Annotated in this window: 61 protein-coding genes, 2 pseudogenes and 1 riboswitch (1 of these 64 cut by a window edge); of the genes and pseudogenes, 24 read left to right on the top strand and 39 right to left on the bottom strand. The window is 41.7% G+C overall.

What is annotated here, in order from left to right; genetic code table 11:
* The 3 genes in view from B1K52_RS07395 to B1K52_RS07385 are tightly spaced (at most 2 nt apart) and all read left to right on the top strand, a layout consistent with a single transcriptional unit that may run on beyond the window.
* Window positions 1–770, top strand: the 3' end of a protein-coding gene (locus B1K52_RS07395) for a BglG family transcription antiterminator (protein WP_077306844.1). Its footprint begins 1318 nt before the window's first position; the window shows 770 of its 2088 coding nt (coding positions 1319–2088); its start codon lies beyond the left edge, outside the window; the stop codon is at window positions 768–770.
* Between the two features lie 2 nt (window positions 771–772).
* Window positions 773–1204: a PTS mannitol transporter subunit IIA gene (locus B1K52_RS07390; protein ID WP_077306842.1), complete on the top strand. Its 432-nt coding sequence runs from the start codon at window positions 773–775 to the stop codon at window positions 1202–1204.
* Window positions 1204–2355: a mannitol-1-phosphate 5-dehydrogenase gene (locus tag B1K52_RS07385; RefSeq protein WP_077306840.1), complete on the top strand. Its 1152-nt coding sequence runs from the start codon at window positions 1204–1206 to the stop codon at window positions 2353–2355. The genes B1K52_RS07390 and B1K52_RS07385 overlap by 1 nt, the downstream gene beginning before the upstream one ends.
* A 14-nt stretch (window positions 2356–2369) precedes the next feature.
* On the opposite strand, the gene B1K52_RS07380 is transcribed toward B1K52_RS07385, so the two are convergent.
* The 12 genes and pseudogenes from B1K52_RS07380 to B1K52_RS07325 all read right to left on the bottom strand — a co-directional run bounded on the left by B1K52_RS07380 (window position 2370) and on the right by B1K52_RS07325 (window position 13946).
* On the bottom strand, window positions 2370–3272 hold the full coding sequence (locus tag B1K52_RS07380) for an NAD(P)/FAD-dependent oxidoreductase (protein ID WP_077306838.1): 903 nt from the start codon (window positions 3270–3272) through the stop codon (window positions 2370–2372).
* Between the two features lie 40 nt (window positions 3273–3312).
* Complete coding sequence (locus B1K52_RS07375) at window positions 3313–4098, bottom strand: SDR family oxidoreductase (RefSeq protein WP_077306836.1); 786 nt, start codon at window positions 4096–4098, stop codon at window positions 3313–3315.
* 487 nt (window positions 4099–4585) lie between these two features.
* On the bottom strand, window positions 4586–5098 hold the full coding sequence (locus B1K52_RS07370) for a YfiT family bacillithiol transferase (protein ID WP_077306834.1): 513 nt from the start codon (window positions 5096–5098) through the stop codon (window positions 4586–4588).
* A 71-nt stretch (window positions 5099–5169) separates the two neighbouring features.
* Window positions 5170–6201: pseudogene (locus tag B1K52_RS07365) on the bottom strand (ABC transporter ATP-binding protein); the annotation flags it as partial.
* Between the two features lie 410 nt (window positions 6202–6611).
* Window positions 6612–7571 (bottom strand): aminopeptidase, encoded by a 960-nt coding sequence (locus tag B1K52_RS07360; protein WP_077306830.1) that lies wholly within the window; start codon window positions 7569–7571, stop codon window positions 6612–6614.
* 72 nt (window positions 7572–7643) lie between these two features.
* Window positions 7644–8444 carry a zinc transporter ZupT gene (gene zupT / locus B1K52_RS07355; protein ID WP_077306828.1) on the bottom strand — a complete coding sequence of 267 codons (801 nt, stop codon included), beginning with the start codon at window positions 8442–8444 and terminating at the stop codon, window positions 7644–7646.
* A 176-nt stretch (window positions 8445–8620) separates the two neighbouring features.
* Window positions 8621–9628, bottom strand: coding sequence for an ABC transporter substrate-binding protein (locus tag B1K52_RS07350; RefSeq protein ID WP_077306826.1), 1008 nt, complete (start codon window positions 9626–9628; stop codon window positions 8621–8623).
* Window positions 9629–9639: 11 nt separating this feature from the next.
* Entirely contained in the window at window positions 9640–10455 is an 816-nt protein-coding gene (locus B1K52_RS07345) for an ABC transporter permease (RefSeq protein ID WP_077306824.1), read from the bottom strand.
* On the bottom strand, window positions 10442–11218 hold the full coding sequence (locus B1K52_RS07340) for an ABC transporter ATP-binding protein (RefSeq protein ID WP_077306822.1): 777 nt from the start codon (window positions 11216–11218) through the stop codon (window positions 10442–10444). The genes B1K52_RS07345 and B1K52_RS07340 overlap by 14 nt, the downstream gene beginning before the upstream one ends.
* 466 nt (window positions 11219–11684) lie before the next feature.
* Entirely contained in the window at window positions 11685–12407 is a 723-nt protein-coding gene (locus tag B1K52_RS07335; RefSeq protein WP_077306820.1) for an amino acid ABC transporter ATP-binding protein, read from the bottom strand.
* Entirely contained in the window at window positions 12346–13059 is a 714-nt protein-coding gene (locus B1K52_RS07330; protein ID WP_077306818.1) for an amino acid ABC transporter permease, read from the bottom strand. The genes B1K52_RS07335 and B1K52_RS07330 overlap by 62 nt, the downstream gene beginning before the upstream one ends.
* 80 nt (window positions 13060–13139) lie before the next feature.
* Entirely contained in the window at window positions 13140–13946 is an 807-nt protein-coding gene (locus B1K52_RS07325) for a basic amino acid ABC transporter substrate-binding protein (protein ID WP_077306816.1), read from the bottom strand.
* 212 nt (window positions 13947–14158) lie between these two features.
* On the opposite strand from B1K52_RS07325, the gene B1K52_RS07320 reads away from it, so the two are divergent.
* Window positions 14159–15409, top strand: a complete 1251-nt coding sequence (locus B1K52_RS07320; protein ID WP_077306814.1) for a M20/M25/M40 family metallo-hydrolase — start codon at window positions 14159–14161, stop codon at window positions 15407–15409.
* A 31-nt stretch (window positions 15410–15440) separates the two neighbouring features.
* Here the strand turns inward: B1K52_RS07320 and B1K52_RS07315 are convergent, their stop codons facing one another.
* Window positions 15441–15737, bottom strand: coding sequence for a HesB/YadR/YfhF family protein (locus tag B1K52_RS07315; protein WP_077306812.1), 297 nt, complete (start codon window positions 15735–15737; stop codon window positions 15441–15443).
* Between the two features lie 185 nt (window positions 15738–15922).
* Between B1K52_RS07315 and B1K52_RS07310 the strand changes: the two genes are divergently transcribed.
* On the top strand, window positions 15923–16540 hold the full coding sequence (locus B1K52_RS07310) for a DUF47 domain-containing protein (RefSeq protein WP_077306810.1): 618 nt from the start codon (window positions 15923–15925) through the stop codon (window positions 16538–16540).
* Between the two features lie 10 nt (window positions 16541–16550).
* Complete coding sequence (locus tag B1K52_RS07305) at window positions 16551–17549, top strand: inorganic phosphate transporter (RefSeq protein WP_077306808.1); 999 nt, start codon at window positions 16551–16553, stop codon at window positions 17547–17549.
* Between the two features lie 50 nt (window positions 17550–17599).
* Here B1K52_RS07305 and B1K52_RS07300 read toward each other — a convergent pair whose 3' ends face one another.
* Genes B1K52_RS07300 through B1K52_RS07290 form a run of 3 tightly spaced genes read right to left on the bottom strand, consistent with a single transcriptional unit; the run spans window position 17600 to window position 20097 of the window.
* Window positions 17600–18262 carry a methionine ABC transporter permease gene (locus B1K52_RS07300; protein WP_077310533.1) on the bottom strand — a complete coding sequence of 221 codons (663 nt, stop codon included), beginning with the start codon at window positions 18260–18262 and terminating at the stop codon, window positions 17600–17602.
* Window positions 18262–19275 (bottom strand): methionine ABC transporter ATP-binding protein, encoded by a 1014-nt coding sequence (locus B1K52_RS07295; protein ID WP_077306806.1) that lies wholly within the window; start codon window positions 19273–19275, stop codon window positions 18262–18264. Before B1K52_RS07295 ends, B1K52_RS07300 begins: the two co-directional genes overlap by 1 nt.
* 12 nt (window positions 19276–19287) lie before the next feature.
* Window positions 19288–20097, bottom strand: coding sequence for a MetQ/NlpA family ABC transporter substrate-binding protein (locus B1K52_RS07290; RefSeq protein WP_077306804.1), 810 nt, complete (start codon window positions 20095–20097; stop codon window positions 19288–19290).
* A gap of 91 nt (window positions 20098–20188) precedes the next feature.
* A riboswitch (SAM riboswitch) is annotated at window positions 20189–20300 on the bottom strand.
* 425 nt (window positions 20301–20725) lie between these two features.
* On the opposite strand from B1K52_RS07290, the pseudogene B1K52_RS07285 reads away from it, so the two are divergent.
* Window positions 20726–20893 (top strand): annotated as a pseudogene (locus tag B1K52_RS07285) (FAD-binding domain-containing protein); the annotation flags it as partial.
* A gap of 129 nt (window positions 20894–21022) precedes the next feature.
* Here the strand turns inward: B1K52_RS07285 and B1K52_RS07280 are convergent.
* A complete protein-coding gene (locus tag B1K52_RS07280) occupies window positions 21023–21349 on the bottom strand; it encodes a MerR family transcriptional regulator (protein WP_077306802.1) in 327 nt (108 codons plus the stop codon).
* Between the two features lie 197 nt (window positions 21350–21546).
* Between B1K52_RS07280 and B1K52_RS07275 the strand changes: the two genes are divergently transcribed.
* Entirely contained in the window at window positions 21547–21687 is a 141-nt protein-coding gene (locus tag B1K52_RS07275; RefSeq protein ID WP_256855867.1) for a hypothetical protein, read from the top strand.
* 35 nt (window positions 21688–21722) lie between these two features.
* Here the strand turns inward: B1K52_RS07275 and B1K52_RS07270 are convergent, their stop codons facing one another.
* The gene (locus tag B1K52_RS07270; protein ID WP_077306798.1) at window positions 21723–22535 is read right to left on the bottom strand and encodes a glycerophosphodiester phosphodiesterase; all 813 of its coding nucleotides are present in this window, start codon (window positions 22533–22535) and stop codon (window positions 21723–21725) included.
* 261 nt (window positions 22536–22796) lie between these two features.
* On the opposite strand from B1K52_RS07270, the gene B1K52_RS07265 reads away from it, so the two are divergent.
* The 5 genes from B1K52_RS07265 to B1K52_RS07245 all read left to right on the top strand — a co-directional run bounded on the left by B1K52_RS07265 (window position 22797) and on the right by B1K52_RS07245 (window position 27443).
* Window positions 22797–23048 (top strand): GlsB/YeaQ/YmgE family stress response membrane protein, encoded by a 252-nt coding sequence (locus B1K52_RS07265; protein WP_077306796.1) that lies wholly within the window; start codon window positions 22797–22799, stop codon window positions 23046–23048.
* A 192-nt stretch (window positions 23049–23240) separates the two neighbouring features.
* Window positions 23241–24365 (top strand): ABC transporter ATP-binding protein, encoded by a 1125-nt coding sequence (locus B1K52_RS07260; protein WP_077306794.1) that lies wholly within the window; start codon window positions 23241–23243, stop codon window positions 24363–24365.
* A complete protein-coding gene (locus tag B1K52_RS07255; protein WP_077306792.1) occupies window positions 24362–25285 on the top strand; it encodes a carbohydrate ABC transporter permease in 924 nt (307 codons plus the stop codon). The genes B1K52_RS07260 and B1K52_RS07255 overlap by 4 nt, the downstream gene beginning before the upstream one ends.
* Window positions 25282–26094: a carbohydrate ABC transporter permease gene (locus B1K52_RS07250; protein WP_077306790.1), complete on the top strand. Its 813-nt coding sequence runs from the start codon at window positions 25282–25284 to the stop codon at window positions 26092–26094. Before B1K52_RS07255 ends, B1K52_RS07250 begins: the two co-directional genes overlap by 4 nt.
* A 20-nt stretch (window positions 26095–26114) precedes the next feature.
* A complete protein-coding gene (locus tag B1K52_RS07245) occupies window positions 26115–27443 on the top strand; it encodes an ABC transporter substrate-binding protein (RefSeq protein ID WP_077306787.1) in 1329 nt (442 codons plus the stop codon).
* 194 nt (window positions 27444–27637) lie between these two features.
* Here B1K52_RS07245 and B1K52_RS07240 read toward each other — a convergent pair whose 3' ends face one another.
* The 3 genes from B1K52_RS07240 to B1K52_RS07230 form a co-directional block, all read right to left on the bottom strand.
* Window positions 27638–28387 (bottom strand): ZIP family metal transporter, encoded by a 750-nt coding sequence (locus B1K52_RS07240; RefSeq protein ID WP_077306785.1) that lies wholly within the window; start codon window positions 28385–28387, stop codon window positions 27638–27640.
* 112 nt (window positions 28388–28499) lie between these two features.
* On the bottom strand, window positions 28500–29447 hold the full coding sequence (locus B1K52_RS07235; RefSeq protein ID WP_256855866.1) for a bile acid:sodium symporter family protein: 948 nt from the start codon (window positions 29445–29447) through the stop codon (window positions 28500–28502).
* 104 nt (window positions 29448–29551) lie between these two features.
* Window positions 29552–30571 carry a PTS sugar transporter subunit IIC gene (locus B1K52_RS07230; RefSeq protein ID WP_077306783.1) on the bottom strand — a complete coding sequence of 340 codons (1020 nt, stop codon included), beginning with the start codon at window positions 30569–30571 and terminating at the stop codon, window positions 29552–29554.
* 412 nt (window positions 30572–30983) lie between these two features.
* Between B1K52_RS07230 and B1K52_RS07225 the strand changes: the two genes are divergently transcribed.
* The 4 genes from B1K52_RS07225 to B1K52_RS07210 are packed head-to-tail and all read left to right on the top strand — an operon-like array spanning window position 30984 to window position 34334.
* Window positions 30984–31667, top strand: coding sequence for an ABC transporter permease (locus B1K52_RS07225; RefSeq protein ID WP_306278118.1), 684 nt, complete (start codon window positions 30984–30986; stop codon window positions 31665–31667).
* Between the two features lie 13 nt (window positions 31668–31680).
* Window positions 31681–32652: an ABC transporter ATP-binding protein gene (locus tag B1K52_RS07220; protein WP_077306781.1), complete on the top strand. Its 972-nt coding sequence runs from the start codon at window positions 31681–31683 to the stop codon at window positions 32650–32652.
* Window positions 32653–32666: 14 nt separating this feature from the next.
* Entirely contained in the window at window positions 32667–33416 is a 750-nt protein-coding gene (locus tag B1K52_RS07215) for an ABC transporter permease (protein ID WP_077306779.1), read from the top strand.
* An 18-nt stretch (window positions 33417–33434) separates the two neighbouring features.
* The gene (locus B1K52_RS07210; RefSeq protein ID WP_077306777.1) at window positions 33435–34334 is read left to right on the top strand and encodes an ABC transporter substrate-binding protein; all 900 of its coding nucleotides are present in this window, start codon (window positions 33435–33437) and stop codon (window positions 34332–34334) included.
* 226 nt (window positions 34335–34560) lie between these two features.
* Here B1K52_RS07210 and aguB read toward each other — a convergent pair whose 3' ends face one another.
* From aguB to B1K52_RS07180, 6 genes are all read right to left on the bottom strand, one after another.
* A complete protein-coding gene (aguB, locus tag B1K52_RS07205) occupies window positions 34561–35436 on the bottom strand; it encodes an N-carbamoylputrescine amidase (protein WP_077306775.1) in 876 nt (291 codons plus the stop codon).
* The gene (locus B1K52_RS07200) at window positions 35433–36473 is read right to left on the bottom strand and encodes an agmatine deiminase family protein (RefSeq protein ID WP_077306773.1); all 1041 of its coding nucleotides are present in this window, start codon (window positions 36471–36473) and stop codon (window positions 35433–35435) included. The genes aguB and B1K52_RS07200 overlap by 4 nt, the downstream gene beginning before the upstream one ends.
* A 76-nt stretch (window positions 36474–36549) precedes the next feature.
* Window positions 36550–37014 carry a DUF2785 domain-containing protein gene (locus tag B1K52_RS07195; protein ID WP_077306771.1) on the bottom strand — a complete coding sequence of 155 codons (465 nt, stop codon included), beginning with the start codon at window positions 37012–37014 and terminating at the stop codon, window positions 36550–36552.
* Window positions 37015–37625: 611 nt separating this feature from the next.
* Window positions 37626–37859 (bottom strand): hypothetical protein, encoded by a 234-nt coding sequence (locus B1K52_RS07190; RefSeq protein WP_077306769.1) that lies wholly within the window; start codon window positions 37857–37859, stop codon window positions 37626–37628.
* Between the two features lie 548 nt (window positions 37860–38407).
* Window positions 38408–39910, bottom strand: coding sequence for a PH domain-containing protein (locus B1K52_RS07185; protein WP_077306767.1), 1503 nt, complete (start codon window positions 39908–39910; stop codon window positions 38408–38410).
* The gene (locus tag B1K52_RS07180) at window positions 39903–40430 is read right to left on the bottom strand and encodes a PH domain-containing protein (RefSeq protein ID WP_077306765.1); all 528 of its coding nucleotides are present in this window, start codon (window positions 40428–40430) and stop codon (window positions 39903–39905) included. The genes B1K52_RS07185 and B1K52_RS07180 overlap by 8 nt, the downstream gene beginning before the upstream one ends.
* A gap of 265 nt (window positions 40431–40695) precedes the next feature.
* On the opposite strand from B1K52_RS07180, the gene B1K52_RS07175 reads away from it, so the two are divergent.
* Window positions 40696–40842, top strand: coding sequence for an aureocin A53 family class IId bacteriocin (locus tag B1K52_RS07175; RefSeq protein WP_077306763.1), 147 nt, complete (start codon window positions 40696–40698; stop codon window positions 40840–40842).
* A 247-nt stretch (window positions 40843–41089) separates the two neighbouring features.
* On the opposite strand, the gene B1K52_RS07170 is transcribed toward B1K52_RS07175, so the two are convergent.
* Both B1K52_RS07170 and B1K52_RS07165 read right to left on the bottom strand, forming a co-directional pair.
* Window positions 41090–41371 carry a hypothetical protein gene (locus B1K52_RS07170; protein WP_077306761.1) on the bottom strand — a complete coding sequence of 94 codons (282 nt, stop codon included), beginning with the start codon at window positions 41369–41371 and terminating at the stop codon, window positions 41090–41092.
* Complete coding sequence (locus B1K52_RS07165) at window positions 41372–41671, bottom strand: DUF2089 family protein (RefSeq protein ID WP_077306760.1); 300 nt, start codon at window positions 41669–41671, stop codon at window positions 41372–41374.
* A 199-nt stretch (window positions 41672–41870) separates the two neighbouring features.
* On the opposite strand from B1K52_RS07165, the gene B1K52_RS07160 reads away from it, so the two are divergent.
* On the top strand, window positions 41871–42560 hold the full coding sequence (locus B1K52_RS07160) for an ABC transporter permease (protein ID WP_077306758.1): 690 nt from the start codon (window positions 41871–41873) through the stop codon (window positions 42558–42560).
* Entirely contained in the window at window positions 42560–43510 is a 951-nt protein-coding gene (locus B1K52_RS07155; RefSeq protein ID WP_077306756.1) for an ABC transporter ATP-binding protein, read from the top strand. Before B1K52_RS07160 ends, B1K52_RS07155 begins: the two co-directional genes overlap by 1 nt.
* Before the next feature lie 388 nt (window positions 43511–43898).
* On the opposite strand, the gene B1K52_RS07150 is transcribed toward B1K52_RS07155, so the two are convergent.
* Window positions 43899–44516 carry a YitT family protein gene (locus B1K52_RS07150; protein WP_256855865.1) on the bottom strand — a complete coding sequence of 206 codons (618 nt, stop codon included), beginning with the start codon at window positions 44514–44516 and terminating at the stop codon, window positions 43899–43901.
* A gap of 204 nt (window positions 44517–44720) precedes the next feature.
* Here B1K52_RS07150 and B1K52_RS07145 point away from each other — a divergent pair, with 204 nt between their 5' ends.
* On the top strand, window positions 44721–45161 hold the full coding sequence (locus B1K52_RS07145; protein WP_077306754.1) for an Lrp/AsnC family transcriptional regulator: 441 nt from the start codon (window positions 44721–44723) through the stop codon (window positions 45159–45161).
* On the opposite strand, the gene B1K52_RS07140 is transcribed toward B1K52_RS07145, so the two are convergent.
* The 5 genes from B1K52_RS07140 to B1K52_RS07120 form a co-directional block, all read right to left on the bottom strand.
* Complete coding sequence (locus tag B1K52_RS07140) at window positions 45158–46708, bottom strand: polyamine aminopropyltransferase (protein WP_077306752.1); 1551 nt, start codon at window positions 46706–46708, stop codon at window positions 45158–45160. The genes B1K52_RS07145 and B1K52_RS07140 overlap by 4 nt on opposite strands.
* 28 nt (window positions 46709–46736) lie before the next feature.
* On the bottom strand, window positions 46737–47132 hold the full coding sequence (locus tag B1K52_RS07135; protein ID WP_077306750.1) for a DUF350 domain-containing protein: 396 nt from the start codon (window positions 47130–47132) through the stop codon (window positions 46737–46739).
* Window positions 47133–47158: 26 nt separating this feature from the next.
* On the bottom strand, window positions 47159–47803 hold the full coding sequence (locus tag B1K52_RS07130) for a DUF4247 domain-containing protein (RefSeq protein WP_077306748.1): 645 nt from the start codon (window positions 47801–47803) through the stop codon (window positions 47159–47161).
* Window positions 47804–47897: 94 nt separating this feature from the next.
* A complete protein-coding gene (locus B1K52_RS07125; protein WP_077306746.1) occupies window positions 47898–48566 on the bottom strand; it encodes a PspA/IM30 family protein in 669 nt (222 codons plus the stop codon).
* Window positions 48567–48589: 23 nt separating this feature from the next.
* Window positions 48590–49102 (bottom strand): DUF4178 domain-containing protein, encoded by a 513-nt coding sequence (locus B1K52_RS07120; RefSeq protein WP_077306744.1) that lies wholly within the window; start codon window positions 49100–49102, stop codon window positions 48590–48592.
* 192 nt (window positions 49103–49294) lie between these two features.
* On the opposite strand from B1K52_RS07120, the gene uvsE reads away from it, so the two are divergent.
* Window positions 49295–50251, top strand: a complete 957-nt coding sequence (gene uvsE / locus B1K52_RS07115; RefSeq protein WP_077306742.1) for a UV DNA damage repair endonuclease UvsE — start codon at window positions 49295–49297, stop codon at window positions 50249–50251.
* 292 nt (window positions 50252–50543) lie between these two features.
* Here the strand turns inward: uvsE and B1K52_RS07110 are convergent, their stop codons facing one another.
* Both B1K52_RS07110 and B1K52_RS07105 read right to left on the bottom strand, forming a co-directional pair.
* Window positions 50544–52451 (bottom strand): S8 family serine peptidase, encoded by a 1908-nt coding sequence (locus B1K52_RS07110; RefSeq protein WP_077306740.1) that lies wholly within the window; start codon window positions 52449–52451, stop codon window positions 50544–50546.
* 189 nt (window positions 52452–52640) lie between these two features.
* A complete protein-coding gene (locus tag B1K52_RS07105; protein ID WP_077306738.1) occupies window positions 52641–54230 on the bottom strand; it encodes a SulP family inorganic anion transporter in 1590 nt (529 codons plus the stop codon).
* A 474-nt stretch (window positions 54231–54704) separates the two neighbouring features.
* On the opposite strand from B1K52_RS07105, the gene B1K52_RS07100 reads away from it, so the two are divergent.
* Together B1K52_RS07100 and B1K52_RS07095 are read left to right on the top strand one after the other, a co-directional pair.
* A complete protein-coding gene (locus tag B1K52_RS07100; protein ID WP_077306736.1) occupies window positions 54705–55013 on the top strand; it encodes an ArsR/SmtB family transcription factor in 309 nt (102 codons plus the stop codon).
* 18 nt (window positions 55014–55031) lie between these two features.
* A complete protein-coding gene (locus tag B1K52_RS07095; protein ID WP_077306734.1) occupies window positions 55032–55991 on the top strand; it encodes a cation diffusion facilitator family transporter in 960 nt (319 codons plus the stop codon).
* A gap of 56 nt (window positions 55992–56047) precedes the next feature.
* On the opposite strand, the gene B1K52_RS07090 is transcribed toward B1K52_RS07095, so the two are convergent.
* Window positions 56048–56458, bottom strand: coding sequence for a hypothetical protein (locus B1K52_RS07090; RefSeq protein ID WP_077306732.1), 411 nt, complete (start codon window positions 56456–56458; stop codon window positions 56048–56050).
* Between the two features lie 89 nt (window positions 56459–56547).
* The coding region (locus tag B1K52_RS07085) for an MFS transporter (protein ID WP_077306730.1) at window positions 56548–57671 on the bottom strand (1124 nt) is incomplete at its 5' end.

Below are 57671 nucleotides of genomic sequence, written 5' to 3'. Positions count from 1 at the left end.
TTACATTATCGTCTTATTTAGAATTAAAAGACATAGAGCCAGACAAATTTGACTTGCTCGTTTCAACGATTAGCCTTGACCAATTCAACAGACCATACTTGCTTGTCAATCCGCTGCTGCCTGCACCTGATGTTAAACGGATGGATGCATTCATTCAGCAGGAGCTTCCTACCATTTATACGAAACGAAAGCAGATAGCACCCGCTAAAACAGTACCACCTAAGAAAACCGAAATAACTGCTTTCGAACCAAAACTGGCAGAACTTCAAACGCTGACAGCAGTGATTCGCATACTTTGGAAGCATTTCATCGTAGATAACGCCTATCAAAGTCAAAATGATTTATTTGCATATATAGACCAGCAGGCTGCTGAACAGTCAATTATCAAAAAAGAAGGAACACTCGCTGAGCTTCTGCATCGTCGTGAGGAGCTTGGCGGTATGGGTATTCCTGACACCAGGATGGCACTGTATCACAGCCGAAGCAACGATATAGCGCAGCCTGCATTTTGGATGATGGCGCTATCCTCCCCTATTCCAATTAAAGGGATGGATAATCGAGTGATGAAGGCAGACCGCCTGTTCGTCCTTGCTGCACCGGACAATTTGCCTTTGAGCTGTTATGAGCTGTTCAGTAAAATCTCAAGCCTTATTTTAGAAGAGCATATCCAGCCTCTGATTCGTTCAGCGGATCAAGGAGCACTCAGCAAGGAATTGGCGCAGCTGCTCACTGCCCACATCCAGCAATTCACAGATCACTTAGGAGGGTAATCATGCAAGTATTACAAGAAGCAAATATTCTAATGGACACAAAATTAACAAATCAGGAAGATGCCATTCGCAAAGCCGGCCAAATTCTTGTGGATAATGGTTATGTTAACGAAAATTATGTGGATAAGATGATCGAACGTGAAGCATTGACTTCCACATATATGGGTAACTTTGTTGCAATTCCGCATGGAACAGAAGATGCTAAAGATGAAGTTATCGCTTCCGGAATCTCTGTCATTCAAGCACCAGAGGGTGTGACATTTGAAGGAAATGAAGTAAAACTTGTCTTCGGCATTGCCGGAAAAAACAATGAACATTTAGATATTCTTTCGCAGATTGCCATTGTTTGCTCAGAGGAGGAAAACATCGATAAGCTTGTTAGCGCGACAAGCAAACAAGAGATCATAGATATGTTCTCTGAGGTGGATGCATAATGAAAAGTGTACACATTGGAGCAGGCAATATCGGGCGCGGCTTTATTGGTGCCCTTCTCTCCCATGCAGATATCCATGTAACTTTTGCTGATGTCAATGCGGACATCATCTCTGCCTTGCAAGAGAACCAGCAGTATGAGGTTGTTTATGCTCAGGAAGAAGCGCATTCCGAGACAATTACCGGGGTTACAGCATTGAACAGTGCTACCGAAGAAGAAGCTGTGGCCAAAGCCATTGCCGATGCTGATCTTATTACGACTGCTGTTGGTCCATCCATCTTACCCCACGTGGCACCAGTTATAGCAAAAGGACTTGTTCAACGCGCGAAACAGCCAAAGCCAGTTCATGTGATTGCATGCGAAAATATGATTCGCGGCTCTAGCCAATTACGCGAACTCGTTATGTCGCATATTGATGAACAGGACAAGGAACAAGTTGAAGGCTATACAGCCTTTTGTGACGCAGCAGTAGACCGGATTGTTCCGATTCAAGAACATCAGGATTTGCTGACAGTGCAAGTAGAGCCTTACTTTGAATGGGTAGTGGAAAAGAAAAACTGGCAAGGTGAGCTTCCTGCTATTAAAGCCATTACTTTTGTCGATAATTTAGATCCTTATATTGAAAGAAAGCTGCTTACCGTTAATACGGGACACGCCGCTATTGCCTACGCAGGGTATGCTAAAGGCTACAGCACGATTATCGAGGCTATCCAAGATGAAGAAATCCTAACTTTAGCCAAGCATGCTTTAGAAGAAACGAGTGCACTATTGAAGGATAAATGGGGCTTCCAGGAAGATGAATTGAACCACTATATTACAAAAATCCTGCAGCGTTATCAAAACCCATACATTTCGGATCTCGTCACTCGCGTAGGACGCGGACCAATCCGTAAGCTTGGTCCGAAAGACAGACTCGTGTATCCAGCTCAAGCTTTACTAGAGCAAGGGAAATCAGCTGATGCATTGCTGACAACGATTGCTTACGCCTTACATTTCAATCCAACTGGTGATGACGAAGCAAGTGAATTACAGGAGCGCATCAAGTCAGAAGGCGCTGCATCTACGCTAGCCAACATTAGTGGGCAGCCTCAAGAAAGCGCACTTGTACAGCAAGCAATAAAACAATATGAACAACAAAAAGACAGAGCCTAACCGCTCTGTCTTTTTCACTTCATTTTCAGCAGCCGTTTTTGCATCCAAATTGCTGCCTGCATTCCATCTCCCATCGCAATGCTGACTTGCTCAGAGTGCACGGTCACATCTCCGGCCGCCCACACACCTTCCACGCTCGTTTCTTTCGTGCGAGGATTGTTTTCGATATGATTGTTTTTATGAAGCTCCACACCTAAGGATGCTGCCAGGTTACTGTTTACCCGGTTCTTCCCGAATGCGACAAAGGCTTTCTCCGCCCATAGCTTCTCTCCATCTGTCAGGCGAAATCCTTCTAAGCCGCCACTTTCATCGAGCACTACCTCTTCAATAGGCTGTTCATAATATTCAATTGAGTGCAGCTTCAGCTTTTCAAATGTTTCCTCACTCACTGGTTCTTTTTCGTGATTGATGAAGATAACATCATCTGACCAATATGTCAGCATCACTGCTAAACCTGCTCCCGCTTCACCAGTACCTGCGACTACTGTTCGCTTGCCACTTATCTCATACCCATCACAATCAGGACAAACATATACATCTGTTCCAAGAAGTGGGTACAGATCTTTAACTGGAATCCGATCTGTTATCCCGGTAGCAATTAAAAGCAATGCTGCATCATGAGACTTTCCATCAGCAGTTTTGACTGTGAATCCATGTTTCCACTTTTCTACTTCCACTGCCTCCTGGTGCTCGACGCGTATACCTCCATAAGCATCTATTTGTTTTCGCCCGAGTTCCAGCAGATGATTTCCTGATACACCATCTGGCCAGCCAAGTAAGTTATGGTAGCTTTGACACCAATGCGATCTGCCATCATTCCGTTTATCCAGCAGCAGGACATCCCGCTTATATCGGCCAAATTGTATGGCAGCTTGGACTCCTGCGATTCCGCCGCCTATTATAATTACATCATGCATATACTTGCACCTCTCCTATTAATCATTATAATTGCACGCTCTACAGCAGTGTTTCTGCTCCATCAGCATATAGCACACTTCCTGACATATGCCCAGATGCGTCAGATGCTAGAAAACAAACAATGGAAGCTACATCTTCCGGCTTCCCAGGTTTTCCTTTCAGCGGATGCTGCCCCTTAGGGAAGACTTTCGGAATTTCTATCTCCGCCAAATGCGCTGTATCCTTTTCTGTTCTCTCTTCGATGTTCGTCTCAATGCCTCCCGGACATACGACATTCACCCGAATACCATATGCCGACAGCTCCAGAGCAGCCATCTTTCCGAAAGCTGTCTGTGCCGCTTTGGAGGCACTATAAGCACTCATCCCAAAGCCAGAAAACGTACGATTACCATTTATCGAACTGGTAATGATGACACTTCCACCTTTTTCTTTCATGTAAGGAATGGCATTCTGAAGTGTCAGAAAAGTACCCTTCGCGTTTGTGCCAAGCGTCTGATCCCAATCTTCTTCTGGCAAATGCTCAATCGGAGAAAGCGTCCCATTAATGCCTGCATTAGCAAACACAATATCCAGCTGTCCAAATTGATCAATCGTTTGTTTAAGTGCCTGTTTCAGCTGTGCGCTGTCTGTAACATCGACTGTCGCTGCAATTGCTTCCCCTCCTGCAGCCTCGATTCCAGCAGCCACTTCCTTGACTGTGGCTGCGTTACTATCAAAAAGACTCACACGAACACCCTTTGCAGCTAGCATGGTTGCCGCAGCTCTTCCAATACCAGAGCCTGCTCCGGTCACAATTGCCACTTTTCCATCCAGTGATGCTTCCATCCCGTCACTCACTCCTTTATGTATCTACTAGTTATTTCCTTACTCTCTATGAAGTAAAACCCTTTCTGTATAAAAAAAGAAACCTGGACAGAACAAGATTAATTCATCCTAAAAGCGAACGATAACTAGATCCATACTTTTTAATGCAGCTCTCTGACGGCTGCTACCTCTCCAACATTAGCTGTTATCGTCGGACAAGAATGGCTTTTAAGTAGACACCGTCAAGAAAATCGCTATCTTTTTCGAGGAGTCTACTTACTCTGCCTACACGAGTGAAGATTTCCCATCACACAAATCAGCGTAGGAAATACACGGCGATTCCCGCGGGAAAAAGGACCAGCCGCCCGCAGGAAAGCGGAGTGTATTTCCGAAGCGATGCTCTCATCTCCGTTTCCCATGCAAAAAATCCAAACAATTCTGCAGTTAATTGCAGTATTGTTTGGATTTTATATAGCTTAAACAAGTTATGTCCCAGCCTCTTTATCGGTTAATCTTCTAAGGCTAAATAAATATGCGCCAAATGATGTTTGCCATGCCACGCATAGATACCTATGTTTTCTTTAAGGCTGACTTCTTCTCTAGTCTCCGGATGGATAAATGTTAGTTGAAGCTGTGCCGGGGTGAGTGCGTGAAGCAGAACAACCCATTTGTTATGAATGGAAGCTAGCAAGTCTAAAGCAGACTGCACAGGCATTTCATAATCGGCCAGCTGTGCCCATCTCGCCTCATCATATGGTTTTATAACAGGGTTCTCTTCTGTTAACGCCAACTTAAAACACACAAAGGAATTTAGATGACTATCAGCCAAATGATGCACAAGCTGCCTAACGTTCCATCCTCCTTCTCGGTATGTACGTTGAAGTTCTAATTCGGAAAGCTTGTTTACTAGTTCGGTCACCTGTTCTGGAAGCTGATTTATTTCGTTTATCCACTGTTCCGTCTGCAATGCTGAAATAGCACCTTCTACCCGAAACTTTCCAATCGGATACCTTCTGTCCACCTGTTCTCCTCCTCACTCATTCAACTAATTTTAACAAAAAAGACCGTACCTAGTAGGTACAGTCTTTAAAGTTAAGATACTTGAGAAGCAGCATTAGATGCTGTAATCCGGCCTTCTGTTTCTTTATCGAAGAAATGCACTTGTTCCATATCAAATAGTAATGTGCGTTTATCTTTGCCTTTAATATCTGAGCGGGCATCGACACGAGCAACAAATTCTTCTCCTCCTACATTTGCATACAGGAAGCTTTCTGCGCCCATTAATTCGACAACGTCAATCGTCGCTTCTACTTCATGTGCATATGAAAGACTTTCCTCGTAGTCAGCATCATGAATATGCTCTGGTCTGATTCCCATGACAACCTCTCCGTTACCGTAGCCTGCATCCTGCAGCATTTTCCGTTTTGCTGGCGGAAGCTGGAACGTTACGTTACCAAGCTTTGCCTTGCCGTCCTGGATGGTAACGTTGAGGAAGTTCATGGATGGAGAACCAATAAAGCCGCCGACGAACATGTTATTAGGGTTGTCGTAAACATCCTTTGGAGCACCTACTTGCTGGATGATACCATCTTTCATAACAACCAGTCTGCTTGCCATCGTCATCGCTTCTGTTTGGTCATGTGTAACATAGATTGTTGTCGTCTGAAGGCGCTGATGCAGCTTTTGGATTTCTGCTCGCATCTGTACACGGAGCTTGGCATCTAAGTTGGAAAGCGGCTCATCCATAAGGAAAACTTTTGCATCTCGAACAATCGCACGACCAAGTGCAACACGCTGGCGCTGACCGCCGGATAGAGCTTTTGGTTTTCGGTTTAAGTAATCTGTCAGTCCTAGAATACGGCTTGCATCCTGTACACGTCTGTCAATCTCATCTTTTTTGTATTTACGCAATTTCAAGCCGAATGCCATGTTATTGTATACGTTCATATGCGGGTACAACGCATAGTTCTGGAATACCATCGCAATATCGCGGTCTTTTGGCGGCACATCATTCATTCGTTCCCCATCTATATAGAAGTCACCGCCAGAGATTTCCTCCAGACCGGCAATCATACGTAATGTGGTTGATTTTCCGCAACCGGAGGGACCGACGAACACAATGAATTNAAGAGTTTCCCCCCAGACGGGCAATAATACGTATTGTGTTTTTTTTCCCGCACCGGGGGGGACCAACAAACAAAATAATTTTTTTGTCATTTATCTAAAAATAAAATTCTTAAACCGCCGTAACGTTCTTGTCGTAGACCTTTTGGATACCGTTCAACTGTAGCTTTGCCAATGTAAGCGCCTCCTTTATTGTATACTCTTACTTTACCTTGTTTCTCCCGTAATTGCTATTTGGCAGTTGCACAAAATGTAAGCGCTTTTATTGTGCGGTATGTAAATAGAAAGAAGCTTAGTTACCAAAAGGCAGGCTGCCGCTTCGGAAATACAATTCGCTTTCCCGCGGGCGGCAGTCGAACACTACACTCTTTTTAATAATTTTTCGGTATTCGTCTTGAAGTTTAAACGTCCTAATTATGTCCCAGCTTTACCATATTGCCTTCTTCAAGCAGTATCGCCTCATCCAGATGGACAGTTGGAGCTTTCACGACACAGTCAATGTGGACACCTGCTGCGATTGTTCCGCCAAATGTGTTGTTGCTGCCAAATGCGATATGAATTGTTCCATATACTTTTTCGTCTTCCAGGACGTTGCCGGTGATACGTGCTTTATCATTGGTGCCAACGCCAAACTCGGCAACATTGCGTCCTTCGCCCTCTCCGAGCATGTGAAGCAGCCTTTCTCCTTGCCGTCCGCTGGCTTCTGTCAAACGTCCTTCCTCGATTGTAAGAAGTACTGGCTCTTCTGCTTTTCCTAGCCCAGAAATGGAGCCGTCAATCCAAATACGTCCAGAAGCTGTACCCTCAAACGGCGCAATATAAGCTTCTCCAGAAGGCAGATTACCCGATTGGCCATTTTCACGGTAGACGCCTGTACTAGCTACACCATTTCGCCCTTGAATAGAAAAGGTTAACGTTTCACCATCTTTTGATATAGTAACCTTTTGGGCTTGATCCAGTTTTTCTGAGACATTATATGTCAATTTTTCTACAGTATCGTAATCAGCGCTGATAGCTCCTTCCAGAAACATATCATATGTAATGCCAGGCATCGTTGCGACGCGAACGCCTGCCGCTGCTGCATCTTTCTTGGCCATCGTATGTGTTAAAGAATGCTCCGTAATACAGACAGCTACATCGCAATGTTTCATTGCTTCTGCCACGCCGCTTGGAGGCTCTTCCCCTGACTTCTCTCTGTCCTGCATCACAAGCATGAGCGTTTCTGCTCCAATCAGTCTGCCAGCTGCGTACAATGCTTCTGCCAGTTCTTTTTTGCTGTCATCCGTTACGATAAGCAATGTTTCCTCTTTTTTCAGTGCCAAACTGCTGCGCAGGACATTCTTGCTATTTTCCACTAGCTTACTCCCCATGAAGGCACCTCCTCTTGTTTCTTCCTATTATACACAAAGAAAACCGCCTGCTTAAGCAGACGATTCCCAAAATCAGATAAATAAAAGTAAACTCACAGCCATTACCATCATACCGCTGATTAATCCGTAAATAGATGTGTGTCCTTCATCGTATTTTTTGGCCGCTGGCAGCAAGCCATCTAGTGAAATAAAGACCATAATACCTGCTACCGCTGCGAAGATCACACCGAACATGACGTCATTTAAGAATGGCATTAGAATAAGGAAAGCAAGAACGGCACCTAAAGGCTCTGAAAGGCCGGACAAAAAAGAAAGACCAAATGCTTTCTTTTTGTTGTTGGTGGCGAAGTATACCGGAACTGCAACAGCAATCCCCTCTGGTATGTTATGGATAGCAATCGCTATAGCAATAGCTACTCCCAATGAAGGGTCTTGTAAGGCAGACGTAAACGTAGCGATACCTTCCGGGAAGTTATGAATAGCAATTGCGAGTGCCGTAAAAGTTCCCATTTTGAGCAAGGCCTGATTGTGCGTTTGATCATCCATATCTTCCACTTTTTTGCCTTCATGCGGATTGGATTGATTGGGAATTAATTTATCAATTAGAGCAATAAGGAGCATTCCGCCGAAAAATCCACCAACTGTAGCCCAGTTGCCCGCTTGTGCGCCAATTGCACCTGTTAGGGAATCTTTTGCTTTGACGAATATTTCAACCATCGAGACATAAATCATCACGCCAGCCGAAAAACCAAGACTGAGTGATAGGAATTTCGTATTTGTAGTAGAAGTAAAAAATACCATCAAGCTGCCTATGCCAGTGGCGAGGCCAGCCATAAGTGTTAAACCTAGAGCCAGTAAAACATTTCCGTCCATCATTGCCCTCCTCATTCTGCTGTCCATCTCTGTTTCTTTTATTATGCACTATATCAATAAAGTTTCACAGTAGAAACTTTTGAGCAGCATTACAAACCTTCTTCCCTTCCTACTATATGGTGAAGCATTTGGGAAGTTGCCAAAAAAATAGCTGGCAATCTCGTTGCCAGCCTTTGTCATTCCAGTGCTTCGACAAACTCCATATTGACTAGCTCATCGTACTTATAGTCTCCCTTATAAACCCCTGTCTTTGTTACAACATCCATCGTTTTATCGGTAGCTTCTTCGGTAATATAACCGTCCTCACTCCAAAGCTTATCCGCGTATGCCCGATCCAAGGATGCTTGAAGACTTGCTTCATCTGTTGTGGGAAATTCTTTCTTTAATACCCGCATTCCGATTTCTTCATCCTCGTTAACAGCTTTTAAAGCTTTCGTTATCGCTTTAACAAATTTCTGTACTGTTTCTGGATCTTCATCAATAGTAGACTGCTTCACACTAATAACCGAATAAGGGTAATCACCCAAACTAGGGAATCCATAGAAAGGTTCCCCCCAAACACCTTTTTCAATACCATCATAGATTTGCGGCTCAGCACCATTTGCAATATCTGCTTGCCCGTTTTCCACTAAGGAAACAACAGCACTTGCATCCGCTGGTTCCTCAAGCAGAACATCCTTCCCAGGCTCCAAGCCAAGTTCCATAATCAAATAACGTGTTAGCAGGTTCGGGCTGCCTCCAAAGCGGCCTGCAGCAATCGTTTTTCCTTCCAGAAAAGCAGCCAGCTCCCCATCCGATGCGCCTGCAGGAGGTGCTTCACCGCCAGCCATCAAATAGACATTTGCCCGATTGACAACATTGACAACAGAAACGATTGGATCCTTGCTATCTATATTCGCTAAAGCATTCGAATCCGGACCAGCTATATTGCCCCAGGCATCCCCGCTCACAACAGTTGTTACATGTGCTCCCCCAGTTGCCGTAACAACTTCCACATCCAGTCCTTCTTCCTCAAAATATCCTTCATGTATTGCCGCGTACAGAGGCAGGTAACCAGTCAAATGCACCGGTTCTGCAATCGTCAGCTTTTTCAGCTTCTCTTCTTTCTCTCCCCCCGTACACCCAGCAAGGATACCTAGCAAAACAGCCAAACACAAAATACCTAATAACCGGATCTTTTTCATGCAAACACCCCCTATTGTTTTGGTTCCTGACCGCGAAGCAGCAGCTTCTCAAGACTAACTGTCCCGGCGTACATAAGCAGCGACAAAATAGATAAAACACAAACACCGACCCAAACAAGGTCAATATCCAATATCTGTCCAGCATACAAAATCATTCTTCCAATTCCTTGGCGGGAACTAATAAACTCTCCGACAATCGTACCAGCAAGTGCCAATGCGATATTGATTCGCAGACTGCTTACAATCCACGGCATCGCAGTCGGCACAACTACTTTGGTAAATACATGTCTGCGCTTTGCTCCCAAGGAATAAAGCAGCTTCTCCAAATCCTCATCTACCGCTTTAATACCACTGTGTGCTGCAAGTGCGGTAACGATTACTGTCATCAGAAAGGCTAGCATCACTTTTGAAAAGAAGCCGATGCCGAATAAAATGACGATAACAGGTCCAAGTGCTATTTTGGGTATGGCATTGAACGCAATTAAGTAAGGTTCTGAGATTCTAGAATAGTAGGCAGACCACCAAAAGGACAATCCAATCAGCGAACCGAAAAAAGTACCCGAAGCAAAGCCCGCCAGTGTTGCAAGTGATGTATAAACTAAATCACTCCAAAGGGTTCCTTCCAGGAGAGCAACTTTAGCAGTTTCATAGATTGTGCTCGGACTGCTCCAATAATAGGAATCCATGACTCCTAAACGAGTAAGAACTTCCCATAAAACAATCACTAGAATACCCAGACCGAGCTGCCCCGCTATTACAATGCGTTTCATCCGCTGCCGGCGTTTTTTCTCATCCTCGATATACCGATTCTTCTCAGGCTGTGTCATTCTCATCTGGTTCCTCTCTAAGCAAATCCAGCAATGTTTGCTTTAGTGTTATAAATTCATTCGACAGCAGTGTTCCCTCTCCTCGCGGCCTCTCTAGCTCCACGTGAACCTTTGCCTTCAGCTTACCAGGGCGCTGGGAAAGCACATAAATATCATCTGATAAAAAGATCGCTTCATCGATGTCATGTGTCACAAACAAGATCGTTTTCTGAAAATCTTCCCAAATCTTCAGCAGCCAGCTTTGCATCTGCAGCCTTGTCTGCGCATCGAGTGCTCCGAATGGTTCATCCAGCAGAATAATATCTTGGTCGTACAACAGCGTCCTAAGCAAAGCCGCCCGCTGACGCATTCCTCCGGACAACTCCGGGGGATAATTATCCTCAAACCCTTGCAAACCATATCTTTTTAGAAGCGGCAACGCTCTTTGCCTCGCCTCTCGCTTTGCTACTCCTTTAATTTCAAGACCAAGGATGATATTATCCAATATTGTCCGCCACGGCAGCAACAAGTCTTTTTGCAGCATATAACCGACATACCCGCTCTTACCGACAATATTTTTTTCATCTAAGAGAATCTCACCAGTAGTTGGTTTGATAAGCCCAGCAATCATATTGAAGAGTGTCGATTTGCCGCAGCCACTCGGGCCAATAATACTGACAAAACGCCCCGCTGGGATTTGCATTGTTGTCTCCTGCAAAGCCACTACTTCCTGGCCGTCACGTCTGAATATCTTGCTAGCTTCTACGACTTTTAATTTATACATAGCGCCACTCCTGTCATTTCTATAAACCCATCATACGCAGAAGCCCGATAAATGATGACAAATTCACAGCATGTCCAGCACAAATTTCTTATTTTCTGCAAAATGCATAAAAAAAAGCCTGCACAGTCCGATATGCCACGCAACATATCACCTGTACAAGCTATAGAACAAGCCGAACAATGCATCCTGCTTGCAAATGAGAGGGATTAACCGAGAACATGACGAATGCTGCCTATTGGTTACAATCGTTGTTACCCGAAAATCTTAATGTAACTTTAGCATAGAGAACTTTGCATAACAGCAAACTTGTAAGATTATGTGACGACCTTTTTTATAAAAGAGAAAATTCAACTAGAATGACTGTCCCGGCAGTTTCCTTTGCCATAGAAAAATCCGGACTTACACATTACTCTTCGTTAATGTGTAAGTCCGGATAACTCTTGTTCTTTCACAGTTGATTCTACAATCACAACACTTTACTTAAGAATGCCTGTGTCCGTTCTTCTTTAGGATTGCTAAAAATTTCTTCCGGTTTGGCTTCTTCTACAATATAGCCGCCGTCCATGAACAGGACGCGGTCTCCCACTTCACGCGCGAAGCCCATTTCATGTGTGACGACAATCATCGTCATTCCCTCTTGTGCTAGCTGCTTCATCACTTCCAAGACTTCCCCGACCATCTCCGGATCGAGTGCAGAGGTAGGTTCATCAAACAACATGACTTTTGGTTCCATGCACAATGCACGGGCAATTGCGACACGCTGCTTCTGTCCGCCGGAAAGAGAGTCCGGATATACATCTGCTTTGTCTTCCAATCCAACCTTACGCAACAGTGCCAGCGCTTTGTTCTCTGCATCTTTCTTCTTCCATTTACGAACAACCATTGGTGACAGCATAATATTCTGCAATACCGTTTTATGCGGGAACAAATTAAACTGTTGGAATACCATGCCGACATCTGTCCGCACTTTGTTGATGTTCACTTTTTTGTTTGATATATCTGTTCCTTCTATATAAACATGACCATCCGTTATATCTTCGATGCGATTGAGACAGCGAATGAAAGTAGATTTGCCGGAACCGGATGGCCCAATTACGACGACAACTTCTTTTTCTTGTATTTCGACGTTAATGTCCTTCAGCACCTCGAGCTCGCCGAACGACTTTTTTAAATTTTTTACGCTGATCATCTGTTGCATACTTCCTTTCTAAAAAGCTCTGTACATATGATAATACTAAACAAACAACGAAATATAAAACAGCAACTGACAAGTATGGCTCCCAGACTCTGGAATAGGATCCGACTGCTACTTTCCCCCAATAGAACAATTCAGGAGCTGCAATAACGGCTCCTAGTGAAGAATCTTTCACAAGTACAATAAATTCGTTCCCAAGCGGCGGAATCATTCGTTTAAACGCCTGCGGCAGTACCACATGACGCAGTACTTGTGCATGACTCATACCTAAACTGTAGGCAGCCTCACGCTGTCCTTTATCAATGGAATTGATACCGGCACGGAAAATTTCTGCAATATATGCAGCCGAATTAAGCGCCAATGCAACAATAAGTGATATCAACGGCTCTGGCGGCTTAATGAAAATCGGCATCACTGCAAAATGAATTAAAAAGATTTGTACGAGCAGCGGTGTACCTCTGAAAATATTTACATACCAAATAAACGGCAATTTAAGTATCGGATTGGATAAACTTTTCCCCATTCCAATGACTAAACCGATGATAGCTCCAACGACGAATCCTATCAACGATGCAAGGATTGTATATCCGAGTCCTCTCATAAAGAAAGGTAAATATTCAATAACAATTTCCCATCTAAAATCCATTTCTCTCACCTCAGTATAGCTTATAAAACAAAACGTAAATATAGCGTAACGGATATCATCGTTACGCTATAGGAATCGAGTTATGGCTGTGCACTTTCTAACGCCTCGATATCAGGTGTACCTTCAAACCATTCTTGATATATTTCTTCGTACGTCCCGTTTTCCATAATCGTTTGAATTGCTTCATCTATTGCCTCTTTATGTTCACTGCCCTTTGGAAGCAAGATGCCGTAATATTCCTGCTCAAAGCTATCTTTATCATCTATTAACGTAATATTGGCATCTGGGTTATTTTTCACATAATGCTGTGCAACACCGTTATCCGTTATAACCACTTCCACGTCGCCATTTTGCAATGCCATCATTGTAGCTGCCGAAGACTCATATTTAGAAATGTCTGTGCTGTTATCGCCGACGATCTGCTGTGCGGCTATGTCACCTGTTGTACCATTCTGTACGCCGATTTTCATGCCTTTAATATCTTCAGCTGATTGAATATCTGTGCCTTCTGTCGTTGCAATAGTTTGCATTGCTTCAAAATAAGGGGCAGAGAAATCATAGGTTTCTTTGCGCTCATCCGTAATTGTGATACCAGCTGCGCCTCCAGCGAGTGATTCATCTTTTACACCAACAAGCATTGGATCCCAGCCTGTATTATCGAATTCATAATTCAGTCCTGCTTCTTTCATGATAGCATCAAGTAAATCTGCATCAAATCCGACAACCTCGTCACCTTTCATTGACTCAAAAGGAGCAAACGTTGCTTCGGTACCGAAAGTAAGTGTCTCCTCTCCTGAACCGCTCGATTCATTATTGGATACACATGCACTTAAAAATAAAACACTAAAAAGTCCAGTGACTGCGATAAGCTTTTTAACTGTTTTCATTGTCTATCTCCCTTTTCTATCTATTTAGTAAACTTGCATTAAAATCTATAATTATTCATTTCCGTGCATTTATTTTACATAACATCTTATGCCTTGTAAATATAAAATTAGAACTAATCGCTTATTTTCGACTATTTTATACAACTCCAATTGTCAGTAAATTAAGTTTTTGTGTTACAGTGCATGTATATAAAGGAAAGCGAGGTACACCTATGCACCCTACTCGTACGATATTCGCTAAAGAATTTGAACAGCTCTTAGATTTACAGCAAGTTCGAGACGCACTTTTCTACCTTAAAGAGGATAATGAGCAGACAACGAAAGATCAGATTGAGATAACTGAAGTGGAAGCTCCTCCTTTTCATGAAACGAATCGAGCTGCTTTTTTCAAAGACAAACTAGAGGTATTCAGCTTGGAAGACTTGAAAATAGATAGTGAAGGAAATGTATACGGTATTCGTAAAGGCAAAGGAAATGGTCCGTCTGTTGTTATTGCTGCTCACCTGGATACTGTCTTCCCTGCCGGAACAAATGTATCGGCTCGCATAGAAAATAGTATCGTCTATGCACCAGGAATTGGAGATGACGGCCGCGGCTTGGCTGTACTTCTTACCTTACTGCGATCACTGGACGAAAATAAGATTGAGACGGAAGGAGATATTATCTTTCTTGCAGATGTTGGAGAAGAAGGTTTAGGCAATTTACGCGGAATGAAGGCATTCTTCAGCGAAAATACAAATATAGATGGGTTTATCTCTGTAGAGCCTGGAGCTCCTGGTGACTTGATTTATTGCGGAGTCGGCAGCAAACGTTATAACGTTACGTTCAAAGGAAAAGGCGGGCATAGTTTTGGTGATTATGGTACCTCAAGTGCCATCCATGCGGCAGGACGCGCAATTGCCGCATTGGCAGACATGACTGTACCTCAAAACCCGAAGACAACTTATAATGTCGGAACAATCTATGGCGGCACATCTATCAATACAATTGCCCTGGATGCAGGCTTCCAGCTTGATTTACGTTCTGTCTCCAGTCAAGCACTTACTGAATTGGAGGAAAATGCATTAGCACTTATTCACGAAGCAGCCCAAAAAGAAAGTGAAGCATGCGGGCAGCCAGGCAGCATCACTGTTTCAGCAGAACTTGTCGGGGACAGACCAGCTGGCAGTCAGTCAACTGATGCTCCCATCCGTCAAATTGCACTGCGCGCAGCCGACGTTCTTGGAATAGAAGTTACAATGGAGGAACCGCTCAGTACAGATGCGAACGTGCCAATCAGCCTAGGAATCCCTGCTCTCACACTCGGCGGTGGCGGAGATAGCGGCGGACATCATACGTTAGACGAGTTTTTTGATCCGACAGACGCTTTTTATGGTCCGCAGCGAATCCTGTTAGCTTTGCTAGGTATGACCGGTATAAAAGATAACGTGCATCCTTTACTTCCAATGCGCGAAAAAAAATAAGCAAAAGCCAGCGCTGGCTTTTGCTTAACTTTTAGTTATGCGCAGGATAATCGTACTGGATATCGTCCCACTTACGTGAATATTTAACACTCAAGTCTACACCTTCAAAATACCATGCATCCGACCGTTCAACAAAGTATGTAATACCTTGTACTTCCACACTTGAAATCGGATCATTCGGCTGCTCAGCAGATATGCCAAGTGAAAAACCTTCTTTAATGCCCCCAAATCCGCCATAACGCACATAAAAACGTACCGCACTGCCGGGTTCAAGGTCCATTTCCTGAATAAACCAGTTTGAAGCTGGTTTAGTAATAGATATTTGCATAATTTCACCCCTTCTATACAACTATAACAAATAGTGGCAGTATGTACCTCATTCGACAAAAATCACACGAAGTCGTTGATAATTATTAATAAAAAGTTTACAATTCTTTAGGGATAGTTTACAAAAAAATAATATTCTCTATTCCCTAAAGAAAACTCATTCAAACACCATTCGGAGGTTAAGTAATGTTCAAGAAGAAACAAGACAAATTTTCTTTGCTGCTTACCGACATTGCAAAGAATATTGATAATACTGCAGATTACTTTGTTACGTATAAAGTAAAAGACGAAGCTACGTTAACTGAGTTCTCGAATAAGCTGAAGGAATTTGAAACAAAAGGTGATCAGCTTGTACATACAATCATTAAAGAACTGAACCATGCTTTCATTACACCTATAGAGAGAGAAGATATCCTGCAGCTGACAAACAGCTTAGATGATGTCCTTGATGGGATGGAAGAATTCTCTGGGATGATGGATACATATAGTATTTATACTTCTGACAGCTATATTGATCAATTCTCTAGTGAAATTCGTTCTTGTTCTAAAGAAATTATGACGACAATTGAATTGCTTTCACAAAATAAACTGAAAGACATTCAAGCCCATGCCATTAAGATTAAAGAGCATGAGCAAAATTGCGATACAATTTTCCGTAAGTCTTTAAAGCAGCTCTTCCAAAATGAAAAGGACCCTATTAAGGTTATTCAATACAAAGAGCTTTATTATATCCTGGAAGAAATCGCGGATAGCTGCCAATCTGTCGCAAACAATCTTGAAACAATAATTATGAAGAATGCGTGAGGAGTAACTAATGGATGTTTTATTATTAATCACCATTCTAACCGTCATATTTGCTCTTGCTTTCGACTTTATCAACGGATTTCATGATACAGCCAATGCAATCGCAACATCTGTTTCTACCAAGGCCTTAAAGCCAAAACACGCGATTATCATGGCAGCTATCATGAACTTCGTTGGTGCAATGACTTTTACTGGCGTTGCAAAAACAATTACGAGTGATATCGCCAACCCTGATAATATTGTAAATGGGTCTGTGGTGATCTTAGCAGCTCTAATTGCCGGGATTGCTTGGAACTTAATTACTTGGTATTACGGCATACCGAGCAGTTCCTCTCATGCTATCATTGGCGCTTTGGCTGGGGCAGTCATTGCTTCCAGCGGATTTGCCACTTTAAATGGAAGCGGGTTTATTAAGATTTTGGAAGCATTGATTCTTTCACCGATCCTTGCTTTTGTTGTAGGTTTTATTTTATATAGCATTATCAAACTCATCTTCCGAGAGAAAAACCTGCCGAAGACGAATAAGAACTTCCGCCGGGTACAGATTTTAACAGCTGCGATACAGTCTTTTACCCACGGAACCAATGACGCGCAGAAAGCAATGGGAATTATCACGATGGCCTTAATTACTGCCGGACTTCATACGTCCAGCGATATTCCGCTTTGGGTACAAGCATCCTGTGCGACTGCAATGGGGCTTGGTACTTCTATCGGCGGCTGGAAGATTATTAAAACAGTCGGCGGCAAAATCATGAAGATTCGTCCCGTAAACGGTGTCGCTGCCGATTTAACCGGAGCATTTATTATCTTTGGCGCAACCTTCATCCACTTGCCAGTAAGTACGACGCATGTTATTTCCTCTTCAATCATGGGAGTAGGATCTGCACACCGTCGTAAGGGAGTTAACTGGGGAACTGCCAAGCGCATGGTAATCACGTGGGTTATCACGTTACCAATTACAGCTTGCTTAGGTGCGTTAATGTATGCCATATTGAATATTTTCTTCTAAAAAACGAAGAGCACGCTTGGACTAGCCAAGTGTGCTCTTATTTTTCTTTATCAATCTTTCCGCAAGTTTCTTGCCCAAATGTTACCGAGTGTTTGCATCACTTGTACGAGTACAATCAGGACAATAATAACTACATACATCACGACAGGCTCAAATCGCAGATGCCCATATTGATAAGCCAAGTCACCTAGTCCTCCTGCACCGACTAGCCCTGCCATTGCTGTAGCTCCAATCAAACCAATCGTAGCAATTGTCAGACCAAGGATAATGGTAGAGCGCGCTTCTCTGACAATAACACTCCAGATTATTTTCATCGTAGGGATTCCCATCGATTCATAAGCTTCTATGACGCCTTTGTTCACTTCCAGCAGTGCGGATTCCATTAAACGTGCAATATAAGGTGCTGTGTAAACTACAAGAGGCAGAATAACTCCCTCGACTCCAATTGTTGTTCCAGCTACAATTCGAGTTACCGGAATCAATAAGAACAGAAGAATAATGAATGGAATGGAACGAATAACATTTATAATTGCATTCGCTATCGAATAAAATACCCGATTCTCTGCCTGGCCGCCCTTACGTGTCATTACTAGCAAAATACCTAATGGAAGTCCAATAACGATTGATATCGCCAAAGGGATGGCTGTCATCAAAATGGTTTCCCAAAGTGCTTGCGTAATATCAGCACCCCATTCTGTCCAAAATTCCGCCATCATGACGCCACCTCCTCAACCGTTATCTGACGTTCTTCTAAATAAGAGATAGCCTTCTCAACTTCAGCAGTTTCCCCTTGCAGATGAATGAGCAGTTTCCCAACAGAGTTTGTTTTCAGCTGATCAATCCCGCCTGCTAATATACTTGGAACGACTTCATATTTTTTCGTGATCGCTGCAAGGAAAGGCTCACTGGAAGAACTTCCAATGAAGGTAAGCGAGATAATCCGTCCTGTTGCGCTAAGACCTTTCTTGACGCTGTCTGGAACCTTGAAGTTAGCATCGTCAAAGACAAAATCTCTTGTCTGCGGGTGCTGCGGCTTCGTAAAGACATCAATCACAGAGCCTTCTTCCACTAACTCTCCTTGATGCATTACACCAACACGATCACATATGCGCTGTATAACATCCAATTCATGTGTAATCAAGAAAATCGTGATTCCCAATTCTTTATTCACACGCAGCAGCAGTTCCAAAATCGAGGAAGTCGTATTCGGATCCAGCGCACTAGTTGCTTCGTCACTTAACAAGACCTCTGGTTCCTGAGCAAGAGCTCTAGCAATTGCTACTCGCTGCTTCTGTCCACCCGATAATTGAGCCGGATAAACGTTTTGTTTTTCTTCCAGTCCTACGATTTTCAAATATTTTTTCACACGCTCGTTGATTTCGTGTTTCGGCACGTTACTAAGCTTCAGCGGCCGAGCTACGTTTTCGTATACAGTAGCAGTCGTAAGCAAATTAAAATGTTGAAAAATCATACCAATTTTGTTTCTCTCCTTACGCAGCTGCCCTTTTTTCAGCTTCGTAAGATCCACTCCATTAATCAGTACTTCTCCTTCAGTCGGACGCTCCAATAAGTTAGTACAGCGGATCAGGGTACTTTTCCCTGCTCCGCTGAATCCGATCACGCCATAGATTTCACCTTTTTTAATCTTCAAAGAGACATCTTTCAACGCCTCCACCGTTTTCTTGCCAGTGGTAAAGGTTTTGGTCACATTTTTCAGTTCAATCAATTTACTTCCCCCTTACCAGCTTGGAACAACAGATCCGTTGAATTCGTCTTCTACAAATTGTTTCATTTCATCAGATTGATAGATATCTTTCAGCTTGCCTACAATCGCATCATCCTTATTAGCTGTTCGAACGACAAAGTAGTTAGACCATGGATTATTTTCTGTATCTTCAGCAAAGATCGCATCATCTTTAATTGTCAATCCTGCACCCATCGCAAAGTTTGTATTGATCGTTGCTGCTTGAACTTCTTCCAGTTGTGCTGGCAATTGCGCAGCATCCAATTCAACGATTTCAAGATTAAGCGGATTCTCAACTACATCTTTTGCAGTTGCCGTATTATTTGCCTCTGGATCAACTTTTAACACACCAGCTTGTTCAAACAACTTCAACGCGCGGTATTCGTTCGCTGGATCATTTGGTACAGCGATCTTGTCACCTTCTTTTAGTTCTGAAATATCTGCAATCTTTTCAGAGTAGATACCCATTGGAAACGTTAATGTTTTGAATACTTCTGTTAGTTCATAACCTTTATTTTCTTTCTGATCTTCTAGGAAGGACAATGTTTGGTAACTGCTGGCATCCAGGCTTCCTTCATCCAAAGCACTGTTTGGTGTATTGTAATCGTTAAACGTTTTGATTTCTACTTCAATTCCTTCATCGGCAGCAAGTTCTTTCACCTTTTCCATCACTTGCTCATGCGGTCCGCCAGTAGCACCAACTAGTATTTTATCTTCTGCTAAAGCACCAGAAGTGTCATTGCCGCAAGCCGCTAAAAATAATGCTAATAGTCCAATAAGTCCGAAGCTTAAGATTTTTTTCATGTTTTTCTCCCCTTTTCTTAGCTGTTATCAACTACATCGAAAAGCGCCTCTCTAGAATAAGAGAGGCGCTCCGTATATGTATGCAGCGATTCTCTTATCTCTCAGTCCGGTATTGCCTACCGGCTGCAGGAATTAGCACCTAGATCATCTGACCTGGTTGCTGGGCTTCATAGGACCTGTTCCTCCGCCACTCTTGATAAGAATTTCATTATACTTTTGTGTTGATCTGTTTGTTACTTTACCTTCCAAACAATAGATTGTCAATAAGAATTTACAATTTAGCGAAAAATCGCACACGTTTGATAAAATTTCAGAATGGATGATTGCTAGAAAAATAGGAAAGCAGGGAGACTTTTGACAACACTGGCTCTATGGTTCCGTAAAGATTTACGGTTTCACATGATAACACCGCTTTAAAACAAGCGATTGATCAAGCTGCAGAAGGCGACAGAATTCTATTACTATTCCATGTAAACCCCCACTTAAATACAGATTTTTCGCATCGGTACGACTATTATTATCAGACCTTAAAGGAATTTGTCGTCAGCTGTGAGAATATAAGACATCCTGTACATTCCATCACCAATCTAATCAAAACGGACTTGGGAAACGTTGATAAATACATACAGATTTGTTAATTGACTGGCGAGAAGGTGAAAGATACTTTGAGGAGATGCTGATTGATTACGATGAAGCATCTAATATCGGCGGCTGTCAGTGGGTATCTTCTACCGGTACAGATGCTGTACCATATTTTCGGATTTTTAATTCAGAGGGACAATTGGAACGCTTTGATAGCAGCGACAATTGTGGACCATAAACCACAAAGAGAACGGGCTCTGACTCTGTTTAAACAGCAATAAAAGCCGGATGAACATCATCCGGCTTTTCTGTGTACAAGGCCTCCCAACACATACGTACACGTCTATTCTCTTTGTATACCAAAGCGGGCATTGATTTGTCCGCGCAGCATTTGCTGGCGGCTTTCTCTTTCCGCTTCTTTCCTCTTATCTCTTAGCATCTGCTGACGAATTTCGAAAGTTTGCACACCCTCTTCTCTTTTGTTGGCGATATCAATCAGCTGCTCTACATCTGAAAAAGAGTACTTGCGGTTTCCCTTCGCTGAACGTTCTGGAAAAATGAGCTTGCGTTCTTCATAATAACGAATCTTACGCTCTGTAAGACCAGTCAGCTCGCTCACAATACCTATTGTGATTACTTTCCTGTTCTTATAAGAAGGCTCGTTACTCATCTGTTCACCTCATCATCATGTGCTGTTACAGCTCATTATACCGTAATTTGTAAATACTCCTAGTGTTGTGTAAGGAAACCTAACAAACAACAAAATACTTCGTCAATATCACTGACATGTTTAATGCAGCAGGGTCCGGTTATTTATATACTGAATTTATGAAGAAAAAGGAACTCACAGAAGGGAGCATATTACAGGTGGCAAATGATCAGGAAGCCCTTGATTTAGCCAAACAGATTGTCGAACTCGACTTGAAACGCGACGAGTACTGGGAAGATCTTGCAGCATTGGCTGGAGACAGAGCATTTGATTTGCTTCGACTCGTTCAAAATAGATAATAAAGAAAAAGGAGACCTTCTTAGGTCTCCTTCATTTATTTTACATAGTTGGGATAATCTGTAATAATGCCATCTACACCAGCCCGTATGAGCGGCTGCACTTCACCAGGTGCTCTGACAGTCCACGGCATGATACGCATGCCACGCGCATGAATTCTGCCAACCAGTGTATCGTCCTGTGTCACGTTAGTAAAATGTGTATTTACATAATCAGCGTACGTACATATCTTATCTAGTTTTCGATTTGTTAGATCCGCACTTCGTGAAGTCAGCACACCTAGCGGGACATGCGGCAGGAGCTGTGACAAGTAAGCGACTGACCCGAAATTAAAAGATTGCAAGATTACTTCTGCATGCAGAATATTAGCTAGTTCATTCTTTTCCAGCATCTCCGCTATTGCTTCTTCAACTCCATCGTACAGTTCCGGAGACTTTAGCTCAATCAGAAACTTTGTTTTCCCTTTATATCTTTTAATTACATCCTCCAGCAGTGGGACACGCTCTCCTTCATACACGGAATCATAAGCAGCACCGACATCGTAACGCTGCAGCGAAGCAAGCGTCAAATCTTTCACATATATAGTCTCATCCGGCGCATTTGCGCTAGTACGATTAATAGAAGTATCGTGAATGACAACGAGTTGACCATCTTTTGTCATCTGCACATCCAACTCAATATAATCAGCATGCATCTCGACAGCCAAGTCAAAGGCAGCAATCGTATTCTCTGGTGAAAATCCGGAAGCTCCCCGATGTGCGATGACTGGCAGGATACCCTTTTGTAACGACTGATTAGCAAACGACCTTGTAGCTACTGACTCATACGGCGGATTAAACTGATTCGTCATTCAGATCATCTCCCTGTAGGTATCTGGATTGTAATCATTGCCTTCGAATAGAATTATTTCTTGTACCTTTACTATAGCGGCTTATTATTAAGGCGATGTTGAGTTGCTGTGTAGAATGATGGAGCTATTTTTAAAAACTTGTAAATCATCAAGGTATTTCCCTTGGTAACAGAAACATAATAGGTTTGCGAATCTTTTTCGTCGGGAAAGCTATTACTAGTTACAGAAGAAAATTAGTTACTTGAACTGGAGGTAGTTATAATGAGTTTTATCTTATACCTTATCGTTGGAGGTATCATTGGCTGGCTCGCCGGGTTAATTCTTGGCCGCGACGTACCAGGCGGAATTATTGGTAATATTATCGCTGGTATCATTGGTGCTTGGCTCGGCGGTTTGATTTTCGGAGATTTCGGCCCAGACTTAGCTGGCATTGCCATTATCCCAGCATTAATCGGAGCTATAATCTTCGTCTTTGTTCTAAGTTTAATCTTAAGAGCGATACGTAAAAAGTAAAAAAAGTAAAAAAGTCTTGCAGGCACTAGTGCCTGCAAGACTTTTTTGTGTCGGAATTGTTCAAGATATGTAAAATTAATCCACCTTCTCCTCCCATGTGTAAACCATTTTTCACGAATCCTTCACGAGTGCTCAACTTTCACCAGTTATAGTGTAATTGTTCTAAATAATGACTTCAGGAAGGAGCAGATTATGGTACATGTAGAGCTGGCTGGATTAAAGAAATCCTATGATGGGAAGAAAAACGTCATTGAGCAAGTCGATCTAAAACTGGAGCAAGGTGAATTTTTCGTATTGGTTGGACCTTCTGGCTGCGGAAAGAGCACCATTCTCCGTATGATAGCTGGACTGGAACCAATCACAGATGGCAGCTTATTCGTCAATGGAATACGAATGAATCATACGCCTCCAAATAAACGAAATCTTTCCATGGTCTTTCAAAATTATGCACTTTACCCACATCTGAATGTAGAACAGAACATTATGTTCGGCTTACATACAAAGAAAATATCGCGGGAAGAACAACAACGTCGATGCGCAGATGCAGCCGAAATGCTCGGATTGGCTGACTATTTAGAACGAAAGCCCCGCGAGCTGTCAGGCGGTCAGAGACAGCGTGTCGCCTTGGCAAGAGCGATTGTGACGCAATCTCCTCTTTGCCTGATGGACGAACCGCTGTCTAATCTGGATGCCAAGCTTCGCGCTCGAATGCGTTCGGAAATAAGACAAATCCAGCGTAAGTTAGGAATCACAATGATTTACGTTACACACGATCAAACAGAAGCAATGACGATGGCAGATCGCATGATGATTCTCCATGAGGGGCAGGCCATGCAAATCGGCAAACCGCTTGATATTTATAATCACCCTGCCAATGCTTTTACAGCAACCTTTATTGGATCTCCTGCCATGAATGTAATGGATGCGGGTATAAATCCAGCCAGCATCCATCTATCACAGCAGTGCGCACTGCCTAATCCAATGAAAAGCAGTGTTAAAGAAGCCAGCAAGCAAGTATTGTTCGGCATTCGGCCTGAGCATATTCTTTTCTCTGCACCAGAGCAAGCGAATGCAGTTGTAGAAGTTGTCAATACGGAGATTCTCGGTACAGAGACGCTGATCACATTTATAATGAACGACCCGAAGAAACAATGGATTGCCAGATGGAACGGGCAATGGCAATTTTCAGTTGGAGATCAGATTCCGATTCGTTTTGATATGGACTCAATCCATCTCTTTTCCAAAGACAATGGACGATTGCTTTGGACATCTAATGAAGATCAGTCGAATCAGACAGCCAGAGAGGTGCTCAGATGAATGCCGCTCGTGAACTGCAGCCTGTTCAAACAGAGGAACAGCAGCCACGTAAGAGTCGATTTGCATTTCTTGAAGGCTGGCTCTATTTGCTGCCTTCCATCATATTGTTCAGCGTTTTCGTTTTTTATCCGATGTTTCGTACCATATATTTAAGCTTTTTTCTAGCAGATCAGATTGGTCCATTTGAATTTGCCGGTCTCGAAAATTATCACTATATTCTTCGTTCTGATAGTTTTCAAAGCAGCATCAAAGCTACCGTACTGTTTGTATTATTCACAGTTCCAGCAACCATCATATTGGCCCTTTTCTTAGCGTTGCTGACCAGCGAGAAGATTATGGGAATCGGAATTTTCCGGACTTTCTTTTCTTCGACAATGGGAATGAGTGTTGCAGCATCCAGTGTTATTTGGATGTTCATGTACAATCCTTCTATCGGGGTGTTCAGTAAGATTGCTGAGTGGCTTGGCTTACCAGTTATCCAATGGCTGCAAAACCCAGATTACGCTTTACTGGCAGTCTCTCTTTCCACCATTTGGATGAGCACTGGCTTCGCCTATCTAATCCTATTGGGCGGTCTGCAAAATATTGATCCTCATCTTTATGAGAATGCAAGAGTCGCAGGAGTTAGTTATTTTTATCAGCTGCGCCGCATAACGCTGCCCATGTTGTCACCAACTCTATTCTTTATTATAACCGTTTCATTCATTAATGCTTTTCAGACGTTCGGTCAAATTGACATCCTAACGAAAGGCGGACCTGTGGAATCAACGAACGTGATTGTCTATTCCATCTATAAGGATGCCTTCATCAATAATGATGTCGGATCTGCGAGCGCACAGGCTGTTATCCTGTTCTTCTGTGTTCTAGTGCTAACAGTGCTTCAGTTCAAGTTAGGCGAAAAGAAGGTGCACTATCGATGACCAGCACAAAACGCATCAGCCTGTATGCTGTACTGATTATTTGCACTGCTATTATGATGTTTCCAATTTTCTATGCTGTCAGTATCTCTTTCATGGATGGCAAGGAAGTATTGGATGGGCAGCTGCTGCCTAGCGGCTTTTCATTAACGAACTATGTGGAGGTATTTGAGAAGGTTCCGCTGCTCACTTATTTGATTAACAGTTTTGCTACTTCAGCAATCGTTATGATCGGCCAGCTGCTCGTCAGCAGTTTAGCAGCGTTTGCTTTCGTTTTTATGAAATTCAAGGGCAGGGATTTTGTATTTTTCCTGTTCATCTCGACGATGATGATCCCTTGGGAAGCAACAATGGTTCCGAACTTCATGACAATCCAAAGTCTCGGATGGACAAATAACTATGTCGGCTTAACCATTCCATTCTTTGCACTGGCATTTGGTACATTCCTGCTGCGCCAGCACTTTAAAACAATACCTAAGGAGCTTTATGAAGCTTCTCAAGTCGCTGGTATTTCCAGGTTCCGTTTCTTTTGGACCGTTATCCTGCCAATAAGCAGGTCAAGCTTAGTCACTTTGGGTATTTATAGTTTTTTGACAAACTGGAACATGTATTTGTGGCCGCTCCTCGTCACCAACACAGAATCAGCGCGAACAGTCCAAATTGGGCTTAAACAACTGCAAACACAGGAGATTGCATCTGATTGGGGCGTCGTAATGGCTGGTGTTGTTATTGTCATACTGCCTACTTTGATACTATTATTCGCCGGGCAGAAAAAATTGCAAAAAGGACTTACGCAAGGTGCACTCAAATAAAAAACGAAAGAGGTTGGATCATGAAAAAACTACTAGTTGGTCTATCTGTTTTATTTGTACTTTTTCTAACAGCTTGTTCGGGCACAGAATCTGCAAGCGGGACAACAGAGGATGGCAAAACGGAAATCATCTTCTGGCATGCCATGGGTGGAGAACTAGAAGCAAGTGTCAACGATATTGTGGATAATTACAATAACTCACAGGATAAATATACAGTTAAACCGGTTTACCAAGGTTCGTATGAAGAATCACTGACAAAATTAAAAACTGTCGCTGGTACAGAAGATGCGCCGGCAGTAACGCAGATTTTTGAAGCTGGTACAAAGCAGATGATTGACAGCGGAAATGTACAGCCTGTACAGAAGTTTATTGATGAAGAAAATTACGATACGTCTCAATGGGAAGAGAATATTTCTTCCTATTATCAAGTAGACAGCGAGCAGTACTCCATGCCGTTCAACTCCTCTACTCCGGTGCTTGTTTATAATAAAGATGCATTTGAAAAAGCAGGATTGGATCCAGAGAATGCGCCTCGTACTTACAGTGAGCTGAAAGATGCGGCAGAGAAGCTGACGATTAAAGAAGGCGATCAAACCTCACAATATGGTTTGTCTATTCTGAACTATGGCTGGTTCTTCGAAGAATTGCTTGCTACACAAGGCGGCATGTACGTAGATAATGAAAATGGACGTGACGGGGAAGCAACCAAAGCTGCGTTCAACGATGAAAAAGGTCAAAGAGTGTTTGAGTTGATCAGTGACATGCATGAAGCCGGCACTTTCTACAACGTTGGTCAGACTTGGGATGATATGCGAGCGGCCTTCCAGTCCAAAACGATTACAATGATGCTCGATTCATCTGCGGGTGTAAAAGGACTTGTGGATAACGCTGATTTTGAAGTTGGCGTTGCTTATCTGCCGCATCCAGATGGTGTGGACCCGCAAGGTGTTGTCATCGGAGGAGCATCGCTTTGGATGGCGAAAGATATCAACGAAAAGCAAGAGCAGGCTTCTTGGGATTTCATGAAGTATCTTTCTACACCTGAAGTACAAGCAAAATGGCATGTTGAGTCTGGATACTTCGCTATCAACCCTGCTGCTTATGAAGAAGATATTGTAAAGCAAGAATGGGAGAAATACCCGCAATTGAAAGTAACTGTTGACCAGCTTCATGACACAGTATCCAGCCCAGCTACGCAAGGTGCGCTCATCTCCATCTTCCCAGAAGCACGACAGCAAATCGTAACTGGTATGGAAAGCCTTTACCAAGGTGCCGATCCAAAAGAAGCGTTGGATAAAGCAGCTGCAGAAGTCGACACTGTACTTGAAAAAGGCAGCCGTAGCAGATAACGAAAAACGTGAGAGCAATCGCTCTCACGTTTTTTAATAGCTCGCCTTGCCGGATTGTTTCTGTTTTCGTTTATTCATAAATTTTTTTACAATAGGATAGACTACAGGACCGTATTTAATCGCTTTTCGAATAAGGTTTTTCATATTGAATCGCCTCCACTCTTTTAGTTGTATATCCCCTGCTCTTCCTCGATTCAAACATGCGCTAAAGTGAAAGCGATGAACATGCCAAGTGCTGTCACGATGCCTACAATAGGCCCGCCCTCTTCATATGCTTCTGGGGCCATTGTGGAGGCGACCATCGCAATTATCGCTCCTCCGGCAAACGAATTTAGAATAGCCTTCGTACTAGCACTCGTATCCTGCAATAGTACTGCTCCTGCCAAAGCGCTTAGAGCGGAGATAAGCAAAACTGCAACCCACATGAAGAGGATTTTTTTCCGGGAATAGCCACTGCTTTGAAGGCCAGCTGTACTAGACAGCCCTTCTGGGAAGTTACTAATAAATATAGAAACAATTAAAGCTGTACTGGCACCTCCCCCGGTTGCTAGGCTTAAGCCAATCATTGCAGATTCTGGTATAGCATCCATGACTGTTCCGGCAAAGATAGCCAATCCTGAACTTGAACCTTCCTTCTGATTTTTATGTATCTCATGGAGGTCGGTTCTTTTACGATGTTTACCGCCATTACGAGAAATAACAGCATTCAAAACAGTAAAGACTATTGCTCCTCCAAGGAATCCCATTGCCACTTCTTGTATACCACCGCTAATCTCATATGCTTCTTCTAATAATTCAAAAGATGTTGAGCCGATTAAGGCACCTGTCCCTAATGCCATAATGAGACCAATAATCCGTTTCTTGACCGGTACTAGCATAAGTAATGCAGCGCCAATCAAACTAGCCGAACCAGCCACTGCCCCCCACAATATCGCTTCCCACATATACATCTTCCTTTCTCTATCATGTAGAGCCATTGCCATAATAAATAGAAATTAAACCTAGGTGAAGCTTTCACATAAAAAAAGACCGTCCAATGACGGTCTCCTGTCCTTTTCATGCAGCAGCTTTCCTCACTTCTATTCTCTTTAGCAGATTGGAGAACACAGCAGCAAGAACTTGCTGAAAGAGCATCCCGATGACAACAGGTATAGCGACGGGAGCAGGAAAGAAACTGACTGCAAGCACGACTCCAGCACTGATGTTCCGCATCCCTCCGATGAAAGTTATGCTGACGATTTCTTTTCTTTCGTAGCGGAATAGTTTTCCAAGCAGCCAGCTTAGGAGATAACCGGAAAAAGATAAGCAAAATACAAGGACGACTTTAACAAGAATAGATACGTCAAAGTCCTTCAAATGCGGAGCTACTAAAGAGCTATTAATGGAAACAACACAGATTAGACCTAGTTTAGAAAATGGAGCCAAATTGGCGCTTAGTTTACCGGTAAAATCCTTACTGCAGAGTTGGTGAACAAACATCCCAGCCAGTGATGGAACGACAATCATCCATAACAACCCTTCCATCATCGGAAGTACTTCCATCTGAACTTCTCCGCCTACTAGCAGATGCAGAATGAAGGGAACTAAAATGGGTGACAGCAGCGTACCTACCAGAATGGTCGATAAAGTAAGCCCGATATCTCCCTCCTGCATGGCAACCCAAACAAAGGCAGTAATACCAGTTGGTATAGCAGTCAGCAGAACAAGTCCCGTTATCGTGAAAAGATCTCCCGGAAAGAACAAATGACCTAAGCCTAGTGCGATTAAAGGCATCACCACGTGCAGAATGGCTAATGAAAGCAGCATAGGACCCGGATTTCTAACAGCGTGCAGCAAGCTCTTAAAACTTGCTGACAAACTTCCTGCAAATGTCATACAAGCAAAAATCCAAGGTACTAGCGCTTCCCCATGGTGCAGGATGTCTGCTAGCAAAAAGCCTAACAGCACACTAGTCGGAGTCAAAAATGGCATGTATTTCGTAAGTACCTGATTAAGCTGTTTCATGAAAGGTATCCGTCCCTTTCTTTTTTGTTTCTCCTTTCAGTATATCAATAAATTTTATATAGATATGAATAAAAAAACGCTGCACATATCGCAGCGTCTCTCGTTTACTGAATTTCCATTCGCAAATCGCCGACTTTTGCCCAGCCGATTGATTTAATGACATGATAAAGGCCTAGTGAAATGATTAAAGGAAGCACTACACCGATTGCCACATAAATGATGAATGCATTCACTCCTTGGCTTGCAAGAATGTTAAGTGGTGCAATGAATGAATTTAACCCTAAGCCTGCAAGCTCGTAGCTTGTAGTAAAGTTAAACAGCACTGTTGCAATCGGCGCACACACAACTGCTGCTACAAATGGCGGAATCACAAGTGCCGGATTCTTGATTAAGTTAGGGAATTGGACTTTTGGCGTCACAACAAACTGTGCCAGAAAACCACCCATATCATTTTGACGAATACTCATAAATGTGAAGCCAACAAACTGAGCTGTGCAGCCAATTAAAGCTGCTGCGCTGGATACTGGATCCAGCTGTAAAGCAATCGCCAGTGCCGCCGAAGATGCTGGTGTCATCAATAAAACACTAAATACTAATGAAATTACAATCGATGCAAGCAGCGGCGAACCTGTAACGGAATTAGCAATCTGCGCGCTGATCCAAGTTAGTAATGGTGTCGTAACTGCAGCAAGACCTGCTCCGGCTATTCCGCCTACAAATACAGCGGCAAATGGTATTGCCATCATATCGAGCGGCGTCTTTCCTGCCACTCGTTTCCCTACAAACGTTGCAACCAAGGCCGCCAATACTGCACTAATCGGCTGACCTGATACCATAGAGGTTAACAATCCATCGTCTCCCACTGTCATGGCTGCTCCGCCGACTGTCGCACTAATCATGGCACTAAAAATAACTAACGTATTCCCGCCTAGCTGGACAGCAATTCCTGCCCCTAAAGCCGGGGCTAATAATGCCTTTGCCACAGTACCAACCGCAACTAACGTAGGCCAATTTAAAAATTCACCAAAGGTTTCCATTAACAAACCAATACCGAGGGTCACGAGGACTGCATTAGCCATTCCTTGTGATGCTTTGTACATTCGCTCGATTACGTATTCCTTCATTATTCTCGCTCCCTCTCCACTTCAATAGTTATTTAATTCTGACTATTAAGCTTTCTCTATCTCTCTTCTTCCTGTAATGGGCGTGACTCCATATCGGATAGTAAATATTTAATAAGTGCATAATAGTATTTAGATATACTACCATCATTTTTAGATTAAAGTAAATATTTTTTTGCAATTATGTGAATTTTTCAGTTTACTTTCTCTTTCAGAAGCTTATCTGCACTAGCTTGTCGAGTCGGATATCCCTCTATATCAGGTATTGAGCTCTGTCTAAGGATACCAATGCTTCTATATACTCCAACATACTCAGCATAGTAAATCATCCTGACATTTGATATGGTTATTATTTCATGTTAAAATATTGCCTTATTTGGGTATAACAAAAAAAGTAGAAGTCTATCTAGGACCTTTGCAGGAAAAATTCAGGAGGTGCCCACCCATTTCGGATTTAATTGACTATTTCACCAGTAATTTTACGTTTGTACTCGGATATACCTGGGATCACATCAAGCTTGTCGGTTCAGCTATTATTATCGCTATCGTAATTGGTGTCCCATTAGGTATTTATTGCTCCGTTAATAAATACGCTGCCTCAACTATTCTCCAAATTGCTTCGATCATGATGACTATCCCAAGTCTTGCTCTATTTGGAATCATGATTCCTATTCTTTCTCTTATAAATGAAGGAATTGGTACGTTACCTGCAATAATCGCACTTGTACTCTATTCACAGCTGCCGATTATTCGGAATACGTACACAGCTATCAGTAACGTCGATCCTGACATACGGGATGCTGCAAATGGAATTGGTCTGACTACATTCCAACGACTATATAAAGTAGAACTTCCAAATGCAATACCATTAATTATGGCCGGTGTACGCACAGCGACTGTACTTAATATCGGTGTAGGCGCCATTGCTACCTTAATTGGAGCAGGCGGACTGGGCGGGATTATCTATCAAGGTATTCTTCGCAACAATACGACGATGATACTCGCAGGTGCTCTTTCTGTGGCTGTTTTAGCATTAATTGCCGATTTGTTCTTACGCCTAATCGAAAATCTATTCACACCAAAAGGTGTAAAAAAATGACAAGGGTGACAATATGATTCATTTTAATGATGTAACCAAAGTATATAATGGCAATGTAAAAGCCATTGAAAATATGAACTTTAATGTTGAGGATGGCGAATTAGTAATTATGCTCGGTCCATCCGGCTGCGGAAAAACAACCTTGCTGCGCATGGTAAACCAACTGGAAAGTATTACAGATGGCGATATTATGCTAAATGGGAAAAGTGTTAAACAATCTAATAAAATTGAAATGCGCCGAAATATCGGCTATGTTATTCAATCAAATGGTCTCTTCCCAAATATGAATATTGAGGATAATGCAATGATTGTCCCGAACTTGCTTGGCTGGGACCGAAAGAAAATGCGCGATCGCTTTAACACACTGATGGAATTAGTCGGCTTAAATCCTGATCAATACCGTAAACGATTCCCGCATGAGCTTTCCGGAGGTCAGCAGCAGCGTGTCGGTGTTGCCCGTGCTTTGGCTGCTGATCCGCCTGTAATGCTAATGGATGAGCCGTTTGGTGCGTTGGATCCAATTATCCGTACACATCTTCAAGAGGAATTCCTGCAAATTCAGAAAGAACTTAAGAAGACGATCCTTTTCGTCAGCCACGATATAGATGAAGCAGTAAAAATGGCAGATAAAATCGCTCTTCTTAAAGGCGGACAAATGATGCAATTCGCTGAGCCAGCTAAGATGTTAAACAAGCCCGCAAACAGCTTTGTAGCTGAATTTGTTGGGCAAGATCGCGTCCTGAAAAGTATGAGTCTCTACACTGTGAAAGATTTAGCAACTGCGCTCACATTAAAGCCTGTCTCTGAATCTCTCGAAGCTCAAAACATTAACGAGAACCTTTCCTTGCGCGTAGCTATCTCTAAGCTGTTAAACCAAGAAGCGGATCAGTTAATCGTAGAAAATAACAACGGTACGAATAAAGGCAGCATCACTTTAGACTTGATCGAGCAGTTCCTTCATCGTGAGATCAAGGAGAGCGTTTGAGGGGGGCTGGAGATATGGAACGGACAAATAAAATCATCGCCCTAATCATTAAGCTCGTCTTTTGGGGACTTCTCGTTGCCTTCTTTGTATGGGCCTTTACAAACGATATGTTCAGTACCATCGTTGAACAGCCGGACACGTTCTTTCGATTGCTAGGTGAACATGTCACGATTGTCTTACTTTCCGGTGCAGCCGCTGTCTTGCTCGCTGTACCACTTGGTATTTTCGTTACACGCCCCAAGTTCCGTAAGTCAGAATGGCTGATTATCGGTATAGCAAACCTTGGTCAAACTGTCCCAAGTTTAGCTGTACTTGCACTTGCTATGGGATTTCTGGGGATTGGAATCAGCGCGGCAATTGTTGCTCTTTTCGTCTACTCTTTGCTGCCGATCATCCAAAATACGATTGCCGGTATCGATTCTGTTGACGATGACATGATTGATGCTGCCAAAGGAATGGGACTGACGAATTCTCAAATCCTTTGGAAAATAGAATTACCGAATGCACTCACTTCGATTATAGCAGGAGTAAGAACAGCACTAGTTATCAATATTGGTACTGCTGCACTTGCTTACCTTGTTGGTGCAGGCGGTTTAGGAGTATGGATTTTCACTGGTATCCGTCTATTTGATAATGCCTTCCTGATGTCCGGAGCTGTCCCTGTTACTCTGTTAGCCATCCTAATCGACTACTTGTTCAAATGGCTGCAGTTTGCCTTGGTACCTAAAGGACTCCGATTAGCCAGAAAAGCACAAAACTCGTAATGAAAGGATACCAATAACATGAAAAGACGATTATCCCTATTTGCATTACTAACAGCAATGCTGCTTGTTCTTAGTTCGTGCGGCCCTGGCGGAAAGAATATAACTGTTGGAGCCAAAACCTTTACTGAACAGCTGGTTTTTGCCAAGATGACAACCTTTATCTTAGAAGATAATGGGTACAATGTAGAAGAGATTCAGAACTTAGGTTCATCAGCAATTCGCCAAGCAATCGAAACACAGCAAGTAGATATGACGTGGGAATACGTTGGAACTGCTTTGGTGACTTATCTAGGAGAAGAACCTATTGTTGATAAAGATAAAGCAATGGAGACACTTCAAAGAGAAGATAAAAAGAATGGTGTAGCATGGACAAACCTATTGGAAGCCAATAATACGTATGTCCTTGCGATGAAAGAAGAACAGGCTGCTGAACTTGGCATTGAAACGTTAAGTGATTTAGCAGCATATGAAAACGAGAACCCAAATGAGCTTCGTTTCGGTATGGAAACAGAATTTGCAAACCGCGATGATGGAATGCCTGGTTTAGAAGAATACTATGATTTTAACGTACCTGACTCTAATATTAGCGAAATGGAATTCGGACTCTTCTATACTGCTATAGATAATGGAGAAATTGAAGTGACGCAAGGGTTTGCTTTTGATCCTCAGATTAAAGAACTCGACTTGCGAATTCTCGAAGATGATCGGAATTTCTTCCCGTCTTATAACTTAGCTGCCTCTATCAACCAAGAAACATTAGATAAATATCCTGAGTTACCGGAATTACTGGCACCACTGCAGAAGGCACTAACGAAAGACACGCTGCAGGAACTCAATTATCAGGTAGATATCGAACAAAAAAGTGTAGAACGCGTAGCAAAAGATTTTCTTGAGGAGAATAACCTGCTCAAAGACTGATTAAAACGACCCTTCTTAGGGTCGTTTTTTCGTTTAGCTTACGAACGAGATCATAAGTTTGTATTTCATACGAAGAAGAAACCGTATGCTTCATAGAAAGATAAAGATGCCTGAATTACACGAGTCGATCGGAGCCTCTTTATGCATAGCTGAAGTTGCCATTATGCTTTTTAGCACCAAGACATTAAAATAGCTGCCAAGCAAAGCTGGGCAGCTATTTGTCATTTTATACAATTGTTGAACCGTCAGAGCTTAATATATTACGGTACATGGATGGACGACGATCGCGGAATAATCCCCATTCGGTACGCTGCATCGCCAGCTCGTCCAAATCAAATGTAGCTGTCAAAATTTCTTCATCCATACGGCCTGCTTCTGTCAGCAAGTTCCCCTGCGGACCTGCAATGAAAGAAGAACCATAAAAGGTAATAGACGATTCGTCATCCACTTCCACACCAATTCGATTGGATGCTAACACAGGCATCAGATTAGCAGCCGCATGTCCTCGCATACACATTTGCCAATGATCTTTGGAATCGATGCTAGGGTCCTCTGGTTCCGATCCAATTGCAGTCGGATACAGCAATATCTCAGCACCTTGAAGTGCCATACTGCGGGCTGCTTCAGGGAACCATTGATCCCAGCATATTCCTACGCCTATCTTCCCATATGCTGTTTCCCACACTTTAAATCCTGTATCACCAGGTGAGAAGTAGTATTTCTCTTCATAACCTGGTCCATCTGGAATATGCGATTTACGGTATATGCCGAGTACGGTGCCATCTGCATCAATCATGGCTACCGTATTATAATTCGCATTATTCTTCTTTTCATAGAAACTTATCGGCAGAACAACGCCAAGCTCTTTGGCAACTCCCCTGAAATGCTGCACAGCTTTGTTCCGATCCAGCTCAGTTGCGTACGTGTAATATGCAGGCTTTTCTTTTTGACAGAAATAAGGTGTTTCAAATAACTCCTGCAACAGAATGACCTGTGCACCTTGGTTTGCTGCCCTTCGAACGAGCTTCTCTGCGTTGGCGATGTTTTCTTCCACATCACCAGTGCAAGCCATTTGCGTAGCTGCTACGGTTACTTTTCTCACTGTCTTCCTCCTTTTACCGCTGGCATCTGCTGGGTTGTACAATGTACATTGCCGCCCTCTTTAATGATCGCCAACCCATCGATTGTCCGAATACGACGTTCCGGGAACTGTGCTTGCAGAAGCCTTATTGCCCGCTCATCTGTGCCTGCAGCAGTATTACCGAATACCGGCAGTATGATGCCACCGTTCACAAAGTAAAAGTTGATATAACTAAGTGTTAAACGTGTATCATTCCAGCTAATCTTTGGAGGCTGCTGGACAGCGACAACTTCGATTTGGCGGCCTTTCGCATCCTTTGTTTCATCAAGAATTCGCAGATTCTCTTGTGTAATTTCATAGTTTTCATCGTCGGGATCATTTGTCACCTGCAGTAGTAATTTGCCCGGTGCCAAGAAGCTGGCAATATTATCAACATGCCCATCTGTTTCATCACCAGCCACTCCGCGCTTCAGCCAGATCACTTTCTCAATACCAAGGTATTGACGCAAGTACACCTCAATCTCCTCTTTAGCAAGATCTGGATTACGGTTCGAATTCAGAAGACACTCTTCTGTCGTAATCAGTGTTCCTTCACCGTCCACATGTATAGAGCCGCCCTCCATCACAATTGGTACATCCAATCTCTTTACATCTAAATGTTCTAGGACAGCTGCAGCTACTGCATTATCTAAGTCCCAAGGGAAATATTTCTCTCCCCATGCATTAAACCGCCAGTTTACACCTGCTAAGTTACCTGCGTCGTCACGGACAAACGTTGGACCATTGTCGCGCAGCCACGCATCATTATGAGAAATCTCAAGTAAACTGACATTATCATTTTTTCCTACAAAGGAAGCAGCTGTACCTTGATCTTTCCCATTCACCAAGACAGTGATTGGTTCGAACTCTGCAATCGCTAGAATCAGTTCGGCATACCCGGCACATACAGATTCCCAATCCTCTGGATATATGAGAGATTCCTTTACAGGCCAGCTAATCAGCGTGCGCTCATGCTCCTCCCACTCGGGAGGCATTGTATATGTGAATTGTTGTTCCATTTAGCATCACTCTTTTATATTAGATTTAAAACGGACTTTCTGGAATATCATATAACAAAATGCACCACTACAACAATCAGGAAGGCTGGTTTTTATGATAGATTCCAGAAAATAACTGTTCGTATTCATACAGCCTTGCTTGTAAAGAAGGATAAGCTGTTAAGCAGAAATAGAGACTTCTAATAAATTGTTTAAAATTTGATCTCGTTAGCAGATTAGCTGTTGTACTTTCCGGCCATAGCGCAAGCACTTGTTCCGCTTTCTCCTCTACAATATCAGCAAGTTCCTTTGGATCAACTCCAGCTTGCAGAGAAGAATGAACAGCTACAGCCATCCTTTCGTCCTCTTCATAAGCTAAAGAACGAAAGGGAAATGCCATTTTATTAACGATTTCCTTTACAAGCTGCAAGCGTTGATTCGCTGTTACTTCTGGCAGAACAATCAGTTCATCCAAAGCGTCGGCTGCATGAGCTAATGTATGGATCCATCCATGCGCCTCATCATAGCCTTCTCCATTGGACTCTTGCTGGATATAACGCAATAGTGCGGCACATTTCCTTCATATTATCTCCTACTATGGAGAGCACTAATGGCTATTAATTTCTCATTGCATTTAATCCCTGGATTAATATTTGGCTTTATGGGGGAGTATTAGCAGATAGATTTAATAGAAGTAATATTAATTATAGTTGATTTATTAGCGGGATTAGTTACCTTATCTTATTGTATACACGTATTGTTATTTCTGTAACAACATGGTTTTTATTTGCATTAACATTTATCCTGTCTTCTCTTACATCTATCTAAAATCCAACATTTGATGCGTCCTTGCCTTAAGTAAATTCAAAGGACAACATAGTTGCTATAGACAATTTAGTCCAATTACAAAATGGAGTGAAGTTGGTGAGATACTAATATAACAGGCTCTCTAAACTATTTTAGGAATCCGTTTACGTAAACATTTACCTACAATGAAAGATAACTTAAGTGTTCGTATACGTTTAGACTATTTTCGCTAGTTTTTGAATGTTCTCTTAGTTCTTAATCAATTGATATAGCTCGTCCGTAAAAGTGTACTTTTACGGGTGTAATATATTTTTGATTTGTGACAATTTAAAAGAGCATCCCATTGGATGCTCTTTCTTCAAGACATTATTTATCTGGCATATGAAAAAGCGTAGAAATCCCATTGCTTTCTTCTTCGAGTTTTCCACTCAAATCTATAATGATTTCCATGGCCCTTTCTTTTGATTCATACTTTCCTAAAGTTTTACTCCACTGATCAAGAGACGAACTGTCAACAATACCTTCTATTGTTTTTCCCTTTACAGTGACCTCTCTTACATTTACTAAGCTCTGTTTACCTTGTGTGATTAACCATAACATCAAACTATACCTCTTTTTCTTATTTTTGAATACTGGTCCTCTTTAGATTATTGCCAAATGTAATAGTATCAATAGTAAAACTTTATGAAGCATTTGAGGATACTTAAAAGGGTACAAGTAACGCTTCTGTTTATATTTACCCTTAATTAAAATGAACTTAACCAAGTCTTTTTAGATGTACCTCAATTTCAGCTTGTATAGATTTATCATTGTAAGCTAGTTCTCTCATTGCCCTAATGAACTCTTCATATCTTCCTCTTTTTTCACACTCTATAACTAATGCTGTTTTCTCTATACTACCAGTTATAAAGTTTCCTTTTTCTCGGACTGTGATTACTAGTTCCTCTTCTCTAAGATTAGCAATAGCCTTTGGACAATGTTCTTATTTACATTGTATAGTTCTGCTAGAGATAAGATACTTTGTAGTTGTTGACCTGGGTCATACTTTCAACTGATGATCTTCCTCTTAATATCTTCTGCTACTTCTTTATATACAGATATCTTGATCACTCCCTGATACCTTAGAAACTTGCTTTGATTATCTCATCTCATGCAGACAGTTCCCCTTTTCTAACAGCATCCTTTTCAAACATAGTGTATAACTCCATGGATACTTTAAAAGGAACGTCCAACATTCTTGTGGTTTTTGCAGGATTGGAGCGCAATACCATAGCAAAAGAAGATAAACCCAATATCCTTTGAATTAATGTCTGTGAAAATCTTAATTCCTCCAATCTAGACCTAGAGGTGATAATAACACTGCTTGATATTCTACACTTCTTTAACTGAATACTATCTCCCTCAAAAGAGTATCCACTGAATAATCCACTTCGTATTTGACTAATCAAGGTATAGGATACTAATACAAAGGCTATGTACCAAAAGGAAGGCAGGTAGAGATATATTGCTACTATTGCAGCTAACCATAAGTAACAAGTTCGCATAAGCTTTGGAATTGTCGACTTTTTGGGAACTGTAGTTATAGAGTCATGCACTCGAAATTCAGGCAACATTCCTCCAATAAGAGACCTTGCCTTCTTTTCGTTAATAAAAGGAAACAAAACGTTGGAGGTCTGGACTTCTTGATTATCACTATCATTAGTACTGATAATTCGCACCTTAACTAGACCAGTAAGTCTATATAATAGAGAATACTTGATACTAACAGCTTGTATATTGTTTTTTGGAATGGAAAAGTCTGTCTTATTTACTCTCCCCTTGCTAATGTAAATTCTATGTTGATCAAGAGCTACGGAAAAGCCTCCATATCTAAGGTAAGTCTTAAGGACACCGTACGCTGTCGATAGGATAATCAACGTTACTACTCCTAAAGACATAAGCCACCAACTACTTGTAAAGTAGTTTACTACTCGTTCCACATCTAGTTCGACGGAAAAAAACCTCTCTATATTTTCATAAACTGAATAAAGTAACGTGAAGAACAAAATAAGCTTTAAGGATGTAACTGATCCAATAACAATCTCTTTATTAGAGATATGATAGATGGTTTTCCTTAATGGATGCTCTTTTAGAATTACTTCTTGTTCATTCTCTTCTATATTTACATTGTCCTTTGGTATAGAACCGTACTTTATTAGACTATGCTTAATCTCTTTAGAACTATTCTTAGTTAACATGTCTAATTTTACTGAGCTTTTTTTATCATTTGCTCCTAAATCTAATAAAAGAATTGTCAGTCCTAGCAAGCGATGAAAGAAGGGAGTATATTCATTTATTCCTTGTATTCGCTGGTATGGAATATGTCGATTCATCTTGATAAATCGACCACTCTTAATATGTAGCCCTTCATTATCAAATAAGTAGCCAAAATTCTTCCACTCTAAAACTATTGAAATAACTTTATAGATGCCATAGGTTGCGATTATCCATTTGACATAACCAAAAGAAAAAGGTGAAAATCTAGTGGTTGTCACAACTGATAAAAAGATTGTGAAGAAGATTATTTCTTTGAGTGACCGGAGGGCTTTTAAACCTATCCATAACGGAGGGAGTCTTTTATAGACTGTTTCTGGATTTTTTAGACTATCCATCGATATTCCTCTCTTCTCCAGTGGAATTGGATAAGCTAATTCCGGATAAGTCAGATATCAATTGACGAATGTGTTGGGCTTCTTGTTCAGGTAGCGCTGGAATTTCATGTACGTAAGCTATAGTACCAATCTTTAGAGTGGATAAATTATATCGTTTTAGCAGAGGGTGCTGATATGTATTTACATAGTAGACCTTATTCATAGGGATAATTTTATAAGACTTCTTAAGGAGACGTCCATATTTGAGTTGGATGCTATTTTCTGTTATTTCATATCTCCATGTTTTTTGCTTGTATTTTGGTACATAGAAGAACTCAATTATGAAGGAAAGTACTAAAAAGACAGCTCCTAAAATAAAGACAGTATCCCACCAATCTGACCAGTTATATCTAGAGCTTAGAAAGTAAATTATTCCCAGTGCGCCAAACAGGACCGAATAAACTATAACGTCGACTAATCTCCAATACTTAATTGCAAGCGGAGATATTTTCTTGGAAGGTTCTTTAAGAGTTATATGCATTAGAAATCTCCCTTAATAAGTCATGATTATTTGAATATACTGCAATTATATCACCATATTTCTCCTAATAATGATAGAGAAAATATGAAGATATACAACCCGTTTTTTACATTTAGTCAATAAACTTCCAAAAAGAGGAATTTAGCACCATTATGAAAGTACGAATTTAGATTTTTCTGGAAAAAGTGGTTGTATAATGTATTTTGCTGTTTTATATTGATTGTGCAAGCTTGCAAAATACTTAAATAAAAGGAGAATGAAAATTATGGCAGCAGCATGGGCGCTAATCGCAAGACTATCAGGGGCAGCATATAGCTGGGCAGCTAGAAACATCGGTACAGTTTGGAACTGGATTAAAAATGGTGCAACTTTCGAGTGGATTAGCGATAAAATTGACTCTATCATTAACTAATACTTATAAAAAAACAGGGATAGAGTCGTAACCTCTATCCCTGTCTTTTTTTGTAATAAACAGTGGGCGCTGTTTATTACCTTCCATACATAGCTTATTAAGGTCCCCACGACCAGAATAGGGTTTGTTTCAATAGCTTTCGCTTTAGAGAATATATTGTATAGAAGAATGAAAATTGTAGCATGGGTGCATACATTATACTATAACTGTACCACCATGTATATTCTTCAAAACATCTAATATGACTTTAAAGGTCTTTTGTTTTCATGATATCCATTTCCTTTTTACGTCGTTTTTGAAGAGATTTTCTACCTCTTACCCACTCTTCTATCAATAGGATTAATCCAATGATGAGAAGTACAACGAACATAGCGACACTTTCAATTCTGTTTGAGGTAAACATCCAAGACATCACAGCAATAAATACTATAGGTATGATAAAACCAAAGATAAAGCTGCTTCTAGTTGCCATAAAATATTGAATCGCTGACATAACAAAGATTATTAAGAATACGGATAACTCAGGCATTTATATCCCTTCCTTTTCGTTATTGTATTTTTCGATAATTTGTCGAGCATCTTCAAGTGTTATACGCTCTTCTATTGCTAATTTCTTTATAAAACCAACTAACTGTTCAGATTCACTGTCTTCCACTAATTCTATCTTTTGTATAAGTCGATTCAACCTTAAACGCACAGTTGGATAAGATACTTCATACGCTTTAGCTATATCCTTTAATGAACCAGAATTAAGGATGAACTTACGTATAAACTCAAGGTCTTCGGAATCCAACGATAAGATCCATGAAGGAATATCCTTCTTGTTCATCTCTTTCCCCCCTTAGCCATAAGAATAACACTAATTAAATAAAATTAAACCCTTTTTGAATAACTTTTTAAATATTAATAAAAGAGTGTTTAATTTTATTAAAATAATGGTGGAAGTAACTTGAATAATTTGGTACCATGTCCTTGTGAGGATCGACTTGGTGTTCAAATAAAAAAGTGATTGAAGGAGGAAACTAACTATGTTCGCTATTTGTTTTAGAGAGTTTAAAAGCTTGTTCAAAAGTATCCGTTCATTGATTATTATAGGTGTCATCTTGGGTGTAACCCTTGGAGCAGCGAAACTTGTCAGTTCATTCCAAAGTCAACTTCAAGAATTTGGCTTGGGTGACAGCGCATATGCAACAGGCTTATTAATCTTAATTCTCATTGCTAGCCCCTTATTTGTATCCACTCTAACGCATAGTACGATAAATGAAGAAGTTAAATCCAGAACCATTAGATTTATAGCGACCAAAACCTCTAGAGAAAACATTGTATTTGGAAAGTTTCTAGGGAATTTGTTTTTCTGGATTGTTTGCTTATTCATCGCCTTATTATTGATTACCCCCTTCTCTAAAGCCTTTCACGTATCAGAATTAATGGAAGGAATAGTTTTTGTATCTTACTTTGTAGGATTGTCCCTATTGTTATCTACCCTTATCCCTAAACCCGGAGTAACTGGTTTTCTAGGAATGGCTATTGCGGTAATCGTACCTATTGTAGGCCTTTGGAGTATAGCATCTGAAAATATATTCCTTAAGATATATAGCTACATTACTCCATACTATTTCTTTAGTCACGACAATGATTTTTACATCTACATAGTCTTGATTTACCCTATTATCTTCTTAGCTATAAGCCTAATTACAATTAGAAAGAGGGATTTATAATGTACGCTATAGAAACTAATAGCCTTACAAAAAAGTATGGTGAAAAAACAGTGGTGAACAAAGTTAATCTGAAAGTCAAAAAGGGCTCGATATTTGGTTTTCTAGGAAAGAATGGTGCTGGTAAATCAACACTGATTAATATGTTAACGGGTTTAGCAATTCCTAGTTCAGGATCCTTCAAATTGAACTTAAAAGACACAGAGTCGAAAAGGAAAGTACAAACTAAGGTTGGAGTAATGCCCGATTATTCATCTTTTTATGATGATTTATCTGCATTAGAACATCTAAAATATTTCAGTAAGATTCTGGGGTTGAAAATGAAGAAGGAAGAATTTATAAAGCTGCTTCAAAAGGTTGGTTTAGAAAACGACACTAACCTAAAGGTTAAAAAGTTCTCTTTTGGTATGAAGAAAAAGCTGGGGATTGCACAGACTTTATTGAATAATCCCGATATTATCTTCTTAGATGAACCAACATCCGGTGTTGATGCTAATTCTGTTCTAACTATACATTCCCTTATTAAAGATATTTCAGGTGATGGTACTACGGTATTCTTAACATCACATAATTTAGACGAGGTAGAGAAATTATGTGATGAGATATCTATAATGGATAAAGGTATCATAAAGCTCCAAGGAAGTATTGAGTCATTAAAGAAAGAGTTCCAAAAAAACCTTATTGTTACTGTTAAACATGGTCCCATACCTTCCCAACACAAGGAGCAATTAAAGCATAAACTCGACTCCATAGCATCAAACGTAGAATGGGGAGAAGAAAATGTACGTTTAGTTGTATCTGAAGAGAAGAAGATTCCCTCTATGAATCGTCTATTCACTGGCTTGGATATAGATGTATATCGAATTCAAGTATATGAACCATCACTAGAAGAGATATTCTTAAATACAGGAAAAGAAGAAGCTGTTCCTTTACATTCACAAGATGCAGTTTAATCCACGATTTTTAACACCAGTGTGTCCGTCAAAATACCTTTATTTATCATAAAAGAGTTAGTCAGGAACTAGATTCAATGCAGCTACAATACAAATACTATGAAAAGGTGTACGTAAATGTTTACGTACACCTTTTCAATTCCTATAGTTCATTTGTAATAATCACCAACTCTAAGTTCGATTTTTCTAATTGTTTCTCCATCCTTTGATACTCTTACTACAGTAGTAATATCTTGTAAAGAAATTTAGTACATTTCTCTTTTTACTAAATAAGATGGGTGTTTCAAAAATGATTCCAGGCATTGACCGTTTCAAAACATCTCTCTCCATTCTCCGCCTCCTCTCCAGCCAAATTATACCATCAAAAAACGAAGGATTTCTCCTTCGTCTACTTGGCCGCTTGGGCTGCTGGTGCTGGATTCGGTTGTGGCTTTGGCGTTGGTTTGGCGAACTTCTCTTTGAAATAACTAATAACAAAAGAAGTCACTGCTATAGATACAATCGAATAAATACCTTTCACAAGACCTACCGAATAAAGACTTAGCATAACGACACAGAAGTCAAAGATAAAGTTGACCGTTCCAGGGTTCGTATTGAAGCGCTTCTGCAAAAACAACGCAAGAATGTTTGCTCCTCCTAAAGAGGCTTGGTTCGCGAACAAAAGAATCAAACCGAAACCAATGATTAATCCTCCAGCAACGCTGGCAACGATGCCTGGAAGTGCAATGGCTGGATATAGCGGGTGGAGAAATGTAAAAAGGCTCAGGATGGATACAGCAGCAATCGTAGTGACGGTAAAACGCCATCCCATTCTGACGAAAGAGAAGATATAAAATGGAATATTAACAAGGAAGAATACAACTCCGAATGGGAGGGAAAGCAAATAAGAAAATCCTAATGAAAGTCCTGCTGTTCCGCCTGTCACCAGCTCTGTGCTCTTCAGCATATACAGACCAATGCTGGCCAGGAAACAGCCAAGTACAATTTTGAGATATTTTTGCAGCAAAACGACATGCTCCTCTCTAATTATAAATCCACGTTGAATTAACTTTGGTGCAGTAAGTATGGCCGACATCCTTTTTACTCACTTTCTATGTTAGAATAAATAACATCAGAAATGAATAGATATTTGCAGGCAATACCTTGAATTGAGGTTCATATTGAAAATAATATGCAGGAATCACCTGCAATGTGAAAGGGAGCGTATAAGATGGATCATATTGACCGAACAATGCTGGAATTATTGCAGCACAATGGACGCATTACCATTAGTGAATTGTCGAAGCAACTTGCCTTAAGCAGACCGAGTGTATCTGAACGTATGGCAAGATTAGAAGAGCGAGGTGTAATTGAGCATTATACTGCTCGTGTGGCACATGCAAAAGTAGGACTGGATATTATGTTGTTTATTCAGGTGAGTGAATTGAAGATTCCTCATTTGGAATTTGAGAATCTGATTGCAAAAGAAGAAGGGGTATTGGAATGCCACCGTGTGACGGGGCCAATCAATTACCTGCTGAAAGCAGCTGTGCCTGACATGAACGGAATGCGGGAACTGATTGATCGGCTCATACCTTACGGGACATTCAATACCTCTACTGTACTCACTTCCCCGGTTGCTTATCGGGCCTTGCTTCCTAGAGAAGATTAATAATGCTTCCATTCAGACTGATAAATCTCAATTAAATGCGGATCGACGAGCGTATTCGGCCGAAGTTCAATCTTATCTCCGTCGGCATTGGTGATGTCTTCATCTTCATCTTTGCCAAATTCCGTCATTCCCGGAATCATAGATGATTTCAAATACTGTGTCGGCACTGTCACCTCCAACTCATTGGCGTCAATCGGATTTCTGCTAGCCATGACAAAACCCCAGTTGCCAAAGCTTGGAACATCTAAGTGGAAGTTCTCTGTTTCTAAGCCGGTTGCACGGATTGTTTCATCGATTGTCCAATACGATTGTGTAGCGAAAACCGGACTGGTAGCTTGGACAATCATCGCTCCTTCCGGGTGCATATGATTACGGACTAAAGAGTAAAACTCTTCCGTATATAACTTGTTTAAACTCTCATCATTCGGATCGGGCAGATCAACAATGATAACATCATATATCTGATCTGATCCTTTCAGATAATTAAAAGCATCTTCGTTCTTGATTGTCACTTTATCATTGTGCAAAGACCGATTATTCAAATCAAGCAGCTTTGGCTCTGTCTTAGCCAAATCCGTTACAGCAGGATCAAGATCAACCAAGGTGATGTCTCGCACATCTTCATATTTTAAAATCTCATTCGCAGCCAGACCATCTCCTCCGCCTAAAATCAGCACATGATCATGCTGCTTCGCTTGGGACATGACAGGATGGATGAGCGCATCATGATAGCGATGCTGATCAATGGAACTGAACTGCAGACCTCCATTCAAGTAGAGACGCACATCATCATCATCTCGTGTGAGGATAACTTTTTGGTACTGACTTTGTTCCATATGGATAATTGGATCTTGGTACAGTTTCTGCTCAAATGAAAAAGCAGTTTCTTCCCCGAAAAAGACACCTAATAGAAGCAATATACCGATAACAGAGCCAACTAGGCCATGCATCGCTACGCGTTTTATTTCTGACCGGAACAGCCAGAGGACAACCAATGCTACTGCTAAGTTAATCAGCCCTACTAAAAAGGCAGACTTAACGATACCGAATTGCGGGCGAAGCAGGAAAGCAAACAGTAATCCTCCAATTAGTCCTCCTGCATAGTCACTGAACAGCACACGTGCCGTACTGCGATTGAGCGTCTCTCCAATTTCGTTCGCCTTGCGAATTAGAATCGGCAGTTCCACACCTGTCAGCGTGCCGACAATTAACGTAACGAAATATAAATAAAAGGCGTCTGTTCCTTCTGGCGTGTAAGCCGTTATCCCAAACATCGTGAAGCTTGAGAAACCGCCGATCAAAGCCACAAGAAATTCTATGTAGATAAATGCCAATATTAAATTCTTCGTTACTCGTTCACTGACACTCGCACCAATTCCCATACCAGTCAAAAACAAAGAGATGGTGAGCGTATATTGCTTCACACCATCTCCGAGAATATAAGACCCCAATGCCCCAAACAAAACTTCGAACACGATACCACAAATCGATACAATACCGGAAGCCCAGTAAATGAGCGAGGTTTTATTCATTACTTTCTGCCGCATCTTTTTTCATCTCCGAACCGCTTTAAGCTTACGTAATAGACGCACCGATGACAAATCCAAGTCCTACCGAAACAGCCAGCGAGACAATCCCGACAGCGATGTTATTTTCTTTTAGTTTGGCTTGAACGGAAAATCGTCGTGTTACGCCTTCAAATACAAAGTAAGCAATCATTTGCAAGACGACACCATAAGCCCCCCAAATGAGTGTTTCCCAAAGTTCACTGCTGTGATAAATAGAAAATGACAGCACCAAGCAAATACCAATCACCTTACCGCCAATTGATAGTGCTACTGCTGTATTGCCTTTTTCAATCTCTTCCCAATCCCTGTATTTGTGTGTGATCATTTCAAAAATAATAAGACCAATAATAACGATCACAACTGCGATAATAAAGTACAGAAAAGTCGATAAAAATGGGTTCATAAGACATTGCCTCCTTAGTTTTTATTTTATTTACCCGCACTCGGACCGCCGCCGCGATAGCTTGAATTTCCGCGGCTAATGCCGCCTGAGCCGCCATTGTTATCGCGATATGTAGATGTGTAACCGCCATAACAGCCGCCATTCTGACATGTATTCATTCTGCTTTGGCTCCAGTTATTACCGAAAAGAGAATTTAACAAAGCAAATGTAAAGAAAGTATTCAAGTAGTTCGGTGAGTAGTTTTCACGGACAAATGTCCTGTCTGCCACTTCAATTAAGGTAACATCGCTATCTTCTTCACTCGGCTTCACTGTTATGAATACATCATCATAAATGATAATTTGCTGTCCATTCTTTTTTTCGCTTATTTCATCCGGCCCTTCTGTCTGCTTGAATAACTCGATTAATTCTTCAACTGTATACAAACGTGTCGCGTAAACATTTGCGTTTCCGCTTCTTTCTCCAGAGACAACATCCAGTAAGTAGAAGTTGTTATCAATTAATGTTTCAATTGATTCTCCTGCACTGTTTTCAAATTTTGAAGTCACTGTCTCTTTTTCCGGCTCGTCTGGAATGTCACTAAGTGAAGCAGTGTCGTTATTATTCGAATCACCACATCCAGCCAAAACAAGGACAAAAACCAAGCAAATACCCGCCAGCCAATATTTCATGAAGGCTCCTCCCTTCTTTATAGTCCGTATGAAAAGCGGACAGACGAAAACCCTTGCATCATGCAAGGGTCAGCCTGCCGAACGTGCTGGCTGCTTATTCTTTGCCCATTTTCTTTTTCAACGCAGCAAGCTCATCGTCCACTCCGTCTTTATCCAACGCAGCGAATTCATCATCAAGTGAACGATTGGATTTGGACATATCCTCACTTGTTTCTGCTTCTGCTTCATACTGCAGCACTTTTTCTTCCATGCGCTCAAAGCCGCCGCGTGATTCATCACTGCCAATACCAGACATCGTACGATTCATCTTCGTACGTGTTTTCGCAGATTCTGCTCGAGCTTTCAAGGAATCTTTTTTCAGTTTCATTTCAGCATATTCTTTCTTCATCTCATCCAGTTTCTGGCGGATGGATGCTACATCACTTGCTGCACGTTCCCAAGAAGCATGAAGTGTATCAGCTGTTTCTTGATGTGTCTTTTTATCCTCTAGAGCACGACGTGCAAGATCATCATTACCAGCTTCAATTGCTGTCTCTGCTTGCTGCTGGCGTTTATCAGCCATCGCTTTGGCATCATCATATTTTCGTTTTAGCATTTTTTCGTTAGCAATCTGTTTCGCTACTGCTGTTTCTGCCTCTCGGATATCCGCTTCCATGTCACGCATGAATTGATCTAGCATTTTCACCGGATCTTCCGCTTTATCTAACATCGCATTCAATTCTGAACTCACAACTGTCTTCATTCTGTTAAAAAATTTAAACATACAAAATCTCTCCTTTAGTAGTTTTAATTGGAACCCGCAATGATTTTGATTTCACGCGTATTAATTTCGTAACCATAACTAACTTCAATCTCACTTCCCCAGCCTTCAAGCCCAAGGAAATGCTCTTCCTCTTCATCGTAATAATCTGCAAAATGGACGGTTGAGCCATTTACATTCCGGCTTCTTCCTTCGCCAACAACTCTGGCTTCTCCTTGTTCATCAAGGAAGTATTTTCTGCCTTCGTACGTTAGCTCCTTTGGATATGGTTTTGAAACAGAAAGCGGAATTTTTTTGTATATACCCAGCTCCAATTCATCATCCATTTCCGCCGAGAGCCATAATATCGTGTCTCCTTCCACCAGCTGGTAGTCGAACCACTCATAATTCCCTTGTCTGGAAGTGATCTTACCGACTACTTCGTAAGTGACCAAATCATATTCGACAACGTCACCCACTTGAATGGAGAGTGCATTACGTTCTCTCACAGCAGGGCGATCTGGAGCTTTTTTCTTAAATAAGCGGGAAAGAATACCCAAAACCTTTCACCATCCTTATATCTTGTACCTTCTATACGCATCAGGATACAAAAAGTTTCAAACTTTTTTCTTGTTCTTCTCTAATTATACAGGTCTGCAAGAACAGTTGCATGGACTAGCTATCGTAAAACAGGATTACCAAGACCGAAAGAAGGGGAAAATAACATCAGATTGTCACAAAGGAGAAGATGTATGAACATCCGTTTTGGCTACGTATCAACAGCCTTGAATTTATATGAAGCATCACCAGCAAAAACCATGACCTATGCTCGTTGGTCCAAACTGGAAGAAGAAGAAAGGTCGGCTCAGCTGCATGCTATTACGAGAGAGAACCTAGCAAGAACCATCCGCATACTTCACTATAATATCGCCCATCAAATTAAGCTTTACCGCTTTTCTTCCTCACTGGTACCATTGGCAACGCATGAGGAAGTAGAGTGGGACTATATTTCACCGTTCACGGATTTATATGAAGAAATCGGCCGGCTCGTTCGGGAATACGGCATACGCTCAAGCTTTCATCCGAATCAGTTTACCCTGTTTACCAGTGATAAACCCCACATCACCCGAAATGCAGTCAAAGATATGCAGTACCATTACAATATGCTGACAGCGATGGGATTAGAAGATGAAGCATATATTAATATTCATGTCGGCGGTGCGTATGGCAATAAGGAGCTTGCATTAGAACGGTTTCACGAGAACATTAAGCAGCTTCCCGAGCCAATAAAAGCCCAAATGACATTAGAGAATGATGATAAAACCTATACGACCACTGAAACATTGGAAGTATGCGAAAGACATCAGATTCCAATGATGTTTGATATCCATCACTATATGGCTAACCATACAGACGAGGAACCGTTAGAAGAGATTCTCCCACGCTTCATGGATACATGGAAAGGTCGAAAGCATGTACCGAAGATTCATACCTCCTCCCCTAAATCAGAGAAAGCGTACCGAAGTCATGCCGACTATGTAGATGTGGAATTTCTAATGCCATTGATTAAGCAATTAAAAACGATTGGACAAGATGTAGATTTTATGATCGAGGCGAAGCAAAAAGATAAAGCAGCCTTACAGCTAGCTGAAGATGTGTCCCGTATACGAGGGGTAAAACGAATCGGCGAAGCAACGGTGGAATTATAAAGCAAGTGAAGCTGGGACAAAACTGTTTAAGCTATATAAAAATCCAAACAGTACTGCAATTAACAGCAGTATTGTTTGGTTTTGCATTGGAAACGAAGATGAGTGCACCGCTTCGGAAATACACTCCGCTTTCCTGCGGGCGGGTCAGCCTCCTCGTGCTAAAGCACTGCGGGGCCTAACCGAGCCCTTTTTCCCGCGGGAGTCTCCGTGTATTCGTCAATTGCCGCATTACTTTCACAAACGGCCTCTTCTCCCTCTTTGTTTCCATACACGACGATTATCTGTTTATCTTTTAATATCTCTTTCTTCGCCCGATTACATAAAGAAACGCCCCGACGAAAGCTACAGTAATCCCTGCAGCTATGACATTACCGAACGAGGAAGCAGTGTCAGGCAATTGCTGACCTTTTGATCTATCCTCTATCTTGTCATTCTCAGCTGCATTAGAGGAAAGTACAATCTCTTCGTCCTCTTTTTCAGGTGTTACTTTCGTTATAACGGGCTCTGCCTTCAGCTTGGGCTCGCCAGGTACTGGCATAGTAAGCAATTCTTTTTCTTCCTGTTTTACTGCTGGCAAAGGTGCCACGGCTTCTTCTTCGCGCTTTTCTGTTTCTGCAGAAATATAATCCCTTAGTTCTTGCAAACTTGTAAAGTCAGCAAGTGTCTGATCATTGGCTGCCAGCAACTCATTAAACTCCTCACGACGCAAGCCTGTTTCTTTCAAAAAGAAATGAACAGATACACCATTTACATGTTGATAGATCTTGTCTTTTATAGCTTCCAGATTCGGATAACTGTACAAGTCAAAACCATTAGTTGCGAATAGTTCCGCTAATTGTTTCTCTGTCATGTTGAGATCATTCACAAGTTGCTGTAACGCTGCTTCTTTTGCCTTTTCATTTTTCTCTTCTTTTTTCTCTTCTTTCTGATCCTCTTTTTGCATTTCTTCTTTATTGGTATCCTCTATTGCATCACCTTGTACTTCTTGTTTAACGGAATCTGGTTCTGGTTCTGTTTCTGCTTCATCTTGCTTCGTTACTTCTGTTTCTGCTTCATCTTGCTTAATTACTTCTTGCGGTTCAGGTTCCGGATATTGAATTAATCCGTACCCATAAAGCGCGTCTCGTCCTGCTTGTCCCAAATCCCTGGTATACTGCTGCAAACGTTGCCGCAGCTGCACATTTGTATCACTAGGATACTGCTGTTTCAAAAGAGCAAGCATAGCAGTTACATGGGATGTAGCCTGAGATGTGCCACTCATCAGCCGATAATCAGCACCAGGATAGGTACTGGCAATATCTTTCCCCGGAGCTGCAAACTCCACCTCACTGCCAACGGAGGAAAAAGCTGCAAGGTTGTTACTCGCATCGGTTGCGGATACTGCAATTACAGAATCATAAGCTGCTGGATAATCGACCGGATGCCCAGCACCTTCATTTCCACTCGCGCCTACTAGCAAAACACCAGCGTGATAAGCTTTCTCCATTGCGTCTTGCATGGCTTGGCTGGAATCAGCAGAGCCCATGCTTAAATTAATAATGTCCATTTGATTGGTGATCGCCCAATCGATACCCTCCAACAAATCAGAGAGTGTCCCTTCCCCTTTTTCATTAAGAACTTTGACCGCAAATAATTCCGCACCTGGGGCAATTCCATCAATCCCCTGCTGGTCACGTTTTGCACCAATAATACCGGCTACATGCGTACCATGTCCTTTATCATCTGCATAAGAAGTTGTATAATCAACAGCTGCATATCCCCCAGCAATCGTAAGTTCGGGATGTGGAGAGATTCCGCTATCCATAACTGCTATTTTTACACCATCTCCTGTTAAACCTGCTTCCCAGGCCGAAGCAGCCTGGATAGGAGCAAGATTCCATTGTTCTACGATTTGGGATGTTGTCTCACCATTGTCTGCGATTCGGAATGTAACGTCATTCTCTACATATTTAATATCTGGATCACGCTTTAATTTATCAATGGAGTCTGTATCAGCTGATACCGTTGCTGCAGAAAGCTGATCATATTGCTCTTTTATAACGGCACCGCTATCTTTTACATCCTGTTCTCCTTGCTTATTTTCATAGACGACAATTACTTGATCTTCTCCTTGAGCATCTGCCTTGTCCACCGGCAGCAGAAATATCGAACCCATTACTAAAGAAGCGAACACCAATTGCTTCGCTAATTGCTTTCTCATTTGTAAAAATCCCTTTCCCCAATAAAGTCATGCTTTTTATATCGGCATATATTGACAAAGGTTGAACCAGAAATTCTGCAAATGTATCTATCATTTTTACTTGATACAATTTCGCTGAATATTACTTGGAGAAGCATTCTTCTACCAAAAAACGAGCAACTCTCCCCCCAAGAGTTGCTCGTTTTTTGTTTAGGAAGTGCATATGCGGACAGCTTCCTCTCGTTTATTTACTGTGTGCTCTTTTCCAATCTTAGCGAGCAATCCAGTCTTCTTCAGCAGCCGTTCTGGCTGTCCATGGACACCAAGGAGAAGCAGCTGTTTGCTGGCTTTTTTATAGTGTTCTACAAGTTTGTGCAGTGCAGCTTCGGCGGATGTGTCCATGTAGGAAACTTTCTGCAAATCAAGAACGAGCGAGTCCGGTTCTTCGCGCATCGCCTTTTCCACCACTTTTTCTAGAATATCGGTAGACCCGAAGAACAACGGCCCTTCAAACTGGCATATCCGTAAACCATCTGTTTCTTTCACGAGGATTTGTTCGTCTTTTACAAAGAGGACTGCACTCATTCGTTTAACAAAAACAACGAAGGCTAGCAGCAGACCGCAACCCACTCCAACTGTCAAATCAGCCAGAACAGTCAGCACAAAGGTAACTGCAAGAATAAACGAATCAAACGTTCGCATGCGTATGATATGAACTACCTCTTTCCGTTCGCTCATATTCCATGCAACAACCATAAGAATCGGTGCCATACTGGCCAACGGAATGGCGGAAGCATAAGGTGCTAGCAGAAGCAATATGAGCAATACAAAAATACAATGCACGACACCAGACACAGGTGAGAAGGCTTTATTTCGTATATTTGTTGCCGTCCGTGCAATTGCACCTGTTGCTGGAATACCGCCAAAAAGCGGGACAGCAATATTTGCTATACCTTGACCGACGAGCTCTCGGTTGCTGTGATGCTTCGTTTTAGCCATATTATCCGCCACTGTGGCCGACAAAAGTGATTCCACTCCGCCTAATAAAGCAATCGCAATGGCCGATGGCAGCAAGTAAATAATCTTGTCCAGTGTAACAGCTGGGAATTGCAGCTGTGGCAGCTGACTTGGTATATCTCCGTATACACTGCCGATTGTTGCAACATTTCCAGGGAAAAATAAGACTGCTGCGAGCGTTGAAAGAATTAGCCCCACTAGTGCTCCCGGAACTTTAGGGAGAATTCTCGGAGTAAGTAATATTGCTGCTAATGATACACTTGCAACAATTAAACTATATATATTAATTGTGTCTGCAGCTGCTGCAAGAGCCTGCATCTTTAATAAAAAGCCCTCTTCCTGTTCTGCTTGGATGCCTGTGAAATTCCCAATCTGTCCTGTGAAAATAATGACAGCAATTCCCGCAGTAAATCCTATAACAACGGGGCGCGGAATGAACTTAATTAAACTTCCGAGCTTCAGCAAACCGAATATAACCAGCAATATTCCTGCCAGCATACCTGCCAGTAAAAGATCTTGATAACCAAATTGGATAACAACCCCCAGAAGAATCGGAACAAAAGCTCCTGTCGGCCCTCCAATCTGGAATCTTGATCCACCTAGTAATGAAATAAGCAGACCACCAATAATGACAGTATACAGACCATATTCTGGATTGACTCCCGATGCAATGGCGAAGGACATGCCAAGTGGAATAGCAACGATACCGACAACGACTCCGGCGATAACATCCCGACGAAGCGCTTGCAAATTATAACCGCTGTATCTTCCAAGTCTTTTCATTTCATCACTACCTTTCTTTTTTGTCACCTTGTCTTTTCGTTGGCATAAATTGCAGAACAGCTGACTGCAGCCTCCTCTCACTTATCTGGTAAACCTAAGTATTCGTGAAAATTAAAAAAATGTATATCATACCATTGTCTATAGATTCTATTATTCTCATAAACAAACACCATTTACTTTAGTTTTTTAAAACAAACTATTCTCCTGCCTCTATAGAAGCTGCGCTTTAAGAATCCTTCTAAAACATAAGCATTTACATACTTCTCGTAAAAAAAATGTAATTTCTTTTATTTCCGGTTCTTTCTTCCCACCTCTTTCCGCCTGTGCGTTTACGTTTACTATTCCTGTCGCAATCCGACTAATTACCTCGTTGATTTAGTAATAATTTTATAGGTAAGAATAAGATTAGAATTTGCTTAGAATATTTATATATGCTAATATATGCATATAAACAAATAAGAGGAGCGACTGTCCATGAAGTACGATACGGAGCCGGAATTGACAGAAGAGCAATTAACGCATGTTTCACAAATATTTAAAGCACTAGGCGATCCAACTAGAATTCGAATTTTACACTTTCTTCTTGATCAAGAATACAGCGTCAATGAAATCGCAGAGAAACTGGAACTTCATCAATCTACTGTTTCGCATCAGCTGAGCACCATGAAAAAAATCCGCCTTGTAAAGTCCAGACGGGAAGGTACAACGATTTATTATTCACATGATGACAAGCACGTCATCGATTTACTAACGGAAGCTATTAATCACGCCTGCCATAATTAATCTATTGGAGGAATATGTATGGGACACGGACACGATCACGCGCACGGTCATCACCATCACGGACATAATGCCAATAAAAAAGCTTTATTGATTAGTTTTATCCTGACAGCTGGATTCATGCTCCTAGAAGCAGTTGGAGGTTTTCTAACGAACAGCCTTGCATTACTATCAGATGCCGGCCATATGCTGAGTGATGCTGTATCACTAGGCGTTGGTTTATTTGCATTCGTAGTCGGAGAGCGAGTTGCGAATTACAGCAAAACATACGGGTATAAGCGATTTGAGATTTTAGCAGCACTATTCAATGGTGTTACTTTGATTCTTGTTTCACTATATATATTTTATGAAGCGATTCAACGGTTCCAAGAGCCTGCTGATATTGCTTCAAGCGGTATGCTGACGATTGCCACTATTGGTTTTTTTGTAAACATAGTCGTTGCTTGGATTCTCATGCGCGGCGATACAAGCGAAAACTTGAATATCCGAGCAGCTTTCCTTCATGTACTAGGCGATTTGCTCGGTTCAGTCGGCGCAATCGTTGCAGCTTTGCTTGTACTCTTTTTCGGCTGGAGCTGGGCTGATCCAGTCGCTAGTGTCATTGTTGCTGCTCTCGTCATCACAAGCGGGTGGCGCGTAACGAAGGATAGCATTCACGTGTTAATGGAAGGCACGCCACGTAATGTGGAAATGTCTAAAATCATTGATTGTATGGAAAAGACGCCTGGTATTATTTCCATTCATGACTTGCATGTATGGAGCATAACTAGCGGACAGAATGCTCTTTCCTGCCATGCCGTCGTTCAAGGAAATTTACTAGTCGAAGAAAGCCAGCATATGCTCCGAAACATTGAGCACGATTTGGAGCATCTAGGTATTGGACACGTAACAATTCAAATGGAAACAGCAACCCATACGCACGAGGAATCCCTCATGTGTCTGCATGATGCTGAATCTCATCCTCATACACATGCCCATTAGAAAAGACGAGGATTTCTCCTCGTCTTTTTTCTTGCAGAAAGGAGCAAAACGTCTATCTAATTGCCAAATAAAAGTTCTGTCAGGCGTTTGCCAACTATCATGCCAATGCCGGAACCTGCACCAAATAAAGAAATGATACTTATCAACACAGCACCTTTGACGCGCAGCTTTTCTTTTTTAAAGCTATTATTCGATTGAATTTCCTGTATTTTCATCTCTTGTTCATATAGCTTCCCCATAATTTGATCCTGGGTGTCATTTTGCTTTTCCAGCGTCTCTGCCATCTTTGCTGTATGATTTTCGATGTTTTCCAGCCATTTCCCCAGCGGCAGCAATCGTTCATTGATACTAACCAAGTCCTCTTTGATGCTATCAATTTCCCCTTGGAAATCTTCCCGAACCTTCAATTGCATTTCCAAGAGCTCGACACGTGAAATTTGATCATTGTTTTTTCCTCCGGGTATCAATGTGCCTACCCCTCTCTTTACGTTCTGCTCCTTTCTGCTTTATTTTATGCGTGTACCTTTTTGTCCGATTGTGTACGTACCTGCCGAAATTAACCCGCTTTTTGTTCGGCTTCCAGTTTTCTTATATCTAGGTTAGGTGTAATTCTGAATAAGATAAAGGTTCCAGCCAAACCAATCAAAGTGAGTAATATACCCATGATAACGGAAGACAGATAGCCGCTAAGTGTTACGGTTAAGGAAACAATCAGCATAGATAGGTTATACTGCAAGCCTCCAAAAGCCATATAGGCACTGCGCTTATCATCCGGCGGAATGGCAGCCATATAAGACTGCTCAACAGGTACCCGAAATACCTCGCCAATCGTTAGCACGGCCATCATAATGAATAACACCCAAATATTTGTCGAGAACGTAAGCGCTGCATAACCCATTGTAAACACAAGGCAGCTAGTAACGAGTACGAACCGATCCTTCATCCCTGTGATCAATTTGGCAGTAAACAGCGCAAGCAGGACGACAAGAATGGTATTTTCACTTCGTAAGAAGCCCATCATCTTTACGCCGTCTACTTCCCAGAACAGGAACTGCTGCGTCGGCATCTCTTCAGACAGGCGAATGCCGATATAGCTTGTCAGCTGAAACTCCATACTTAAAACAAGTATGCCTCCTGCTATGAACCAAACGAACAGCCGATCCTGCATAACATTTCGGTAAGTACCAAAGATTTGCGTGATATGCTGCAGTGGTCTAACCTCGGTTTTCCCCGGGAAATGCGTTTCTGAAATGAAAAAGTAAACAATGAATAACGTCGCACCAGCAGCGATTGTCAGTGCCATGAATAATTCAAATAAATAGTTCTCAAACATAAAGGCACCGGCAATACCGCCTAAAGCAACCGATAAGTTGCTAGCCCAGTATCCGATTGAATAAATTAAGCGACGCTGATCAGGTGCACTGACGTCAATCAGCATGGCATCGTTAGCTGGTCCGGCTAATCCCCAGCAAAGACTGTTCAGCATCACCATGCTATATGTAATAGCTGGTGATTCAAACCACGGCGAATTGCTTAGCATCATCATAAAAAAGGCCACCAGTCGAAGTGACTCTGCCAGCAGCATGATTTTGCGCCGTCCAAATACGTCACTGAAGTACCCGCCTAGCAAAGACATCCCAATGCCTAGAAACACATTAACAAGCATCAGAATACCCGCCA

Source organism: Terribacillus halophilus (assembly GCF_900162685.1).
In the GTDB taxonomy this organism is placed as follows: Bacteria; Bacillota; Bacilli; order Bacillales; family Amphibacillaceae; genus Terribacillus; species Terribacillus halophilus_A.
This window is presented reverse-complemented; position numbering and strand designations above follow the sequence as displayed.

Coding starts and splice junctions, on each gene's coding strand:
- B1K52_RS07160 (WP_077306758.1), top strand. CDS start 41,871: ATGTTCGCTATTTGTTTTAGAGAGTTTAAAAGCTTGTTCAAAAGTATC.
- B1K52_RS07265 (WP_077306796.1), top strand. CDS start 22,797: ATGAGTTTTATCTTATACCTTATCGTTGGAGGTATCATTGGCTGGCTC.
- B1K52_RS07360 (WP_077306830.1), bottom strand. CDS start 7,571: ATGGGGAGTAAGCTAGTGGAAAATAGCAAGAATGTCCTGCGCAGCAGT.
- B1K52_RS07300 (WP_077310533.1), bottom strand. CDS start 18,262: ATGGCGGAATTTTGGACAGAATGGGGTGCTGATATTACGCAAGCACTT.
- B1K52_RS07190 (WP_077306769.1), bottom strand. CDS start 37,859: ATGTTATGGTTAATCACACAAGGTAAACAGAGCTTAGTAAATGTAAGA.
- B1K52_RS07385 (WP_077306840.1), top strand. CDS start 1,204: ATGAAAAGTGTACACATTGGAGCAGGCAATATCGGGCGCGGCTTTATT.
- B1K52_RS07310 (WP_077306810.1), top strand. CDS start 15,923: ATGTTCAAGAAGAAACAAGACAAATTTTCTTTGCTGCTTACCGACATT.
- B1K52_RS07180 (WP_077306765.1), bottom strand. CDS start 40,430: ATGCATATAACTCTTAAAGAACCTTCCAAGAAAATATCTCCGCTTGCA.
- B1K52_RS07165 (WP_077306760.1), bottom strand. CDS start 41,671: ATGAACAAGAAGGATATTCCTTCATGGATCTTATCGTTGGATTCCGAA.
- B1K52_RS07320 (WP_077306814.1), top strand. CDS start 14,159: ATGCACCCTACTCGTACGATATTCGCTAAAGAATTTGAACAGCTCTTA.
- B1K52_RS07270 (WP_077306798.1), bottom strand. CDS start 22,535: ATGACGAATCAGTTTAATCCGCCGTATGAGTCAGTAGCTACAAGGTCG.
- B1K52_RS07305 (WP_077306808.1), top strand. CDS start 16,551: ATGGATGTTTTATTATTAATCACCATTCTAACCGTCATATTTGCTCTT.
- zupT (WP_077306828.1), bottom strand. CDS start 8,444: ATGGACGGAAATGTTTTACTGGCTCTAGGTTTAACACTTATGGCTGGC.
- uvsE (WP_077306742.1), top strand. CDS start 49,295: ATGAACATCCGTTTTGGCTACGTATCAACAGCCTTGAATTTATATGAA.
- B1K52_RS07095 (WP_077306734.1), top strand. CDS start 55,032: ATGGGACACGGACACGATCACGCGCACGGTCATCACCATCACGGACAT.
- B1K52_RS07175 (WP_077306763.1), top strand. CDS start 40,696: ATGGCAGCAGCATGGGCGCTAATCGCAAGACTATCAGGGGCAGCATAT.
- B1K52_RS07325 (WP_077306816.1), bottom strand. CDS start 13,946: ATGAAAACAGTTAAAAAGCTTATCGCAGTCACTGGACTTTTTAGTGTT.
- B1K52_RS07210 (WP_077306777.1), top strand. CDS start 33,435: ATGAAAAGACGATTATCCCTATTTGCATTACTAACAGCAATGCTGCTT.
- B1K52_RS07340 (WP_077306822.1), bottom strand. CDS start 11,218: ATGTATAAATTAAAAGTCGTAGAAGCTAGCAAGATATTCAGACGTGAC.
- B1K52_RS07125 (WP_077306746.1), bottom strand. CDS start 48,566: ATGTTTAAATTTTTTAACAGAATGAAGACAGTTGTGAGTTCAGAATTG.
- B1K52_RS07220 (WP_077306781.1), top strand. CDS start 31,681: ATGATTCATTTTAATGATGTAACCAAAGTATATAATGGCAATGTAAAA.
- B1K52_RS07330 (WP_077306818.1), bottom strand. CDS start 13,059: ATGGATTTTAGATGGGAAATTGTTATTGAATATTTACCTTTCTTTATG.
- B1K52_RS07235 (WP_256855866.1), bottom strand. CDS start 29,447: ATGAAACAGCTTAATCAGGTACTTACGAAATACATGCCATTTTTGACT.
- B1K52_RS07375 (WP_077306836.1), bottom strand. CDS start 4,098: ATGGAAGCATCACTGGATGGAAAAGTGGCAATTGTGACCGGAGCAGGC.
- B1K52_RS07105 (WP_077306738.1), bottom strand. CDS start 54,230: ATGAAAAGACTTGGAAGATACAGCGGTTATAATTTGCAAGCGCTTCGT.
- B1K52_RS07290 (WP_077306804.1), bottom strand. CDS start 20,097: ATGAAAAAAATCTTAAGCTTCGGACTTATTGGACTATTAGCATTATTT.
- B1K52_RS07185 (WP_077306767.1), bottom strand. CDS start 39,910: ATGGATAGTCTAAAAAATCCAGAAACAGTCTATAAAAGACTCCCTCCG.
- B1K52_RS07110 (WP_077306740.1), bottom strand. CDS start 52,451: ATGAGAAAGCAATTAGCGAAGCAATTGGTGTTCGCTTCTTTAGTAATG.
- B1K52_RS07390 (WP_077306842.1), top strand. CDS start 773: ATGCAAGTATTACAAGAAGCAAATATTCTAATGGACACAAAATTAACA.
- B1K52_RS07240 (WP_077306785.1), bottom strand. CDS start 28,387: ATGTGGGAAGCGATATTGTGGGGGGCAGTGGCTGGTTCGGCTAGTTTG.
- B1K52_RS07260 (WP_077306794.1), top strand. CDS start 23,241: ATGGTACATGTAGAGCTGGCTGGATTAAAGAAATCCTATGATGGGAAG.
- B1K52_RS07335 (WP_077306820.1), bottom strand. CDS start 12,407: ATGATCAGCGTAAAAAATTTAAAAAAGTCGTTCGGCGAGCTCGAGGTG.
- B1K52_RS07100 (WP_077306736.1), top strand. CDS start 54,705: ATGAAGTACGATACGGAGCCGGAATTGACAGAAGAGCAATTAACGCAT.
- B1K52_RS07245 (WP_077306787.1), top strand. CDS start 26,115: ATGAAAAAACTACTAGTTGGTCTATCTGTTTTATTTGTACTTTTTCTA.
- B1K52_RS07215 (WP_077306779.1), top strand. CDS start 32,667: ATGGAACGGACAAATAAAATCATCGCCCTAATCATTAAGCTCGTCTTT.
- B1K52_RS07255 (WP_077306792.1), top strand. CDS start 24,362: ATGAATGCCGCTCGTGAACTGCAGCCTGTTCAAACAGAGGAACAGCAG.
- B1K52_RS07380 (WP_077306838.1), bottom strand. CDS start 3,272: ATGCATGATGTAATTATAATAGGCGGCGGAATCGCAGGAGTCCAAGCT.
- B1K52_RS07140 (WP_077306752.1), bottom strand. CDS start 46,708: ATGCGGCAGAAAGTAATGAATAAAACCTCGCTCATTTACTGGGCTTCC.
- B1K52_RS07145 (WP_077306754.1), top strand. CDS start 44,721: ATGGATCATATTGACCGAACAATGCTGGAATTATTGCAGCACAATGGA.
- B1K52_RS07230 (WP_077306783.1), bottom strand. CDS start 30,571: ATGAAGGAATACGTAATCGAGCGAATGTACAAAGCATCACAAGGAATG.
- B1K52_RS07130 (WP_077306748.1), bottom strand. CDS start 47,803: ATGAAATATTGGCTGGCGGGTATTTGCTTGGTTTTTGTCCTTGTTTTG.
- B1K52_RS07250 (WP_077306790.1), top strand. CDS start 25,282: ATGACCAGCACAAAACGCATCAGCCTGTATGCTGTACTGATTATTTGC.
- B1K52_RS07155 (WP_077306756.1), top strand. CDS start 42,560: ATGTACGCTATAGAAACTAATAGCCTTACAAAAAAGTATGGTGAAAAA.
- B1K52_RS07200 (WP_077306773.1), bottom strand. CDS start 36,473: ATGGAACAACAATTCACATATACAATGCCTCCCGAGTGGGAGGAGCAT.
- B1K52_RS07315 (WP_077306812.1), bottom strand. CDS start 15,737: ATGCAAATATCTATTACTAAACCAGCTTCAAACTGGTTTATTCAGGAA.
- B1K52_RS07345 (WP_077306824.1), bottom strand. CDS start 10,455: ATGACACAGCCTGAGAAGAATCGGTATATCGAGGATGAGAAAAAACGC.
- B1K52_RS07170 (WP_077306761.1), bottom strand. CDS start 41,371: ATGCCTGAGTTATCCGTATTCTTAATAATCTTTGTTATGTCAGCGATT.
- B1K52_RS07135 (WP_077306750.1), bottom strand. CDS start 47,132: ATGAACCCATTTTTATCGACTTTTCTGTACTTTATTATCGCAGTTGTG.
- B1K52_RS07350 (WP_077306826.1), bottom strand. CDS start 9,628: ATGAAAAAGATCCGGTTATTAGGTATTTTGTGTTTGGCTGTTTTGCTA.
- B1K52_RS07280 (WP_077306802.1), bottom strand. CDS start 21,349: ATGAGTAACGAGCCTTCTTATAAGAACAGGAAAGTAATCACAATAGGT.